Source organism: Streptomyces sp. NPDC003456 (assembly GCF_042878735.1).
GTDB lineage: Bacteria > Actinomycetota > Actinomycetes > Streptomycetales > Streptomycetaceae > Streptomyces.
In genome coordinates this window covers 1026323-1081248 of record NZ_JBIAOK010000003.1, presented here as the reverse complement: position 1 = coordinate 1081248, position 54926 = coordinate 1026323, and the positions used below count along the sequence as shown (strand labels likewise).

47 protein-coding genes, 1 tRNA gene and 1 pseudogene (1 of these 49 cut by a window edge) are annotated in these 54926 nt (G+C 72.6%); 19 read left to right on the top strand and 30 right to left on the bottom strand.

The features are described from left to right. The first annotated feature begins 156 nt into the window (after window positions 1-156). The 6 genes from ACFYWG_RS15775 to ACFYWG_RS15750 all read left to right on the top strand — a co-directional run bounded on the left by ACFYWG_RS15775 (window position 157) and on the right by ACFYWG_RS15750 (window position 7479). The gene (locus ACFYWG_RS15775; protein WP_383509199.1) at window positions 157-1029 is read left to right on the top strand and encodes a trypsin-like serine protease; all 873 of its coding nucleotides are present in this window, start codon (window positions 157-159) and stop codon (window positions 1027-1029) included. Between the two features lie 756 nt (window positions 1030-1785). After that, a complete protein-coding gene (locus tag ACFYWG_RS15770; RefSeq protein WP_383509202.1) occupies window positions 1786-3015 on the top strand; it encodes a branched-chain amino acid ABC transporter substrate-binding protein in 1230 nt (409 codons plus the stop codon). A gap of 136 nt (window positions 3016-3151) precedes the next feature. Further along, entirely contained in the window at window positions 3152-4081 is a 930-nt protein-coding gene (locus ACFYWG_RS15765) for a branched-chain amino acid ABC transporter permease (RefSeq protein ID WP_376323878.1), read from the top strand. Between the two features lie 4 nt (window positions 4082-4085). Next, complete coding sequence (locus tag ACFYWG_RS15760; RefSeq protein ID WP_383509196.1) at window positions 4086-5897, top strand: branched-chain amino acid ABC transporter permease; 1812 nt, start codon at window positions 4086-4088, stop codon at window positions 5895-5897. A gap of 5 nt (window positions 5898-5902) precedes the next feature. After that, the gene (locus ACFYWG_RS15755) at window positions 5903-6766 is read left to right on the top strand and encodes an ABC transporter ATP-binding protein (protein ID WP_376323875.1); all 864 of its coding nucleotides are present in this window, start codon (window positions 5903-5905) and stop codon (window positions 6764-6766) included. Beyond that, the gene (locus tag ACFYWG_RS15750) at window positions 6763-7479 is read left to right on the top strand and encodes an ABC transporter ATP-binding protein (protein ID WP_376323873.1); all 717 of its coding nucleotides are present in this window, start codon (window positions 6763-6765) and stop codon (window positions 7477-7479) included. The genes ACFYWG_RS15755 and ACFYWG_RS15750 overlap by 4 nt, the downstream gene beginning before the upstream one ends. A gap of 72 nt (window positions 7480-7551) precedes the next feature. Here the strand turns inward: ACFYWG_RS15750 and ACFYWG_RS15745 are convergent, their stop codons facing one another. Beyond that, the gene (locus ACFYWG_RS15745; protein WP_376323871.1) at window positions 7552-8208 is read right to left on the bottom strand and encodes an ANTAR domain-containing response regulator; all 657 of its coding nucleotides are present in this window, start codon (window positions 8206-8208) and stop codon (window positions 7552-7554) included. Between the two features lie 102 nt (window positions 8209-8310). Between ACFYWG_RS15745 and ACFYWG_RS15740 the strand changes: the two genes are divergently transcribed. Together ACFYWG_RS15740 and ACFYWG_RS15735 are read left to right on the top strand one after the other, a co-directional pair. Continuing rightward, window positions 8311-8385, top strand: a tRNA-Leu gene (locus tag ACFYWG_RS15740). 107 nt (window positions 8386-8492) lie between these two features. Further along, entirely contained in the window at window positions 8493-9236 is a 744-nt protein-coding gene (locus ACFYWG_RS15735) for a helix-turn-helix domain-containing protein (RefSeq protein WP_389201698.1), read from the top strand. Between the two features lie 7 nt (window positions 9237-9243). Here ACFYWG_RS15735 and pyk read toward each other — a convergent pair whose 3' ends face one another. After that, window positions 9244-10680, bottom strand: coding sequence for a pyruvate kinase (pyk, locus tag ACFYWG_RS15730; protein WP_383509188.1), 1437 nt, complete (start codon window positions 10678-10680; stop codon window positions 9244-9246). Between the two features lie 167 nt (window positions 10681-10847). Continuing rightward, window positions 10848-11561 (bottom strand): SIMPL domain-containing protein, encoded by a 714-nt coding sequence (locus ACFYWG_RS15725; RefSeq protein WP_389201696.1) that lies wholly within the window; start codon window positions 11559-11561, stop codon window positions 10848-10850. A 160-nt stretch (window positions 11562-11721) separates the two neighbouring features. Here ACFYWG_RS15725 and ACFYWG_RS15720 point away from each other — a divergent pair, with 160 nt between their 5' ends. Further along, complete coding sequence (locus ACFYWG_RS15720; protein WP_389201693.1) at window positions 11722-13524, top strand: bifunctional metallophosphatase/5'-nucleotidase; 1803 nt, start codon at window positions 11722-11724, stop codon at window positions 13522-13524. Between the two features lie 13 nt (window positions 13525-13537). Here the strand turns inward: ACFYWG_RS15720 and ACFYWG_RS15715 are convergent, their stop codons facing one another. The 4 genes from ACFYWG_RS15715 to ACFYWG_RS15700 all read right to left on the bottom strand — a co-directional run bounded on the left by ACFYWG_RS15715 (window position 13538) and on the right by ACFYWG_RS15700 (window position 19934). Then, a complete protein-coding gene (locus ACFYWG_RS15715) occupies window positions 13538-14968 on the bottom strand; it encodes a lysine N(6)-hydroxylase/L-ornithine N(5)-oxygenase family protein (RefSeq protein WP_383509182.1) in 1431 nt (476 codons plus the stop codon). Further along, window positions 14965-16359 (bottom strand): pyridoxal phosphate-dependent decarboxylase family protein, encoded by a 1395-nt coding sequence (locus tag ACFYWG_RS15710; RefSeq protein ID WP_383509179.1) that lies wholly within the window; start codon window positions 16357-16359, stop codon window positions 14965-14967. The genes ACFYWG_RS15715 and ACFYWG_RS15710 overlap by 4 nt, the downstream gene beginning before the upstream one ends. 250 nt (window positions 16360-16609) lie before the next feature. Next, complete coding sequence (gene pepN, locus ACFYWG_RS15705; protein WP_389201690.1) at window positions 16610-19102, bottom strand: aminopeptidase N; 2493 nt, start codon at window positions 19100-19102, stop codon at window positions 16610-16612. Between the two features lie 445 nt (window positions 19103-19547). Then, window positions 19548-19934 (bottom strand): chorismate mutase, encoded by a 387-nt coding sequence (locus ACFYWG_RS15700; protein ID WP_376323858.1) that lies wholly within the window; start codon window positions 19932-19934, stop codon window positions 19548-19550. 119 nt (window positions 19935-20053) lie between these two features. Between ACFYWG_RS15700 and ACFYWG_RS15695 the strand changes: the two genes are divergently transcribed. Then, the gene (locus ACFYWG_RS15695; protein ID WP_376323856.1) at window positions 20054-20938 is read left to right on the top strand and encodes a hypothetical protein; all 885 of its coding nucleotides are present in this window, start codon (window positions 20054-20056) and stop codon (window positions 20936-20938) included. A gap of 36 nt (window positions 20939-20974) precedes the next feature. Here ACFYWG_RS15695 and ACFYWG_RS15690 read toward each other — a convergent pair whose 3' ends face one another. The 4 genes from ACFYWG_RS15690 to ACFYWG_RS15675 all read right to left on the bottom strand — a co-directional run bounded on the left by ACFYWG_RS15690 (window position 20975) and on the right by ACFYWG_RS15675 (window position 29114). Continuing rightward, entirely contained in the window at window positions 20975-21709 is a 735-nt protein-coding gene (locus tag ACFYWG_RS15690; RefSeq protein WP_383509169.1) for a VWA domain-containing protein, read from the bottom strand. A 225-nt stretch (window positions 21710-21934) separates the two neighbouring features. Then, the gene (locus tag ACFYWG_RS15685; protein ID WP_383503589.1) at window positions 21935-23398 is read right to left on the bottom strand and encodes a glutamate synthase subunit beta; all 1464 of its coding nucleotides are present in this window, start codon (window positions 23396-23398) and stop codon (window positions 21935-21937) included. Next, window positions 23391-28007 carry a glutamate synthase large subunit gene (gene gltB / locus ACFYWG_RS15680; protein ID WP_383503588.1) on the bottom strand — a complete coding sequence of 1539 codons (4617 nt, stop codon included), beginning with the start codon at window positions 28005-28007 and terminating at the stop codon, window positions 23391-23393. Before gltB ends, ACFYWG_RS15685 begins: the two co-directional genes overlap by 8 nt. Before the next feature lie 375 nt (window positions 28008-28382). Next, a complete protein-coding gene (locus ACFYWG_RS15675; protein WP_389201686.1) occupies window positions 28383-29114 on the bottom strand; it encodes a VIT1/CCC1 transporter family protein in 732 nt (243 codons plus the stop codon). Window positions 29115-29326: 212 nt separating this feature from the next. Here ACFYWG_RS15675 and ACFYWG_RS15670 point away from each other — a divergent pair. The 6 genes and pseudogenes from ACFYWG_RS15670 to ACFYWG_RS15645 form a co-directional block, all read left to right on the top strand. Continuing rightward, window positions 29327-30316, top strand: a pseudogene (locus tag ACFYWG_RS15670) (ADP-ribosylglycohydrolase family protein); the annotation flags it as partial. A 617-nt stretch (window positions 30317-30933) separates the two neighbouring features. Further along, window positions 30934-32259 carry an ADP-ribosylglycohydrolase family protein gene (locus ACFYWG_RS15665; protein ID WP_389201684.1) on the top strand — a complete coding sequence of 442 codons (1326 nt, stop codon included), beginning with the start codon at window positions 30934-30936 and terminating at the stop codon, window positions 32257-32259. A 7-nt stretch (window positions 32260-32266) separates the two neighbouring features. Next, entirely contained in the window at window positions 32267-33427 is a 1161-nt protein-coding gene (locus tag ACFYWG_RS15660) for an ADP-ribosylglycohydrolase family protein (protein ID WP_389201683.1), read from the top strand. Then, a complete protein-coding gene (locus tag ACFYWG_RS15655) occupies window positions 33424-34785 on the top strand; it encodes an ADP-ribosylglycohydrolase family protein (RefSeq protein WP_389201681.1) in 1362 nt (453 codons plus the stop codon). Before ACFYWG_RS15660 ends, ACFYWG_RS15655 begins: the two co-directional genes overlap by 4 nt. Beyond that, window positions 34782-35981, top strand: coding sequence for a CaiB/BaiF CoA transferase family protein (locus ACFYWG_RS15650; protein ID WP_389201679.1), 1200 nt, complete (start codon window positions 34782-34784; stop codon window positions 35979-35981). Before ACFYWG_RS15655 ends, ACFYWG_RS15650 begins: the two co-directional genes overlap by 4 nt. Then, window positions 35978-36790 (top strand): HpcH/HpaI aldolase/citrate lyase family protein, encoded by an 813-nt coding sequence (locus ACFYWG_RS15645; RefSeq protein ID WP_383503581.1) that lies wholly within the window; start codon window positions 35978-35980, stop codon window positions 36788-36790. The genes ACFYWG_RS15650 and ACFYWG_RS15645 overlap by 4 nt, the downstream gene beginning before the upstream one ends. A gap of 132 nt (window positions 36791-36922) precedes the next feature. Here ACFYWG_RS15645 and lgt read toward each other — a convergent pair whose 3' ends face one another. The 11 genes from lgt to hisI form a co-directional block, all read right to left on the bottom strand. Continuing rightward, window positions 36923-37915, bottom strand: coding sequence for a prolipoprotein diacylglyceryl transferase (gene lgt / locus ACFYWG_RS15640; RefSeq protein ID WP_383503580.1), 993 nt, complete (start codon window positions 37913-37915; stop codon window positions 36923-36925). Between the two features lie 84 nt (window positions 37916-37999). After that, complete coding sequence (locus ACFYWG_RS15635; protein WP_385418031.1) at window positions 38000-38776, bottom strand: DsbA family protein; 777 nt, start codon at window positions 38774-38776, stop codon at window positions 38000-38002. An 85-nt stretch (window positions 38777-38861) separates the two neighbouring features. Then, window positions 38862-39680 (bottom strand): tryptophan synthase subunit alpha, encoded by an 819-nt coding sequence (trpA, locus tag ACFYWG_RS15630; protein WP_383503578.1) that lies wholly within the window; start codon window positions 39678-39680, stop codon window positions 38862-38864. Then, window positions 39677-40960, bottom strand: coding sequence for a tryptophan synthase subunit beta (gene trpB, locus ACFYWG_RS15625; protein WP_389201675.1), 1284 nt, complete (start codon window positions 40958-40960; stop codon window positions 39677-39679). The genes trpA and trpB overlap by 4 nt, the downstream gene beginning before the upstream one ends. A gap of 75 nt (window positions 40961-41035) precedes the next feature. After that, entirely contained in the window at window positions 41036-41236 is a 201-nt protein-coding gene (gene trpM, locus ACFYWG_RS15620; RefSeq protein ID WP_383503576.1) for a tryptophan biosynthesis modulator TrpM, read from the bottom strand. Window positions 41237-41257: 21 nt separating this feature from the next. Further along, window positions 41258-42067: an indole-3-glycerol phosphate synthase TrpC gene (gene trpC, locus ACFYWG_RS15615; RefSeq protein WP_376323832.1), complete on the bottom strand. Its 810-nt coding sequence runs from the start codon at window positions 42065-42067 to the stop codon at window positions 41258-41260. A gap of 139 nt (window positions 42068-42206) precedes the next feature. Then, the gene (locus tag ACFYWG_RS15610) at window positions 42207-42641 is read right to left on the bottom strand and encodes a DUF2752 domain-containing protein (RefSeq protein ID WP_389201673.1); all 435 of its coding nucleotides are present in this window, start codon (window positions 42639-42641) and stop codon (window positions 42207-42209) included. 83 nt (window positions 42642-42724) lie between these two features. Continuing rightward, window positions 42725-42976, bottom strand: coding sequence for an HGxxPAAW family protein (locus ACFYWG_RS15605; RefSeq protein ID WP_376323828.1), 252 nt, complete (start codon window positions 42974-42976; stop codon window positions 42725-42727). Window positions 42977-43103: 127 nt separating this feature from the next. Further along, the gene (locus ACFYWG_RS15600; protein WP_383503574.1) at window positions 43104-43748 is read right to left on the bottom strand and encodes a TIGR02234 family membrane protein; all 645 of its coding nucleotides are present in this window, start codon (window positions 43746-43748) and stop codon (window positions 43104-43106) included. A gap of 41 nt (window positions 43749-43789) precedes the next feature. After that, window positions 43790-45271 carry an anthranilate synthase component I gene (locus ACFYWG_RS15595; RefSeq protein ID WP_389201670.1) on the bottom strand — a complete coding sequence of 494 codons (1482 nt, stop codon included), beginning with the start codon at window positions 45269-45271 and terminating at the stop codon, window positions 43790-43792. An 11-nt stretch (window positions 45272-45282) separates the two neighbouring features. Further along, entirely contained in the window at window positions 45283-45678 is a 396-nt protein-coding gene (gene hisI / locus ACFYWG_RS15590) for a phosphoribosyl-AMP cyclohydrolase (protein WP_376323823.1), read from the bottom strand. Window positions 45679-45801: 123 nt separating this feature from the next. Between hisI and ACFYWG_RS15585 the strand changes: the two genes are divergently transcribed. After that, on the top strand, window positions 45802-46437 hold the full coding sequence (locus tag ACFYWG_RS15585; RefSeq protein WP_376323821.1) for a TIGR03085 family metal-binding protein: 636 nt from the start codon (window positions 45802-45804) through the stop codon (window positions 46435-46437). Window positions 46438-46485: 48 nt separating this feature from the next. Here ACFYWG_RS15585 and hisF read toward each other — a convergent pair whose 3' ends face one another. Genes hisF through hisD form a run of 8 tightly spaced genes read right to left on the bottom strand, consistent with a single transcriptional unit; the run spans window position 46486 to window position 52225 of the window. Beyond that, on the bottom strand, window positions 46486-47241 hold the full coding sequence (gene hisF, locus ACFYWG_RS15580) for an imidazole glycerol phosphate synthase subunit HisF (RefSeq protein WP_376323819.1): 756 nt from the start codon (window positions 47239-47241) through the stop codon (window positions 46486-46488). Between the two features lie 13 nt (window positions 47242-47254). After that, on the bottom strand, window positions 47255-47665 hold the full coding sequence (locus tag ACFYWG_RS15575) for a RidA family protein (RefSeq protein ID WP_376323817.1): 411 nt from the start codon (window positions 47663-47665) through the stop codon (window positions 47255-47257). After that, window positions 47662-48390, bottom strand: coding sequence for a bifunctional 1-(5-phosphoribosyl)-5-((5-phosphoribosylamino)methylideneamino)imidazole-4-carboxamide isomerase/phosphoribosylanthranilate isomerase PriA (gene priA, locus ACFYWG_RS15570; RefSeq protein WP_383503571.1), 729 nt, complete (start codon window positions 48388-48390; stop codon window positions 47662-47664). The genes ACFYWG_RS15575 and priA overlap by 4 nt, the downstream gene beginning before the upstream one ends. Beyond that, complete coding sequence (gene hisH / locus ACFYWG_RS15565; protein WP_376323814.1) at window positions 48390-49034, bottom strand: imidazole glycerol phosphate synthase subunit HisH; 645 nt, start codon at window positions 49032-49034, stop codon at window positions 48390-48392. Before hisH ends, priA begins: the two co-directional genes overlap by 1 nt. After that, window positions 49031-49195, bottom strand: a complete 165-nt coding sequence (locus tag ACFYWG_RS15560) for a hypothetical protein (protein ID WP_376323812.1) — start codon at window positions 49193-49195, stop codon at window positions 49031-49033. The genes hisH and ACFYWG_RS15560 overlap by 4 nt, the downstream gene beginning before the upstream one ends. Beyond that, entirely contained in the window at window positions 49192-49785 is a 594-nt protein-coding gene (hisB, locus tag ACFYWG_RS15555) for an imidazoleglycerol-phosphate dehydratase HisB (protein WP_376323810.1), read from the bottom strand. Before hisB ends, ACFYWG_RS15560 begins: the two co-directional genes overlap by 4 nt. Continuing rightward, window positions 49782-50903: a histidinol-phosphate transaminase gene (locus ACFYWG_RS15550; RefSeq protein ID WP_383503570.1), complete on the bottom strand. Its 1122-nt coding sequence runs from the start codon at window positions 50901-50903 to the stop codon at window positions 49782-49784. The genes hisB and ACFYWG_RS15550 overlap by 4 nt, the downstream gene beginning before the upstream one ends. Beyond that, a complete protein-coding gene (hisD, locus tag ACFYWG_RS15545) occupies window positions 50900-52225 on the bottom strand; it encodes a histidinol dehydrogenase (RefSeq protein WP_389201665.1) in 1326 nt (441 codons plus the stop codon). Before hisD ends, ACFYWG_RS15550 begins: the two co-directional genes overlap by 4 nt. A 178-nt stretch (window positions 52226-52403) precedes the next feature. Here hisD and ACFYWG_RS15540 point away from each other — a divergent pair, with 178 nt between their 5' ends. Together ACFYWG_RS15540 and ACFYWG_RS15535 are read left to right on the top strand one after the other, a co-directional pair. After that, window positions 52404-53981 carry an oxidoreductase gene (locus ACFYWG_RS15540; protein ID WP_376323806.1) on the top strand — a complete coding sequence of 526 codons (1578 nt, stop codon included), beginning with the start codon at window positions 52404-52406 and terminating at the stop codon, window positions 53979-53981. Window positions 53982-54102: 121 nt separating this feature from the next. Next, on the top strand, window positions 54103-54926 hold the 5' portion of the coding sequence (locus ACFYWG_RS15535) for a hypothetical protein (RefSeq protein ID WP_376323804.1). It continues 202 nt past the right edge of the window; only the first 824 of its 1026 coding nucleotides appear in the window; it begins with the start codon at window positions 54103-54105; the stop codon falls past the right edge of the window.

The following is a 54926-nucleotide window of genomic DNA, read 5'->3' as shown; positions in this document are numbered from 1 at the left end:
GGGGGGGGGGGCGTCTATCGCCGGGGCGGGGGGTCTTTCCGTTTTTTTTTAACTGCGGGGGGGGGGGGGGGGGGGCCCCCCCCCCCCCGCCCCCGCGCGCTTCACTGACGCTCCCCCCACAGGAGACGACCCGATCCACCCCCAGAAGGGTTTCTCTTGAGCTCCGTACGCGCCCTCTCCGTCACCGCGGCGTCCTGCGCCGCCGTGCTCGCCACCGCGCTGCCGTCCTCCGCCGTCAACTCCTACAACGCCACGCCCGCCCCGGAGCGCACCGAGGTCGGCGCGCTCGTGGCCACCTGGGACGACGACGGCGACCCCGCCACCCCCGACCGCGTGGACTGGGTCTGCTCCGGCACCATGATCGACGCGGACACCTTCCTCACCGCCGCGCACTGCACCTCGGACTGGCCCGACAACGTCCGCTTCCACGTCTCCCTGGACCAGGACGTGCAGGCCGGGCTCGACGCGGCGGCGCGCTCGCACCCCGGGGACCCGGCCGCGCAGGCCGCAGCCGTCGCCGTCCCGGGCACCGCCCGTACGCACCCGGACTACCCGGGGCCCGCCTCCGACACCCGCGACATCGCGGTGATCGAGCTCGACGCCGCCGCCGTCAAGGCCCGCTGGAGCTTCACCCCGGCCACCCTGCCCGGCGCGAACCAGCTCGGCAGGCTCGGCCCGCAGGGGCTGAACGCCGCCGAGTGGACCGTCGCCGGATACGGCACCCAGGAGGCCGTCAACGGCCCCGGCGGCCAGACCCACCCCGGCGGCGGCGTCCGCATGAAGGCACCGGTCACCTTCAACGCCCTCAACGACTCCTGGGCCCGGCTGCAGATGACGGCCCCGCAGGGCAACGGAGGCGCCTGCTACGGCGATTCGGGCGGCCCCAACTTCGCCGTGATCGGCGGGAAGCGCATCCTGGCGTCCACCACCATCACCGGCGACACCCCCTGCTACGCGACCAACGTGACGTACCGCCTGGACACCCCCGGCGCCCGGGCCTTCCTGTCCCCGTTCGTGAAGCTGCCGTAGCCCCCCCGTATCTCCCCTGCAGCAGACGGGAGTTCGGGCAGGTCCGGCTCACGTCCGTAACGGACGAACGGCCGCCCCGCCGCTCGGCGCGCTCGACGCGAAGCGGAAGGGCGGCCGGATCGGTTCGAGGGCGCCGCCCCCTCAACGCCGGACTCGGTGCGGGTGTTGAGGTTTTCTTGAGCTCAAGCGGCGTCGATTGCCGATAAGTTGATGAGCCGGAGCCGCGGTGAGGATCTCCGAACCGTCCACTCCGCGAGACGCGCGCACGGATCCGGCGCCGGGGATCGGCCCGCCACCATCCCCCGGGGAAATCAGCGAAAGCGATTACCCGAGGATTTCCCGTGTAGGGGCCACACAATTCCCGGCGTGACGCTGCGTAACGCGCGCGCAATACAAGGCCGAACTCCCGCCTTCAGCCGGGCCCGCCCGGGGAACCTTTCCGATCTTGTCCAGGGCGCCCGCACCCCGGCAACAGCACGATCTCAGCCACCCCCAACCGGAAGTGCGCGTTCTCAGAATGCGGACGTCGGCGAAAATCCACCAAACCCGCCGAGAGCATCCGACGCCGAGACCGGTCATCCATCCCGTCATAACAAGAAAGTCACAAGCGAGCCCACGCCGCTGACCCTGCCCTTACCTCGGGCTTAGAGTCACGGCCAGTCACCGCTCCATCGGGAGTTCGGTACCAGCGCGGCACTCACCCCCCGACCAGGGCGGGGCCTGCCTGTGAAAGGACTGATTGTGCGACAGCGTTCCTTGGTGATTCTTACCTCCGTTCTCACGACCGGAGCTCTGACTCTCACCGCCTGCGGTTCCCGAGACGACAGCGGTGACAAGGGCGGAGACAGCGGGAGCAGCACCACTCTGACCATCGGCGTGGACGCGCCCCTGTCCGGTGAGAACTCCACCACCGGTCTGGGCATCCAGTACGGCGCCCAGATCGCCATCGACGACGCCAACAAGAACAACTGGGTCCCGGGCGTGAAGTTCAAGCTCAAGGCCCTCGACGACAAGGCGCAGCCCGCCACCGGCCAGTCCAACGCGACCAACATCGTCGGCGACAAGACCGCCGTCGGCGCCGTCGGCCCGCTGAACTCCGGCGTCGCCCAGACGATGCAGCAGGTCTTCGCCTCGGCCAACATGGTCCAGATCTCCCCGGCGAACACCAACCCCGAGCTGACCCAGGGCAAGAACTGGCAGACGGACAAGAAGCGTCCCTACAAGACGTACTTCCGCACCGCCACCACCGACGAACTGCAGGGCAGCTTCGCCGCCGGCTACGCGTACAACGGCCTCAAGAAGAAGAAGGCCTTCGTCGTCGACGACAAGCAGACCTACGGCGCCGGCCTGGCCAAGATCTTCGCCGAGCAGTACAAGAAGCTCGGCGGCAAGGTCGTCGGCACCGACCACGTCAACACCGGTGACAAGGACTTCGGCTCCCTCGTCACGAAGATCGAGAACTCCGGCGCCGACCTGCTCTACTACGGCGGCCAGTACGACGAGTCCGCGCTGATCACCAAGCAGCTCAAGGACGCCGGCGTCAAGATCCCGCTGTTCGGCGGCGACGGCATGTTCGCCTCCACCTACATCGAGGCCGCCGGCAAGTCCTCCGAGGGTGACCTCGCCACCGCCATCGGTGTCCCCGCCGACACCCTGCCCGCGGCCAAGCAGTTCATCCAGACCTACAAGGACAAGGGCTACAAGGGTGACTACGGCGCCTACGGTGCCTACGCCTACGACGCCACCACCGCCATCATCAAGGCCGTGAAGGCCGCGGCCGACGCCAACGGCGGCAAGGTCCCCACCGACATCAACGACCTGCGCTCCAAGGTCGTCGACGGTGTCCAGAAGGCCGACTTCGAAGGCCTCACCGGCAAGATCGCCTTCGACGAGTACGGCGACACCACCAACAAGCAGCTGACGGTGTACCAGGTCGAGAAGGGCGCCTGGAAGGCCGTCGAGACCGGCACCGCCGACCTGCAGTAGTCCGGCCCCCCAGCAAGCCCCACGGGCCGCGCGGAAGGAGGACCCCGACCGCGCGGCCCGTTTTCACACCCCCACACAGCACGCGACCACGCACGCATCCAGTGCACACGACCACCAGCGACATGGAGGCCATGCGGTGAACACCCTGCCGCAGCAGCTGGCCAACGGGCTGCTTCTCGGCTCGATGTACGGGCTGATCGCCATCGGCTACACGATGGTGTACGGCATCGTCCAGCTCATCAACTTCGCGCACGGCGAGATCTTCATGACCGGGGCCTTCGGCGCCCTCACGGTCTACTTCTACATCCTGCCCGACGGCACCTCGATGGCCATCGCCGTACCGCTCATGCTCCTCGGCGGCGCCCTCGTGGCCATCCTCATAGCCGTCGGGGCGGAACGGTTCGCCTACCGACCACTGCGCGGAGCACCACGCCTGGCACCCCTCATCACGGCCATCGGCCTCTCCCTGGCCCTCCAGGAGGTCGTGCGCAACTTCTACCCCGGCGCCGACCGCGCCCGCGCCTTCCCCGGCCTCGACGCCACCCACGAGATCGGCTCCGTCACCATCAAGGACGCCGACATCTTCCTCATCCTGGCCGCCATCCTCTGCATGGCCGCCCTCGCCTTCTTCGTGCGCCGCAGCCGCACCGGCCGCGCCATGCAGGCCACCGCCCAGGACCCCGACACGGCGCAGCTCATGGGCATCGACACCAACCGCATCATCGTCATCGCCTTCGCCATCGGCGGCTTCTTCGCCGCCGTCGCCGCCGTCGCCTACGGACTCAAGTACGGCAACGTCGACTACCGCATGGGCTTCCTGATGGGCCTCAAGGCCTTCACCGCGGCCGTCCTCGGCGGCATCGGCAACATCTACGGCGCCATGCTCGGCGGCATCGTCCTCGGCATCGCCGAGACCCTCGCCTCCGCCTACATCGACGAGATCCCCGGCATGCAGCAGCTCGGCGGCCAGAGCTGGGCCAACGTGTGGGCCTTCTGCCTCCTCATCCTCGTGCTCCTCTTCAGGCCACAGGGCCTGCTCGGCGAGCGCGTCGCGGACAGGGCGTGATCACATGACCGAGACGACCAAGACCGAAGTGCCGGACGCCGTCCCCACCCCGACGCCCGCACCGCGCGGCCTCGTCCCGCTGCCCCTCGCGGCCGCCCGCGGCCTGCTGCTCGGCGGCGGCATCGCCACCGCCGCCTCCGCCTTCCTCGCCTGGACCTGGACCTCCGAGTTCCCCGGCGACCTCACCATCAACGGCTACCCCGGCGGCCTGCAGTGGCTCACCTTCACCGCCGGCCTCCTCACCGCCCTGTTCGCCCTCGCCTCCTACGGCATCCGCGGACTCGGCTGGCTGCTGCCCGCCCGCAACAACGCACCCCTGGTGCTCACCGCCCTCGGCGGCTTCTCCGTCACCTGGTTCACCGTCATCGCCATCAGCTCCAAGCTCGGCGGCGTCGTCAACCTCGAACCCGGCGGCTGGATCGCGGCCGTGGCCTCCCTGCTGCCCGTCCTCGGCGCCTTCGCCCTCCCCCAGGAGCGCACCGGCACCGGCACCAAGGCGGCCCTGAAGGACTACGTCGCCAAGCCCGAGCGCATCCCCGCCCCCCAGGCCGTCGCGCCCTGGGTCCAGCGAGCCGTCATCAGCGTCGTCACGATCATCGGCCTCGGCGTCTTCACCTACGGCATCGACACCGAATACGGCGAGCTCTTCATCGGCTACCTCTTCGTCGTCGTCTTCGCCGTCTGGGCGCTGCACACCGCCGGCCTCCTCGACCGCTTCTCCGCGCTCGTCGCCGCCAACCGCAGCTTCACCCTCGCCATGGGCTTCGCCGCGGCCATCGCCTTCCCCTTCACCCAGACCGACGACCACTACGCCAACATCGGCGTCAACATCCTGATCTTCGGGACCGTGGCCCTCGGCCTGAACATCGTCGTCGGCCTCGCCGGACTCCTCGACCTCGGATACGTCGCCTTCCTCGGCGTCGGCGCCTACACCGCCGCCCTCGTCTCCGGCTCCGAGTTCTCCACCATCTCCGGCGTCCACCTGCCGTTCTGGGCCTCCGCCCTGGCCGGCGCCGCCGCCTCCCTGGTCTTCGGCGTCCTCATCGGCGCCCCGACCCTGCGGCTGCGCGGCGACTACCTCGCCATCGTCACCCTCGGCTTCGGTGAGATCTTCCGCATCGCCGTCAACAACATGGACGGCCAGTCCGGACCCGACGTCACCAACGGCCCCAACGGCATCCCCTCCATCCCCGACCTGAAGCTCTTCGGCTTCAACTTCGGCGAGGCGCACGACATCGGCGGATTCACCCTCGGCCGGTTCGCCAACTACTACCTGCTGATGGTCCTCATCATGGCCATCGTCGTCCTCGTCTACACGCGCGCCGCGGACTCCCGCATCGGCCGCTCCTGGATCGCCATCCGCGAGGACGAGACCGCCGCCACCGCCATGGGCATCAACGGCTTCCGCGTCAAGCTCGTCGCCTTCGCCCTCGGCGCCGCCCTCGCCGGCCTCGCCGGCACCGTCAGCGCCCACGTCACCTACAGCGTGGTCCCCACGCCGTACCAGTTCGCCGGCTCCACCCCGCCCAACTCCGCGTTCCTCCTGGCCGCGGTCGTCCTCGGCGGCATGGGCACGGTCGCCGGACCGCTCCTCGGCGCGGCCCTGCTCTACCTCCTCCCCGAGAAGCTCGTCTTCCTCCAGGAGAAGTCGCTCCTCGCCTTCGGCATCGCGCTCATCCTCCTGATGCGCTTCCGCCCCGAAGGCATCATCGCCAACCGCCGGCGCCAGCTCGAATTCCACGAGACCGGCCAACTCGACGTACCGAAACAGACCACGCTGACCGACGAACCGGCCGTCACCAAGGCGGGGGCGTAACCATCATGACGACACCTGTACTCGAAGCCCGCGACGTCACGATGCGCTTCGGCGGCCTCACCGCCGTCCGCTCCGTCGACTTCACGGTCAACGCCGGCGAGATCGTCGGCCTCATCGGCCCCAACGGCGCCGGCAAGACCACCTTCTTCAACTGCCTGACCGGCCTGTACGTCCCCACCGAGGGCACCGTCTCCTACAAGGGCACCGTGCTCCCGCCCAAGCCCCACCTGGTCACCCAGGCCGGCATCGCCCGCACCTTCCAGAACATCCGCCTGTTCGCCAACATGACGGTCCTGGAGAACGTGCTCGTCGGCCGCCACACCCGGACCAAGGAAGGCCTCTGGTCGGCTCTCCTGCGCGGCCCCGGCTTCAAGAAGGCCGAGCGTGAGAGCGAAGAACGCGCCATGGAACTCCTGGAGTTCATCGGCCTCGCCCACAAGCGCGACCACCTCGCCCGCAACCTCCCCTACGGCGAGCAGCGCAAGCTGGAGATCGCCCGCGCCATGGCCTCCGAGCCCGGCCTGCTCCTCCTCGACGAGCCCACCGCCGGCATGAACCCGCAGGAGACCAGGGCCACCGAGGACCTCGTCTTCGCCATCCGCGACAAGGGCATCGCCGTGCTGCTCATCGAGCACGACATGCGCTTCGTCTTCAACCTCTCCGACCGCGTCGCCGTCCTCGTCCAGGGCGAGAAGCTCGTCGAGGGAACCGCCGAAGTCGTCCAGGCCGACGAGCGCGTCGTCGCCGCCTACCTGGGCGAGCCCTTCGAAGGCGACCCCGGCGAGGCCGAAGCCGCCGAGGTCGAGGCCGCCGAAGCCGCCGCCGACGCGACCAGCACCACCAGCAGCACCAAGGGAGAAGCCAAGTGACCGCACTCCTCGAAGTCGAGGACCTCCGGGTCTCCTACGGCAAGATCGAAGCCGTCAAGGGCATCTCCTTCAGCGTCGAAGCCGGCCAGGTCGTCACCCTCATCGGCACCAACGGCGCCGGCAAGACGACCACCCTGCGCACCCTGTCGGGCCTGCTCAAGCCCACCGCCGGAAAGATCCTCTTCGACGGCAAGCCCCTCAGCGGGGTCCCCGCCCACAAGATCGTCTCCCTCGGCCTGGCCCACTCCCCCGAAGGCCGGCACATCTTCCCGCGCCTCACCATCGCCGAGAACCTCCAGCTCGGAGCCTTCCTCCGCAAGGACAAGGACGGCATCGAGAAGGACATCCAGCGCGCCTACGACCTCTTCCCCATCCTCGGGGAACGCCGCAAGCAGGCCGCCGGAACCCTCTCGGGCGGCGAGCAGCAGATGCTCGCCATGGGCCGCGCCCTGATGTCCCAGCCGAAGCTGCTCATGCTCGACGAGCCCTCCATGGGCCTCTCCCCGATCATGATGCAGAAGATCATGGCGACGATCTCGGAGCTCAAGTCCCAGGGCACCACGATCCTCCTGGTCGAGCAGAACGCCCAGGCGGCGCTGTCCCTGGCCGACCAGGGGCACGTCATGGAGGTCGGCAACATCGTCCTGTCCGGCACGGGCCAGGACCTGCTGCACGACGAGTCGGTGCGCAAGGCGTACCTGGGCGAGGACTGAGCGCCCCGCCCCACGGAAAGAGGCCTGCTTCCCTCCGGCCGGAGGGGAGCAGGCCTCTTCCACGCGGTGGGATCAGCCCTTGCCGGCCTTCTTCTCCTCGGCGTCCTGGATGACCGCCTCCGCGACCTGCTGCATCGACATCCGGCGGTCCATCGACGTCTTCTGGATCCAGCGGAACGCGGCCGGCTCGGTCAGCCCGTACTCCGTCTGCAGGATCGACTTCGCCCGGTCCACCAGCTTGCGCGTCTCCAGCCGGAGCGTGAGGTCGGCGACCTCCTTCTCCAGCTCCTTCAGCTCCGTGAACCGCGAGACGGCCATCTCGATCGCGGGGACGACATCGCTCTTGCTGAACGGCTTCACCAGGTACGCCATGGCACCGGCGTCCCGCGCGCGCTCCACGAGATCGCGCTGGGAGAACGCGGTCAGCATCAGCACCGGCGCGATGCTCTCCTCCGCGATCTTCTCGGCCGCCGAGATGCCGTCGAGCTTGGGCATCTTCACGTCGAGGATCACCAGATCGGGGCGGTGCTCACGGGCCAGCTCCACGGCCTGCTCACCGTCACCGGCCTCGCCGACGACGGTGTACCCCTCCTCCTCCAGCATCTCTTTGAGATCGAGCCGGATGAGGGCCTCGTCCTCGGCGATGACGACCCGCGTCGTCATCGGAGGCACGTGCGACTTGTCGTCTTCAGGCACGTCGACAGGCTGGGGCGACTCGGGGGCACTCACGTGGGCTCCTTGGTAGGGGCAGGCCGGTACTGCTCCCAAGAGCGTACCTAGCTGCGGTATGGTGGTCGGGCAGTGGGTCGAGGTCAACCTTCGATTCACGGGGCCCCGGTAGCCCAATTGGCAGCAGGCAATGGATTCAAAACCCATACAGTGTCGGTTCGAGTCCGACCCGGGGCACTTTTCCTTCCATTCCAAGGTCACCACTCCGAAGCGGATGTGCACGTTCTCGTGAACATCCGCTTCTTTCTGCGTGTCGTCACGACGGCACTTCCACAGTGGCCCTCATGTACGACATCAGCACGCGCAAGCGAGTACTCGCACTGGTGGACGGAGGCCGCAGTCTCAATTCGGTGAGCCGTGAGACAGGCATTTCCAGGGCCGCCATTCGCTCGTGGCGCGAGCGCCTCGAACCGCGGCCCCGGAGGACGCCGCAGGACCCCGGGCCGCCCGCCGACGCCTCCGCGTACGCCTACCTGCTGGGCCTCTATCTCGGTGACGGCTGCATCAGCGCTCATCCGCGCGGGGGTTACTACCTCAGGATCGTCTGTGCGGACGCCTGGCCCGGGCTGATCGCGCAGTGCCGCGAAGCCATCGAGAGGGTGCGCCCCGGCGTGGGCATCCACACCGCGCGGAAACAGGGCTGCGTGGCCGTCACCAGCTACTCGCGGAGCTGGCCGGCTCTTTTCCCTCAGCACGGGCCCGGTATGAAGCACCGACGGCGGATCGTGCTGGATGCCTGGCAGCAGGCCATCGTCGAGGCGCACCCGTGGGACTTCATCCGCGGGCTCATCCACTCCGACGGCTGCCGTGTCACCAACCGGACGACCCGGATAGTCGGCGGGCGCCCGAAGCGGTACGAGTACCCGCGGTACTTCTTCACCAATGTCTCCGACGACATCATCCGCCTCTTCACCGCGGCGCTCGACCTGGTGGGCGTCGAATGGAGGAAGGCGAACACCCGGAACATCTCCGTCGCCCGCAGAGCCTCCGTGGCCCTCATGGACGCCCACGTCGGGGCCAAGTACTGACGGTCGTCTACTTCGGGCTGTCGTCCTCGGCGATGTGGTGGACGCGGACCAGGTTCGTCGAGCCCGAGACGCCGGGTGGGGAGCCGGCCGTGATGACGACCATGTCGCCCGGGCGGCAGCGGCCGTACCTGAGCAGGAGTTCGTCGACCTGGTCGACCATCGCGTCTGTGGAGTCCACGCTCGGCCCGAGGAACGTCTCGACACCCCAGCTGACGCTGAGCTGGGAGCGGGTCGCCTGGTCGGGGGTGAAGGCCAGCAGCGGAATGGGCGAGCGGTAGCGGGAGAGGCGGCGGGCGGTGTCGCCCGACTGGGTGAAGGCGACGAGGAAGCGGGCGCCGAGGAAGTCGCCCGTCTCGGCCGCCGCGCGGGCGACGGCGCCGCCCTGGGTGCGGGGCTTGTTGCGTTCGGTCAGCGGCGGCAGCCCCTTGGCCAGGATGTCCTCCTCGGCCGCTTCGACGATGCGGGCCATGGTGCGGACGGTGTCGACGGGGTGCTTGCCGACGCTGGTCTCGCCGGAGAGCATGACCGCGTCGGTGCCGTCGATGACGGCGTTGGCGACGTCGGAGGCCTCGGCGCGGGTGGGCCGGGCATTGTCGATCATCGAGTCGAGCATCTGCGTGGCGACGATGACCGGTTTGGCGTTGCGCCTGGCCAGGGCGATCGCGCGCTTCTGGACGATCGGGACCTGCTCCAGCGGCATTTCGACGCCGAGGTCGCCGCGGGCCACCATGATGCCGTCGAAGGCGGCGACGATGTCGTCGATGTTCTCGACCGCCTGCGGCTTTTCGATCTTGGCGATGACGGGGAGGCGGCGGCCTTCCTCGTCCATGATGCGGTGGACGTCCTGGATGTCGCGGCCGCTGCGGACGAAGGACAGGGCGATGACGTCGAAGCCGGTGCGCAGGGCCCAGCGCAGGTCGTCCTCGTCCTTCTTGGACAGGGCGGGGACGGAGACGGCGACGCCGGGGAGGTTGAGTCCCTTGTGGTCGGAGACGACGCCGCCTTCGAGGACGGTGGTGCGGATACGGGGGCCGTCGACGTCGGTGACGCGCAGGCAGACCTTGCCGTCGTCGACGAGGATGCGTTCGCCGGTGGTCACGTCGGCGGCGAGGCCGGCGTAGGTGGTGCCGCAGCCGTCGCGGTCGCCTTCGGCGCCGTCCTCGACGGTGAGGGTGAAGGTGTCGCCGCGTTCGAGGAGTACGGGGCCTTCGGTGAAGCGGCCGAGGCGGATCTTCGGGCCTTGGAGGTCGGCGAGGACGCCGACGCTGCGGCCGGTTTCGTCGGCGGCTTTGCGGACCCGGTGGTAGCGCTCCTCGTGTTCGGCGTGTTCGCCGTGGCTGAGGTTGAAGCGGGCTACGTCCATTCCGGCGTCGACCAGGTCTTTGATCCGGTCGTACGAGTCGGTGGCGGGTCCCAGGGTGCAGACGATTTTGGCTCGGCGCATGGTACGAGCCTATGAGTTACCGACTGGTAGTGAATTGGCCGGGCGTGACCACTCAACAGACATTGCGTGAAGCGTTATTGACAAGTGTTGAATTGTGCGGCGGGGCGCTCCGATGAGCATCTCGGAGGGAATTCGGTCGCGTTTTCGGAAAGGGCCCCGCCCGGGGGTCACAGACGCGGCGGGACCATGGTGAAGCGCGCGTTCACCTGGGCGTGGACGTGCTGGCGCTGGGGTTCGAGGTCGAGGGGGGCGGGGGTGTCCTCGGCGGCGCCGGCGAAGGCGGCGGAGCGCATGCGGCCGGTGGCCTGGGGGTAGGCCGGCGGGGCGTCCTCGGCGCCGATGTCGGCGATCTCGACGAGGGCGGCGAGGGTGGTGCCGAGGGCGTCGGCGTACTCGCGGGCGCGCTGGACGGCTTCGTGGACGGCCTTCTTGCGCGCGTCGCGGTGGGCGGGCGAGTCGGGGCGCAGGGCCCACCAGGGGCCGTCGACGTGGGTGAGGTCGAGGTCGGCCAGGCGGGTGGTGAGTTCGCCGAGGGCGGTGAAGTCGGTGAGTTCGGCGGTGACGCGGACGCTGCCGTGGTAGGTGCGGACGCGTTCGCCGCGGCCGTGCTTGGTCAGTTCGGGGGTGATGGAGAAGGCGCCGGTCTCCAGGCGTTCGACGGCGTCGCCGTAGGTCTTGACGAGGTCGAGGACGGTGGCGTTGCGGCGGGTGAGGTCGTCGAGGGCGGAGCGGCGGTCGCGGCCGCGGGCGGCGACGGTGATGCCGATGCGGGCGATCTCGGGGTCGACTTCGAGGCGGGCTTCGCCGCGGACGGCTATGCGGGGGGCGTCGGGGGTGCCGTAGGGGACGGCGGGCCGGGGGGTGTCCGTGGGGGCGGTCATACGCCCCACTCTGTCACGGTGTGGCGGTGCCGCGGGGCGGAGTTGGGGGTTCCAGTCACCGGATCGCAACCTGCCGGGTCTGGTCCGTCCGGTCATGAACGGGTCAGAATCTACGCGCGTTATCTACGCGCGTTCACAGATTCCGCGAGGAGAGCCAGACATGCCGTTGAACCGCCGGAAGTTCCTGGGGAAGTCCGCCGCGACCGGGGCGGGGGTGGCGCTGGCCGGTGCGGTCGCGGCGCCGGGCGCCCAGGCCGCCGAGGCGTACGGCGGGCGGCCCGCCAAGCGGTACGCGTTCACCGTGATGGGCACGACGGACCTGCACGGCAACGTCTTCAACTGGGACTACTTCACGGACAAGGAGTTCGACGACAAGGACCACAACGACGTGGGCCTGGCGAAGGTCTCCACGCTCGTGAACCGGGTCCGCGCGGAGAAGGGCCGCCGCAACACGCTGCTCATCGACGCGGGCGACACCATCCAGGGCACGCAGCTGTCGTACTACTACGCCAAGGTGGACCCGATCACCGCCGAGGGCGGGCCGGTGCACCCGATGGCGCAGGCGATGAACGCGATGGAGTACGACGCGGCGGCGCTCGGCAACCACGAGTTCAACTACGGCATCCCGGTGCTGCGCAAGTTCGAGCAGCAGTGCCGCTTCCCGCTGCTGGGCGCCAACGCGCTGGACGCGAAGACGCTGCGGCCGGCGTTCGCGCCGTACAGCATGCACCGGCTGCGCACGCCGCACGGGCGGGACGTGAAGGTGGCGGTGCTGGGGCTGACGAACCCGGGCATCGCGATCTGGGACAAGGCGAACGTGCAGGGGAAGATGACGTTCCCGGGTCTGGAGGAGCAGGCCGCGAAGTGGGTGCCGAAGCTGCGCTCGATGGGCGCGGACGTCGTGATCGTCTCGGCGCACAGCGGCTCGTCGGGCACGTCGTCCTACGGTGACCAGCTGCCGTACGTGGAGAACGCGGCCGGGCTGGTGGCCGAGCAGGTGCCGGGCATCGACGCGATCCTGGTGGGGCACGCCCACACGGAGATCCCCGAGTACTTCGTCACGAACAAGGAGACCGGCCGGAAGGTCGTGCTGTCGGAGCCGCTCAAGTGGGGTCAGCGGCTGACGCTGTTCGACTTCGAGCTGGTCTGGGAGAAGGGCTGCTGGACGGTCGAGAAGGTGGGCGCGAAGGTCCTCAACTCCAACACGGTGGAGGAGGACGCGAAGATCACCGGGCTGCTCACCGACGAGCACGCGAAGGTGGTCGCGTACGTCAACCAGGTGATCGGCACCAACGCGGCGGAGATGACGTCGGCCGAGGCGCCGTACAAGGACGTGCCGATCATCGACCTGATCAACCACATCCAGGCCGACACGGTGAAGCAGGCCCTGGCGGGCACCGAGCACGCGGCGCTGCCGGTGCTGTCGCAGGCGGCGTGCTTCTCGCGCAGCGCGCGGATCCCGGCCGGCGAGGTGACGATCCGGGACGTGGCGGGGCTGTACGTCTTCGAGAACACGCTGGAGGCGCGCCTGATGACGGGTGCGCAGATGAAGGCGTACCTGGAGTTCTCGGCGAACTACTACGTGCGGACGCCGGCCGGTGCGCCGGTGGAGCCGGCGAAGCTGACCAACGCGGGCGGCATCCCGGACTACAACTACGACGTGGTGAGCGGTCTGTCGTACGAGATCGACATCGCGAAGCCGGCCGGGTCGCGGGTGGCGAACGTGCGGTTCGGGGGACAGCCGCTCGCGGACGACGCGAAGTTCGTGTTCGCGGTGAACAACTACCGGGCCAACGGCGGCGGGAACTTCCCGCACGTCGCCGCGGCCCCGGTGCTGTGGTCGAACTCGGAGGAGATCCGCAACACCATGATCGCCTGGGTGAAGGCGAAGGGGTCGATCGACCCGGCCGTGTTCGCCGCGGTGGACTGGAAGCTGACGCGCGAGGGCGTGCCGGTGTTCTGAGCCGTGTCTCCGCTCACCTCCGGTCGTCGACCAGCGGGATCAGGGCCGGTGCCTCGCGGGGCGGCGGCACGTGGCGGGGCTGGGTGAGGCCGAAGGTGGTGAAGGCGGTGCGGCGCGGGAGTCCGTAGGCTTCCCTGCCGGTCAGGGAGTTGAGGATGAGCGCGCCGCGCCAGGCGGTGAGGCCGAGGTCCGGGGCGCCGACGCCGTGGGTGTGGGTCTCGGCGTTCTGGACGTGGACGGTGCCGGTGACGGACGGGTCGAGGACGAGCCGGTGCTCCTCGTCGACGCGGGGCCGCTCGCTGTGGTCGCGGCGCATGTAGGGGTCGAGGCCGGCGAGGAGGCGGTCCAGGGGGCGTTCGCGGTAGCCGGTGGCGAGGACGACGGCGTCGGTGGTGAGGCGGGTGCGGCTGCCCTGCAGGTCGTGTTCCAGGTGCAGTTCCACCTGTGTGGTGGCGACGCGGCCGGCGGTGCGGACGCGGACACCGGGGGTCAGGACGGCGTCGGGCCAGCCGCCGTGCAGGGTGCGGCGGTACAGCTCGTCGTGGATGGCGGCGATGGTGGCGGCGTCGATGCCCTTGTGCAGTTGCCACTGTCCGGCGACGAGGCGGTCGCGGGTGGACTCGGGCAGGGCGTGGAAGTAGCGGGTGTGGTCGGGGGTGAAGTGCTCCAGGCCGAGCTTGGAGTACTCCATGGGCGCGAACGCGCCGGTGCGGCCCAGCCAGTGGAGTCTCTCGCGGCCCGCGGGCCGGCTGCGGAGCAGGTCGAGGAAGATCTCGGCGCCGGACTGGCCGGTGCCGACGACGGTGACGTGCCCGGCGGCCAGGAGGGTGTCGCGGTGGTCGAGGTAGTCGGCGGCGTGCACGACGGGCACGCCGGGGGCCTGGACGAGGGGCTTGAGCGGGTCGGGGACGTGGGGTTCGGTGCCGATGCCGAGGACGACGTTGCGGGTGTAGGTGCGGCCGAGGGCTTCGGCTTCCCCGTCGCTGTCGAGCTGGGTGAAGTCCACTTCGAACAGGTCGCGTTCGGGGTTCCAGCGCACGGCGTCGACCTGGTGGCCGAAGTGCAGGCCGGGCAGGTTCTCGGTGACCCAGCGGCAGTAGGCGTCGTACTCGGCGCGGTGGATGTGGAAGCGCTCGGCGAAGTAGAACGGGAACAGCCGTTCGCGGGACCTGAGGTAATTGAGGAACGTCCAGGGGCTGGTGGGGTCGACGAGGGTCACCAGGTCGGCGAGGTAGGGCACTTGGATGGTGGCGCCGTCGATGAGCAGCCCGGGGTGCCAGCCGAAGGCGGGGCGCTGGTCGTAGAAGACGGTGTCGAGGTCGCCGAGGGGGTGGGCGAGGGCGGCGAGGGAGAGGTTGGCGGGGCCGATGCCGATGCCGACGAGGTCGCGGGGGGCGTCGGGTTCGTGGTGCGGGTGGGGCGCGGGGGTGTGGTCGGGGTTCATCGGGGGGTGTGTCCTTCCGCGAGGGTCGCTCGGCGCGCTGCCACGAGGTGCAGCAGGGCGGCTAGGTCGTCGGGGCCGGTGGCGGGGTTGAGCAGGGTGGCCTTGAGCCAGAGCCGGCCGTCGAGGCGGGCCCGGCCGAGGACGGCGGTGCCGTCGGTGAGCAGGGCGCGGCGCACGGCGGCGACGGTGGTGTCCGGGGCTGCTGTGGGCCGGAACAGCACAGTGCTGAGGGCGGGTGGCGCGTGCAGGTCGAAGCCGGGGTGGTCCCGGACGAGGGCGGCGAACTCCTCGGCCCGGGCGCAGACCTGGTCGACGAGTGCGCCGAGCCCGTCGCGGCCGAGGGTCTTGAGGGTGACCGCGAGTTTGAGGATGTCGGGGCGCCGGGTGGTGCGCAGGGAGCGCCCGAGCAGGTCCGGCAGTCCGGCGTCGGTGTCGTCGTCGGCGTTGAGGTAGTCGGCGCGGTGCCGCAGGGCGGCGAGGTCGCCGGGGTCGCGGACGGTGAGGATGCCGGCGGCGGCGGGTTGCCAGCCGAGTTTGTGCAGGTCGAGGGTGACGGTGTCGGCGGCGTCGAGTCCGTCGAGCAGGGTGCGGCGGCGGGTGCTGAACAGCAGGGCACCGCCGTAGGCGGCGTCGATGTGCAGCCGGGCGCCGTGGGCGGCACAGCGGTCGGCGATCTCGGGCAGCGGGTCGATCAGACCGGCGTCGGTGGTGCCGGCGGTGGCGGCGACGAGCAGCGGGCCGGGCGTGCGGGAGAGGGCCGCGTCGAGGGCGGCGGGGTCGAGTCTGCCGCCGGGGGCGGCCACGACGACGGGGTCGGGCAGGCCCAGCAGCCAGGTGGCGCGCGGCAGCGAGTGGTGCGCGTTGTCGCCGACGACGAGCCGTACGGTCCCGCCGCGGGCCTCGCGGGCGAGCAGCAGGGCGAGGTGGTTGGCCTCGGTGCCGCCGGTGGTGGCGAGCGCGTCCGGGTTGCCGCCGGGCCCGTGGATCTCCCGGGCGAGGGCCTGCGTGACCATCGCCTCCAGTTCGGAGGCGGCCGGGGCCTGGTCCCAGGAGTCCAGGGAGGGGTTGAGGACGGAGGCGGCGAGGTCGGCCGCGGCGGCGACGGCGAGGGGCGGGCAGTGCAGGTGGGCGGCGCAGCGGGGGTGGGCGGGGTCGGCGGCGCCCTCGGCGACGGCCCGGACCAGGGTGTGCAGGGCCTGCGGGTCGCCGCGGCCGGGGAGGACCTCCCCCACGGCACGGCGCAGCCGGGCGGCGACCGCCTGCGGCCCGCCCGCCGGCAGCGGCCCGCCGCGGGACCGGGCGCCGGTGTCGAGGGCGTCGAGGACGGTGGCGAGCAGCGGCCGCAGGGCGCGGGCCCCTTCGGGGCCCGAGGCGAGGGACGGCGTGCGCATGAGCTGACCTCCGGGACACGGGGCGAACCGCCCGAACAGCCCAACGACGCAACCCGGCCGGAGGTGTTCCTGAGCGCGGTACCGGATGCCGGTGGGGCCGCCGCCCCGTGATGTGCCGACCCGGCCGGACGTGTCCCCGCACGCGGGTGCGGGCCCCCGGGTGGGACCGCCACCCCGTGGCGTGCAGACCCCGGAGGGTGACGGGGGGGGCGGCCCAACCCGTGGTGCGGGGAGGGCCGTGCGCTCGGTGTCAGTTCCGGTGTGCGTCCCGGACCCGCAGCGCTCGCCTCAGGTCGTCCAGCTGGTCGGTCAGCTTGCGGTGGAGGGCCGGTGTCGGGGCGGCTTCGGCCAGGCACTGTTCGCCGAGGCGGAGGTTGTCCGGGTCGACGGCGTGCGCGGGGAAGGCCCAGCGGCCCGCCGCCTCCGCCATGGCGGGTCCGCGCCGGTCGGCGAGGGCGACGGCGTCGGCGTAGAAGCGCGGCACGTACGAACCGACCAGGCCGGCCTGTTCGGGCTGCCAGAAGCCGCGGGCGGTGGCGGTGAAGAGGTAGTTGGACAGGTCGTCGGAGCCGAACATCGCCTGCCAGGCGCGTTCCTTGGCGTCGGGGTGGGGCAGGGCGGCGCGGCACAGGGCGGCGCCCTCCTGGCCGGTGGCGCTCGGGTCGCGTTCCAGCTCCGCGTCGATGGCGGCCTCGTCGGTCGCGCCGAGGACGGCGAGCCGGGCGAGCACGCGCCAGCGCAGCTCCGGGTCCAGCTCGGGTCCGCCGGGGACGGTGCCGTCGGCGAGCCAGGCGGCGATGGTGTCGGGGTGGGCGGCGACGTCGATGCGGTGGCGGACCGCGATCAGGCGCAGGCCGGGGTGGTCGCCGTCCTCGGTGCGGCGGATGAGGTCGCGGCACAGCTCGGAGAGGGTGGCGAGCGCGGCCGGCCGCTCCTCGGGGGTGAGGTAGCGGTCGGTGAGGTACGTGGTGGCGAAGGCGAGCACGCCCTGGACGACGGCCAGGTCGGTCTCCAGCGGCAGATGGGCCCGGGCCGTCTCCAGGTAGGCGGCGGGGGCGAGTTCGCCGTCGCGGACGGCGTCGCGCAGGGCGTTCCAGACGACCGCGCGGGTGAGCGGTTGGGGCAGGCCGGACAGGTCCTTGCGGACGGTGTCGAAGGACTCCGGGTCGAAGCGGACCTTGGCGTAGGTGAGGTCGCCGTCGTTGAGCAGGAGCAGGGCGGGGCGCTTGCCGATGGGGTGGTCGCCGGTCTGCGGCAGGTCGAGGTGGAGGCGTTCGCGCAGGACGAGCTGTCCGCCGTCGTCGCCGAGGTCGCGGTCGTACAGGCCGACGGCGATGCGGTGCGGGCGGCTGCCGGCGCGGTCGGTGGCGAGGGCGCACAGGCCCTGTTCGCCGGGGACGACGCGCGGGGTGAGGGTGTCGACGCCGGTGGTGCGCAGCCAGGCGTCGGCCCAGCCGTGGACGTCGCGGTCGGTGGCGCCGGCGAGGTTGTCGATGAAGTCGGCGAGGGTGGCGTTGGCGAACCTGTGCCGGGCGAAGTGGGCGTTGATGCCGGCCAGGAAGTCCTTCTCGCCGAGCCAGGCCACCAGTTGGCGCAGGGCGCTGGCTCCCTTGGCGTAGGAGATGCCGTCGAAGTTGAGCAGGGCGGAGGCGGTGTCGTCGACGGCGTCGGGGGCGACGGGGTGGGTGGAGGGGCGCTGGTCGGCGTCGTAGCCCCAGGATTTGCGGGTGACGGCGAAGTCGGTCCAGGTGTCCGTGAAGCGGGTGGCCTCGGTGAGGGTCTGGTAGCCCATGTACTCGGCGAAGGACTCGTTCAGCCAGATGTCGTCCCACCACTTGAGGGTGACGAGGTCGCCGAACCACATGTGGGCCATCTCGTGGGCGATGACCATCGCGCGGGTCTGCCGTTCGGTGTCGGTGACGGCGGAGCGGTAGACGAACTCGTCGCGGAAGGTGACCAGTCCGGGGTTCTCCATGGCGCCCGCGTTGAACTCGGGGACGAAGGCCTGGTCGTAGGAGTCGAAGGGGTAGGGCTCGTCGAACTTCTCGTGGTAGCGGTCGAAGCAGGCCCGGGTGACGTCGAGGAGTTCGTCGGCGTCGGCGTCCAGGTAGGGGGCGAGGGAGCGGCGGCAGTGCAGGCCGAAGGGCAGGCCGCGGTGCTCGGTGCGCACGGAGTGCCAGGGGCCGGCGGCGACGGCGACGAGGTAGGTGGAGATCAGGGGCGTGGGGGCGGCGCGCCACACGCCGTCGGTGTGCTCGGTGACGCCGTTGGCGAGGACGGTCCAGCCCTGCGGGGCGGTGACCGACAGGTCGAACACGGCCTTCAGGTCGGGCTGGTCGAAGGCGGCGAAGACGCGCTGGACGTCGTCGAGGAAGAGCTGCGTGTAGACGTAGGTCTCGCCGTCGGTGGGGTCGGTGAAGCGGTGCATGCCCTCGCCGGTGCGGGAGTAGCGCATGCGGGCGTCGACGCGCAGTTCGTGCTCGCCGGGGGTGAGGTTCTTCAGCGGGAGCCGGTTGCCGTCGAGGGCCTGCGGGTCCAGGGGTTGTCCGTCGAGGGTGACGGAGCGCAGCTCGGCGGGCTTGACCTCGACGAAGGTGTCCCCGGCCGCGCGGGCGGCGAACCTGATCAGGGTGCGGGAGGCGAAGGTCTCGTCACCGCCGGTCAGGTCGAGTTCGATGGTGTAGCGGTGGACGTCGAGGAGCTCTGCTCGGGCCTGCGCTTCGTCGCGCGTCAGTACGGACATGCAGGACATGCTGCCTGATGGCGTCGGCACGGCACAGAGGCGGATCGGTACGTGCGCAATGTCCGGTCTCAGCCGCGGTCCTTCCCGAGCCCCCGGCGTGCGCCCCGGGGGGCGCTGGACGGGTACGTGCGCGTCGGGGTGGGGCAGGACGGGGCCGGCGGGGTGGGCGGGGCCCCGGGGTCGGCGGGGCCCCGGGGTCGGCGGGCCGGAGTCAGCGGGATGAGCGGGATGTGCCGGGTCTGCGCAACGCGGCGCGTGCGGCGCAGGGCCTCCGGGCCGCCGACGCCGGGCATGGGCACGTCGAGCAGGAGCAGGTCCACCCCGCCGCGAGACCCACCCCGCCGCGCTCACCTGGAGGGACCGGAGCGGGTCCGGGACGCTGACGCGCGGTACGCGCCGGCCGGCATGCTTGATCGGCGCGGCACGCCCGGCGCGGGCCGCCGTGTCACTCCCCCGGTGGCCGGTCGGCGGGGGCGGCGGCGGTCTCGACGGGGACGGCCGCGCCGTTGAGCGCCTCCTCGGCGATGCGCTCGTGGTGGCGGATGACCTCGGCCACGATGAAGTTGAGGAACTTCTCGGCGAAGGCCGGGTCCAGCTTGGCGTCCTCCGCGAGGGCGCGCAGCCGGGCGATCTGGCGGGCCTCGCGGGCGGGGTCGGCGGGCGGCAGCTGGTGCCGGGCCTTGAGGAGGCCGACCTGCTGGGTGGCCTTGAAGCGCTCGGCGAGCATGTGCACGACGGCGGCGTCGATGTTGTCGATGCTGTCGCGCAGTCGCGCGAGCTCCTCGCGGACGCCGGGCCCGGCGTCGTCGGTACCGGTGATGCTGGTGGTCATGGGGCGGAAGCCTACGGGGGCCGGGCGGCCGGGCCGCGGGGTGTCTCACGCCTCGGCGGCCCGGGGCGGGTGCGCCCTCGTACAGTGGAACGGGGTTCCCGGCGTCCTGGGGGTGCGGCGTGGCGAACGACGGGCCGGTCGAGCACGGCTACCCGCATCTGGAGACGGTGCGCGCCGCGGTGACGGCGCTGTACCGGCGGCTGTCGTACGTCACGGTGCGGACGTTCGCGTCGAGTGTGGTCCCGGCGGACGTGGCGTTCTGCGACACGGACGACCTGTATCTGGGGGCGCAGCGGGTGGCGCGCGAGCTGGTGGGGCACTACCGGCTGCCGGACGCGCGGCTGGTCGTGGGTTTCCGCGAGATGCGGCACGCGGCGAACGTGGAGCTGACGGCGGGGCCGGAGTACTTCGTGGAGCTGAACGACCGGTTCCGCAGTCATCGGCGGGACATCGGGGCGGCCCTCGCGCACGAGGTGACGCATGTGTTCCTGCACCGCCTGGACCTGTCGTTCCCGGGCGTGCGGGACAACGAGATCCTCACGGACACGGTCGCGGCGTACCTGGGCGCGGGCTGGCTGCTGCTGGACGCCTACCGGGAGGACGGGGCGTCGTCGCAGAAGCTGGGCTATCTCACGCCGGAGGAGTTCGGGTACGTGCTGGCCAAGCGGGCGCTGGTGTTCGGGGAGGACCCGTCGGTGTGGTTCACCAGCGCGCAGGCGTACAGGGCGTACGGCAGGGGCATGGAGCTCGCCCTGCGGGACGGGCGGCAGCCGCCGCTGACGGCGGCGGGCTGGGCGGGGCGGCGCCGTTACGCCCGGGACCGGCGGCACGCGCCGCAGGGGCCGCAGCCGGGGGTGCGCTACGCCTTCTCGCCGGACGCGGGCGGGGGGTTGCGGGTGTCGTTCCCCTGTCCGACCTGCGAGCAGCGGATCAGGGTGCCGGTGCAGGGCCGGGTGCGCGCCCGCTGCGCCCTGTGCCGCAGCGTCCTGGAGTGCGACACCTGACGCCGCGGAGCGGGGGCGCCGCCCGGCCCGGGGCGGTCAGCGGGCGTCGTGGTCGCGGACGATGCCGGCGGCCCGGGCGGCGGCGAGCCACTGGGGGAACTCGCCCACGAGCCGGTCGTACAGCTCGGTGTCCGGCACCGTGCGGGGGTCGGCGCCCGCGTGGAAGAAGCCGGCGTTGTCGACGGGCCGCTTGCCCGGCACGGCCAGGTCGTCGAGCCTGCGCAGGAAGTCGAACTGCTTGCTGTGCGGGTCGCCGAAACCGACGAACTGCCAGAACAGCGGCAGCTTCGCCGCCTTGCACAGGTACCGTTCGGCGGCGAGCTTGTTGATCGGCCCGCCGTCCGTCTGGAAGACGACCAGCGCGGGCTCGGCCGTCCCGCTGTCGAGGTAGTGGTCGATGACGGCGTCCATCGCCAGGTGGTAGCTGGTGCGGCCCATGTGCCCGAGCCCGGCCACGATCTCCTGGATGCGCCCCTCGTGCCGCTCCAGGGCGATCTCGGTCTCGGCGTCGACGTCCGTGGAGAAGAACACCACCGGCACGGACCCGTCGTCGTCGAGGTGCGCCGACAACCCGAGCACCCGGTCGGCGAGCGCCTGCACGCTGCCGTCCGCGTAGTACGGCTTCATGGAGCCGGAGTAGTCGACCACGAGGTGGACCGCGGCCCGCAGCCCGTCCAGCCCGTGTTTCCCGAGGGACACTCCGGCGCTCTTGTAGAGGTCCACCAGCGCGGGGGCGCTCTCCTGCACCTTGCTGAGACTGATCGCGGCCATGGCGTCACTCTCTCACAGCCCGGCGCCCCCTCGGTCGCTCCGTCCCGGCACCCGGGCGGCCGGGCCGAGGAGTCGGGGTCGTGGCGGGTGCTGCCGGCGCATCTGCCCCTGGGGGGGCGGCCGAGAGGTTTCGACGGCGCCTGCCCGGGTGTCCGGTCGGGGACAGGGAGGGCAGGCGCCGTCGGTGTTCCGCACGCCTTTGTGCGGGACGTTCTCGGGGTGCGCTCAGACCATCAGCGCGCGGTCCGTCGGGCGGATCGGGGCCGGCAGCTCACTGGCGCCGGTGAGGTGGCGGTCCACCCCGCGCGCCGCCGAACGGCCCTCGGCGATCGCCCAGACGATGAGCGACTGGCCGCGGCCGGCGTCACCGGCGACGAACACACCCGGCACGTTGGTCTGGTAGTCGCCGTCGCGGGCGATGTTGCCGCGCTCGTCGAGCTCCAGGCCGAACTGCTCGACCAGGCCGTTCTCCCGGTCGGTGCCGGTGAAGCCCATCGCCAGCGTCACCAGCTGGGCGGGGATCTTGCGCTCCGTGCCCGGCTTGGGCGTCAGCCTGCCGTCGACGAACTCCACCTCGGTCAGGTGCAGCCACTGGACGTTGCCGTCCTCGTCGCCCTCGAAGTGGGTGGTGGAGACGGAGTAGACCCGCTCGCCGCCCTCCTCGTGCGCCGAGGTGACCTTGTACAGCATGGGGAAGGTCGGCCACGGCTGGTTGACCGGGTGCCGGTCCTCGCCCGGGCGGGGCATGATCTCCAGCTGCGTGACGGAGGCCGCTCCCTGGCGGTGGGCGGTGCCGACGCAGTCCGCGCCGGTGTCGCCGCCGCCGATGACCACGACGTGCTTGCCCTCGGCGGAGATGGGGGGCGCGACGAAGTCGCCCTCCTGGACCTTGTTGGCCAGGGGCAGGTACTCCATCGCCTGGTGGATGCCCTTGAGCTCGCGGCCGGGCACCGGCAGGTCGCGGGCCGTGGTCGCGCCGACGGCCAGGACGACCGCGTCGTAGCGCTTCTTCAGGTCCGTGGCCTTCAGGTCGCGGCCGATCTCGACGCCCGTGCGGAAGCGGGTGCCCTCCGCGCGCATCTGCTCGATGCGGCGGTTGATGTGCCGCTTCTCCATCTTGAACTCGGGGATGCCGTACCGCAGGAGGCCGCCGACGCGGTCCGCGCGCTCGTAGACGGCGACGGTGTGGCCGGCGCGGGTCAGCTGCTGGGCGGCGGCCAGACCCGCCGGGCCCGAGCCGACGACGGCGACGGTCTTGCCGGACAGGCGCTCCGGGATCTGCGGGGCGACGTCCCCGGTCTCCCACGCCTTGTCGATGATCGAGACCTCGACGTTCTTGATGGTGACCGGCGGCTGGTTGATGCCGAGCACACACGCCGACTCGCACGGGGCGGGGCACAGGCGGCCGGTGAACTCCGGGAAGTTGTTCGTCGCGTGCAGGCGCTCGGAGGCGGCGGCCCAGTCCTCGCGGTAGGCGTAGTCGTTCCACTCGGGGATGAGGTTCCCGAGGGGACAGCCGTTGTGGCAGAACGGGATGCCGCAGTCCATGCACCGGCTGGCCTGCTTGCTGATGATCGGCAGCAGGGAGCCGGGGACGTAGACCTCGTTCCAGTCGCGGACGCGCTCCTCGACGGGGCGGGACCTGGCGACCTCGCGCCCGTGGTTCAGGAAGCCCTTCGGGTCAGCCATTGATCGCCGCCTCCATCATCTTCTCGTGGGTCTCGGTCTCGGAGAGACCGGCTCGCTCGGCGGCGTCCTTGGCGGCGAGCACTGCCTGGTACGTGCTGGGGATGATCTTGCTGAAGCGCGCCACGCCTCCCGTGGGGTCGTCCCACTCGGCCAGGAGCTTCTCGGCGACGGTGGAGCCCGTCTCCTCCCGGTGGCGGCGGACCACGTCGTGCAGCCACTGCTTGTCGGCGTCGTCCAGCGCCTGGACGGCGTCGAGGTTGCCGGCGTTGACGTTGTCCCGGTCGAGGTCGATGACGTAGGCGACGCCGCCGGACATGCCGGCCGCGAAGTTGCGGCCGGTCTCGCCGAGCACCACCGCGTGACCGCCGGTCATGTACTCGCAGCCGTGGTCGCCCACGCCCTCGGAGACGACCGTCGCGCCGGAGTTGCGCACGCAGAACCGCTCACCGGTCTTGCCGCGCAGGAACATCTCGCCGCCGGTGGCGCCGTAGCCGATGGTGTTGCCGGCGATGACGCTGTACTCGGCGAGGTGGTCGGCGGCGCGGTCCGGGCGGACCACGATCCGGCCGCCCGACAGGCCCTTGCCGACGTAGTCGTTGGCGTCGCCCTCCAGGCGCAGCGTGACGCCGCGCGGCACGAACGCGCCGAAGGACTGGCCGGCGGAGCCGGTGAAGGTGATGTCGATGGTGTCGTCGGGCAGGCCCGCGCCACCGAACTTCTTGGTCACCTCGTGGCCGAGCATGGTGCCGACCGTGCGGTTGATGTTGCGGATGGCGACCTGGGCGCGCACCGGCTGGGCCTCGTTGGCCCCGGGGGCGGCGAGCGCGTCGGCGGCGAGCCTGATCAGCTCGTTGTCGAGCGCCTTCTCCAGGCCGTGGTCCTGGGAGACGACCTGGTGGCGGGCGGCGCCCTCGGGCAGCTCGGGCACGTGGAACAGCGGCTCCAGGTTCAGGCCCTGCGCCTTCCAGTGGTCGACGGCCCGGGTGACGTCGAGGGCCTCGGCGTGGCCGACGGCCTCCTCGATGGAGCGGAAGCCCAGCTCGGCGAGGATCTCGCGGACCTCTTCGGCGATGTACTGGAAGAAGTTCACGACGTACTCGGCCTTGCCGGTGTAGCGCTCGCGCAGCACCGGGTTCTGGGTGGCGATGCCGACCGGGCAGGTGTCCAGGTGGCAGACGCGCATCATGACGCAGCCGGAGACGACGAGCGGCGCGGTCGCGAAACCGAACTCCTCGGCGCCCAGCAGCGCGGCGATGACCACGTCGCGGCCGGTCTTCAGCTGACCGTCGGTCTGCACGACGATGCGGTCGCGCAGGCCGTTGAGCAGCAGCGTCTGCTGGGTCTCGGCCAGGCCCAGCTCCCAGGGGCCGCCCGCGTGCTTCAGCGAGGTGAGCGGCGAGGCACCGGTGCCGCCGTCGTGGCCGGAGATGAGCACCACGTCCGCGTGCGCCTTGGAGACACCCGCGGCGACCGTGCCGACGCCGACCTCGGAGACCAGCTTGACGTGGATGCGCGCCTGGGGGTTGGCGTTCTTCAGGTCGTGGATCAGCTGGGCGAGGTCCTCGATGGAGTAGATGTCGTGGTGCGGCGGCGGGGAGATGAGGCCCACGCCGGGCGTCGAGTGCCGCGTCTTGGCGACCCACGGGTAGACCTTGTGGCCGGGCAGCTGACCGCCCTCGCCGGGCTTGGCGCCCTGGGCCATCTTGATCTGGATGTCGTCGGAGTTGACCAGGTACTCGGAGGTCACGCCGAAGCGGCCGGAGGCGACCTGCTTGATGGAGGACCGGCGGGCCGGGTCGTACAGGCGCTCGGGGTCCTCGCCGCCCTCACCGGTGTTGGACTTGCCGCCCAGCTGGTTCATGGCGATGGCGAGCGTCTCGTGCGCCTCCTGGGAGATGGAGCCGTACGACATGGCGCCGGTGGAGAAGCGCTTGACGATCTCGGAGACGGGCTCGACCTCGTCGATGGAGATCGGCCGGCGGTCCGACTTGAAGCCGAACAGGCCGCGCAGCGTCATCAGCCGCTCGGACTGCTCGTTCACGCGCTCGGTGTACTTCTTGAAGATGTCGTAGCGGCCGGAGCGCGTGGAGTGCTGGAGGCGGAAGACCGTCTCCGGGTCGAACAGGTGCGGCTCGCCCTCGCGGCGCCACTGGTACTCGCCGCCGATGTCCAGCGCGCGGTGCGCCGGGGCAATGCCGGAGGCCGGGTAGGCCTTGGCGTGCCGGGCGGCGACCTCCTTGGCGACGACGTCGATGCCGACGCCGCCGATCTTGGTGGCGGTGCCGTTGAAGTACGTGGCGACGAACGTCTCGTCCAGGCCGACGGCCTCGAACACCTGGGCGCCGCGGTAGGAGGCGACGGTGGAGATGCCCATCTTGGACATGACCTTCAGCACGCCCTTGCCGAGGGCGTGGATGAGGTTGCGGATGGCCTGCTCGGGCTCGATGCCGGGCAGGAAGGTGCCGGCGCGGACCAGGTCCTCGACGGACTCCATCGCCAGGTAGGGGTTGACCGCGGCGGCGCCGTAGCCGATGAGCAGGGCGACGTGGTGGACCTCGCGGACGTCGCCGGCCTCGACCAGCAGGCCCACCTGGGTGCGCTGCTTGGTGCGGATCAGGTGGTGGTGGACGGCCGCGGTGAGCAGCAGCGAGGGGATGGGCGCGTGCTCGGCGTCGGAGTGGCGGTCCGACAGGACGATCAGGCGGGCGCCGTTCTCGATGGCCGCGTCGGCCTCGGCGCAGATCTCCTCGATGCGGGCGGCCAGCGCGTCACCGCCGCCGTGCACCCGGTACAGGCCGGACAGGGTCGCGGCCTTGAAGCCGGGCATGTCGCCGTCGGCGTTGATGTGGATGAGCTTGGCCAGCTCGTCGTTGTCGATCACCGGGAAGGGCAGCAGGACGCTGCGGCAGGAGGCCGCGTTCGGCTCCAGCAGGTTGCCCTGCGGGCCGAGGGAGCTGCGCAGGGAGGTGACCAGTTCCTCGCGGATGGCGTCCAGCGGCGGGTTGGTGACCTGCGCGAAGAGCTGGGTGAAGTAGTCGAACAGCAGGCGCGGGCGGTCCGAGAGCGCGGCGATCGGCGAGTCGGTGCCCATGGAGCCGATGGGCTCGGCACCGGCCTTGGCCATCGGCGCGAGGATGACGCGCAGCTCCTCCTCGGTGTAACCGAAGGTCTGCTGGCGGCGGGTGACCGAGGCGTGGGTGTGGACGATGTGCTCGCGCTCGGGCAGGTCGGACAGCTCGATCTCGCCGGCTTCCACCCACTCCTCGTAGGGGTTCTCGGCGGCGAGCTGGGCCTTGATCTCGTCGTCCTCGATGATGCGGTGCTCGGCGGTGTCCACCAGGAACATGCGGCCGGGCTGGAGGCGGCCCTTGCGGACGACCTTGGCCGGGTCGATGTCCAGGACGCCCACCTCGGAGCCGAGGACGACCAGGCCGTCGTCGGTGACCCAGTAGCGGCCGGGGCGCAGTCCGTTGCGGTCGAGGACCGCGCCGACCTGGGTGCCGTCGGTGAAGGTGACGCAGGCCGGGCCGTCCCAGGGCTCCATCATCGTGGAGTGGTACTGGTAGAACGCGCGCCGGGCCGGGTCCATGGAGTCGTGGTTCTCCCACGCCTCCGGGATCATCATCAGCACGGAGTGCGGCAGGGAGCGGCCGCCCAGGTGCAGCAGCTCCAGGACCTCGTCGAAGGAGGCGGAGTCGGAGGCGTCCGGCGTGCAGACCGGGAAGATCCGGTCGATGGCCTTGCCGTCGCCGCCGAACAGGTCGGAGACGAGCTGCGACTCGCGGGCCACCATCCAGTTGCGGTTGCCCTTGACGGTGTTGATCTCACCGTTGTGCGCGACGAAGCGGTAGGGGTGGGCCAGCGGCCAGGACGGGAAGGTGTTCGTCGAGAACCGGGAGTGCACGAGCGCGATCGCGGAGGCGAAGCGGCGGTCGGACAGGTCCGGGAAGAAGGGCTCCAGCTGGCCGGTGGTCAGCATGCCCTTGTAGACGACGGTCCGCGCGGACAGCGACGGGAAGTACACGCCGGCCTCGCGCTCGGCGCGCTTGCGCAGCACGAACGCCTTGCGGTCCAGGGCGATGCCCGCGGCGGGCACCGCGGCGCCGTCGGCGACGAAGAGCTGGCGGAAGACCGGCATGGTCGACCGGGCGGTGGCGCCCAGCAGCTGGGGGGCGACCGGCACCTCGCGCCAGCCGAGGACGGTGAGGCCCTCGTCGGCGGCGATCGTCTCGATCTGCGAGACGGCGTCGTCGGTGCCGGCCTCGGGCAGGAAGGCGATGCCGACGGCGTAGGAGCCCGCCGCGGGCAGCTCGAATCCGGCCACGTCGCGGAAGAAGGCGTCCGGGACCTGCGACAGGATGCCCGCGCCGTCGCCGGAGTCGGGCTCGGAGCCGGTGGCGCCTCGGTGCTCGAGGTTGCGCAGGACGGTCAGAGCCTGTTCCACCAGGGTGTGGGACGCCTCGCCGGTGAGGGTGGCGACGAAGCCGACGCCGCAGGCGTCGTGCTCGTTGCGGGGGTCGTACATACCCTGCGCAGCAGGGCGAGCATCCATGAAGGACCAGTTCTGGCCATTCGCGGAGTGCTGGGACGGCTGGCGCGGCGTACGCATCGGCTCTCCCGTCGTCGTCAGGTGGCATGTGCAGGTGCCGAGGGACGACGTTGGCCCTCGCGTGATCGCAAAATTTCGTGCAGGTTACATGATGGAGCGGTTCTCGGGAAGCGGGATAATCCGTTCCACCATGCGGACACCACGGCTGTGCGGACGGGTCACCGAACCGGCGGTGGAGACTGAGGGGGGCCGGACGGACCGATCGGTCGGATCGTCTGCGTCGGCCCGGGGGCGGAGCGGGCGTCGTCGCCCACCCCGTCGAGGTGCGACGGGCGTCATTGCCCGCAGCGCTTACGGCTCATGCCCGGTCGTTGCACCCTCGAAACCAGCGAGTAACGACTACCTATGCGGTCCCTTGCATAGGTCCGAGCCGCGCTATCCTACGGCCGTTCCGAACAGAGTGCCCAGGGCGTACGTCACACCGGCCGCCGCGCCGCCCAGCAGCAACTGCCGCAGGCCGCTGTACCACCAGGTCCGGGCCGTCACCTTGGCCACGACCGCGCCGCACAGGAAGAGCCCGAGCAGCGCGGCCACGACGGCCGGCCAGAGCGCGTTCGCCCCCAGCAGGTACGGCAGCACCGGCACCAGGGCGCCCAGCGCGAAGGCGCCGAAGCTCGACACCGCGGCCACGGTGGGCGAGGGCAGGTCGCCGGGGTCGATGCCCAGCTCTTCCCGGGCATGGATCTCCAGTGCCTGCTCGGGGTCCCTGGACAGCTGCCGGGCGACCTCCTCGGCCAGCTTCCGCTCGACGCCCCTGGCCTCGTACAGCGCGGCCAGCTCGGCCTCCTCGTCCTTCGGGTGCTTCCTCAGCTCGCGCCGCTCCACGTCCAGCTCCGCCTCGACCAGCTCGCGCTGGGAGGCCACCGAGGTGTACTCGCCCGCGGCCATGGAGAAGGCGCCGGCCGCCAGGCCGGCGAGTCCGCTCAGGACGACGGTGTGCTGACCGGCCGCCCCGCCGGCGACCCCCGTCATCAGGGCCAGGTTGGAGACGAGGCCGTCCATGGCGCCGAACACCGCGGGACGCAGCCAGCCGCCGTTCACGTCCCGGTGCGTGTGGTTGTCCCGGTGCGCCTCGTGCAGCGCCGCCTCGGTGTCGATGATGGCCATGAAAGATCCGCTCCCCTTGTCTGGACTCGTTCCAGATTTTTACAACCCCCAAACTACGCCTGGAATTCCGTCCCCGCCAGCAAGGAAAGGCTGGGCTAACCTGCGGTTTTCCCCTTCGGCGACCCCTCTTCGGATGCTTCTGCCCGGCATCGACCGGGTGACGCTCGGGCTCCCGATGCTCGGGCCGCACGCCCCGGGGGGACACATGCCCCATGGCATCGACCGCCGGCACTCCCTCCGCCCCGGACCCCCAGGACCCCACCGGGTTGCGCGCCCGGGCCCGGGGCGCCCTGCTGGGCCTGGCCGTCGGTGACGCGCTCGGGGCACCGGCGGAGAACATGAAGCCCTCCGAGATCCGGGCGCGCTGGGGCCGCATCACCGGGTACGTGGCCGACGACCCGGCCGGCACCGACGACACCGAGTACGCGATCTTCTCGGGCCTGCTCCTGGCCCGGCACGGCTCCGCGCTGACCCCGGCCCACGTGGAGGCGGCCTGGCACGAGCTGATCGCCGACCGTCACGAGGGCCCGTTCCGCGGCGCCGGTTTCAGCGAACGCGGCACGCTGGAGAACCTGCGCCGGGGCCTGGCCGCCCCCATCTCCGCCCAGCACCGGCACGCCTGGAGCGACGGCCTGGCCATGCGCGCGGCCCCCTTCGGCGTCTTCGCCGCGGGCCGCCCTGCGGAGGCGGCCCGGCTGGTGGCGATCGACGGCTCGGTGAGCCACGACGGCGAGGGCATCTACGGGGGCCGGGCCGTGGCGGCCGGCGTGGCCGCGGCGATGGCGGGCGCCCAGGTGATCGCGGTCGTGGCCGCGGCCCTCGCGGTCGTCCCGGACGACTCGTGGACCGCGCGCTGCCTGCGCCGGGCCGTGACGGCCGCCCACCGCGGCGAACGCGCCGTGCGCTCCGCGGTGGTCATCGGCGGCTACCCCTGGACCGATCTCGCCCCCGAGGCGGTCGCGCTCGCCTTCGGCGCGTACGCCGCGGCCGACGGCGACTTCGAGCAGTCGGTCCTGACGGCGGTCAACATGGGCCGGGACGCGGACACCACGGCGGCGGTGGCGGGGGCCCTGGCGGGTGCGACCCAGGGGGTGTCGGCGATCCCGGCCGGCTGGGCCGCCCCCGTCGGCCCGGTGAGCGGCAGCTGCCTGCCGGCGATGGCCGGCTACCACGTCCTGGACGTGGCGGACCTCCTGACCCCACCCCACCGCACCCCGCAACCGCCACCACCGGCCCCCGGGCGGGCCCCGGCGGGCCCCGTTCAGGCCCCTGCGGACCTCGGTCCGACCCCGGTGGACCCCGAACCGGCCCCTGCGTACCTCGGCCCGGCTTCCGCGGACCCCGGGCAGGCCCCGGCGGACCGCGGACCGGCCCCCGCGTACCTCGGCCCGGCCCACGCGGACCCCGGGCGGGACCCGGCGGACCGCGGACCGGCCCCCACGGATCCCGAACCGGCCCCCATGGACCTCGGCCCGGCCCACGCGGTCCCCAGGTGGGCCCCGGCGGACCCTGGACCGGCCCCCACGTACCCCAGGCCGGCCTCCACGGACCCCGGGCGGACCCCCGCAGACCCCGGGCGGGCCCTGGCGGACCTTGAACCGGCCACCGCGCACCTCGGCCCGGCCCCCACGGTCCCCAGGCGGGACCCGGCAGACCCCGAACCGGCCCCCGCGGACACCGGGCGGGCCCCCACGGACCGCGGGCCGACCCCGGCGGCCCCCGAACCGGCCCCCACGGACCCCCGGCGGGCCCCGGCCGCCCCCGAACCGGCCCCCGCGGACTTCGTCCTGGCGGCGGGAGACGAACCGGAGGCTTCGGCATGACGACGGACCAGATGGCGCCGCCCCCCGCACCGCCCCCCGCCGACGGCGCGCACACGCCGGCGACCGGCACGCGGGAGGCAGCCCCGGCACGGCACGATCCGCCCGCCGCCCACGGCGCGCACGCGCCACGGGAGGCGAGGGCCGCTCGGGGGACGGTCACGGGCGGTGCGCGGGCGGGAGACGAAAGGGCCGACGGCGGAGCAGCGGCCGGGAGCCGCACCGAAGGGCTCCTGCTGGGCCTCGCCGCCGGCGACGCCGCCGGCTGGCCCGCCGCCCGGCACAGAGCCGCCCGCATGCCCGACTGGACCCGCCGCCTGACCCGCGAGCTGGACACCTTCGCCGAGCAGAACGCCACGACCACCCTGCCCGTCCCCATCGCCCTGAACCAGCCCCCCGAGCCCCTGCGCCTCGGCCCCTCCGACGACGCCGAATGGGCGGCCTTCGCCGCCGAGGCCCTGCTGAGCGCCGGTGAGGACACGGTCCTGGACGACCTCGGCCGGGACCGCCGTATCCGGGCCGCCATCGACCTCACCTGGAACGCCGTGGCCGGCGAGGTCGCCGCCGCGGCGGACCGGGCCCCCGAGATCGAGTCCGCCGTCCTGCCCCTGCGGGCCCGCATCTCCGTCCGCGCCGGCCTCGGCAACCTCGCCACCGGTCTGCGCCCGCCCGCCACCGGCCACGACAATCCGCACTACTTCGACGACGCCGCCTGCGTCCGCGCCTGCGTCCTGGCCGCGGCCCACCCGGGCGACCCCGCGAGCGCCGCCGCCCTGGCCGAGTTCGACGCCCGCTACACCCAGGACGGCGACGGCGTGCACGGCGCCCGCGCGATGGCGGCGGCCCTCTCCCTCGCCCTGGCCGGCGCGGACGTCGGCACGTGTGTCGCGGCGGCCCTGGACGAACTGCCCGAGTCGACGGAGATCGGCCGCAACGCCCGGCACGCCCTGCACCTGGCCGCCGCGGCGGACAGCACCTTCGCCCTGGTCCCGCCCCTGGAGCACCAGATCGTCGACCACGTCTACAGCTACGGCATCGCCGCCGCCGAGACCGTGCCGGTCGCCCTCGCCCTGGCCACCGCCGCTCGCGGCCGCATCGCCGAGGCCGTCCCGGCCGCGGCCTGCCTGTCCCGCGTCGCGGACTCCGCCCCCGCCCTCGCCGGAGCCCTCACCGGCGCCCTGGGCGGCGGCGCGTCGATCCCGGCGTCCTGGCGGGAGACCTGCCGCACCCTCTCCGGGTGCGTCCTGCCCCGCCTCACCGGCACCGACCTCGTGGAACTCGCCGGACTGCTGGAAGCCGCACAACCGGCCCGCCCGGGAGGATGATGCGCCCATGCAGCCTGAATCCCATCAAAACGCCCCACTGGACGAGCGGATCGCCGGCGCCCTGGTCGGCGCGGCCGTCGGCGACGCCCTCGGCGGCCCCGTCGAGGGCTACAGCCCCGAGCAGATCCTGGAACGCCACGGCGGCCGCGTCCACGGCGTCGTCGGCCCCTGGCACGGCGACGACTGGCGCACCGCCCGCCCCCTGGCCCCGTACCACAAGGGCGACGGCCACGTCACCGACGACACCTTGATGACGCACGCGCTGGTCCGCGTCTACGCCCGGGTCCGCGACCACCTCGACGCCTACGCGATCGCCGACCACCTGGTCCCCGACCTGATGACCGAGCCCCGCTGGATCCCCGAGCTGGAGACCGAGGCACTCCCCCTCCAGCGGATCTTCCTGGCGGAGAAGTGGCTGGTCACCAGGCTCCACTACGGTCATGCCGACCCGCGCGAGGCCGGCACCGGGAACATCGTCAACTGCGGCGCGGCCATGTACGCGGCCCCCGTGGGCCTGGTCAACGCGGCCGACCCGCGGGCGGCGTACGCCGAGGCCCTGGACGTCGCCGGCGCGCACCAGTCGTCGTACGGCCGGGAGGCGGCGGGCGTCCTGGCCGCCGCCGTGGCCGCCGCCTGCACCCCGGGGGCGAGTCCGGACTCGGTCGTCTCGGCCTGCCTGGCCCTGGCGAAGGACGGCACCCGCGCGGCGATCGAGCGGGTCTGCGAGGAGGCCGCGCGCCACACGGACTTCGAGTCGGCGCTCGCCCCGCTGCGCGAGGCCGTCACCCCCTACGACACCGTGGGCCCCGACTACCGCGCGCCCTCGCTGGGCGCCCGCCGGCCCTCCCGGCTGCACGCCGTCGAGGAGCTCCCCGTCGCCCTCGGCATGGTGCTGGTGGCGCGCGGCGACTACCGCCACGCGGTCCTGGGGGCCGTGAACTACGGCCGCGACTGCGACTCCATCGCCACCATGGCGGGCGCCGTGGCCGGGGCCCTCGGCTCGCCGGTGCCCGAGGAGTGGGCGAAGACGGTGGCGGAGGCCAGCCGGCTGGACCTGTGGGAGCCGGCGGTGACGCTCACGGCGGTCACCCGCGAGATCTTCGCCAAGGACGTGGCCCGCCGCCGGGCCCACGAGCGGGCCTTCGCCTCCCTCGGAGGCCCGGAATGATGCGCTTGACCTGGGTCCAGCCGGAGGACCTGATCGGCCACGAGCTGCGCCAGGCGGCGCAGGACGGCCGTGAACCGTCGCGGATCGCGGCCCGCTGGCGGGCGGCGGGCGGCCCTGCGGCCCCCCTGACGGCCGGGGCGTCCCCCACCCCGGCCTCCCGCTACCTGCGCCGCCTGGCGGAGGACCTGCTGGACGAACTGGCCGACCTGCCGAGCGCGTCGGCGGACGACGAGCCGACCGGCCTGGAGGCGATCCGGGCCGCCTGCCCCGACTGGCCGGCCCCCGCGTCCCGCTCCACCACCGGCACCGACCGCCTGGAGGCCGCCTGGCTCGGCCGGGCCGCCGGCTGCCTGCTGGGCAAGCCGGTCGAGAAGCTGCCCCTCGACGCCGTCCGCCGGCTCGCCCGGTCCACCGGCAACTGGCCCCTCGCCGGCTACTTCACCGCCCGCGGCGTCCCACCGGAGCTGCTGCGGGAGCATCCCTGGAACCGCCGCTCGGCGGCCACCTCCCTCGCCGAGAACATCGACGGCATGCCCGAGGACGACGACCTCAACTACCCCCTGCTCAACCTGGTCCTGCTCCGGCGCCACGGCAGGGACTTCACCACCGCCGACGTGGCCCGCACCTGGCTCGACGAACTCCCCGCGGGCCGCACCTTCACCGCCGAGCGCGTCGCCTACCGCAATCTGCTCTGCGGCCTGGAGCCCCCGCACACCGCCCGCCACCGCAACCCGTTCCGCGAGTGGATCGGGGCCCTGATCCGTGCCGACGTCCACGGCTGGACCCACCCCGGCGACCCGGCCGGCGCCGCCGAACAGGCCCACCGGGACGCCACCTTGACCCACACCGCCAACGGCGTCTACGCGGCGATGTTCACCGCCGCCGTGATCGCGGCGGCCGCGACCGGCGACCACGACGTCCACGCCTGCCTGCGCACCGGCCTCACCGTCGTGCCCCCGCGCTCCCGCCTCGCCGCGGCCGTCCGGCACGCCGTGCAACTGGCGCGCGGCCACGAGGACTTCGACACGGTCGTCGACGAGCTGCACGCCGTGCACGCCGCCGGCCACCACTGGGTGCACGCCGTCCCCAACACCGCCCTGATCGCCGCCGCGCTCACGCACGCCGACGGCGACTTCGGCGGCTCCATCAGCCGCGCCGTCGGAGGCGGCTGGGACACGGACTCGGTCGGTGCCACGGCCGGCAGCATCGCGGGCCTGCTGGCCGGGCACCCCGCGGCGCTGCCGGACCACTGGACGGCACCCCTGAAGAACCGCCTGTCCACGTCGGTGGGCGGCTTCGACGGCATCGGCTTCGACACGCTCGCCCACCTCACGCACCGGGAGATGCACCGCTCATGACAGCGCCTCAGCCCGCGCCCCTGTCCGGTCTGCGCGTCCTCGACCTCGCCACTCTGTTCGCCGGCCCGATGGCCGCCACCCTGCTCGGCGACTTCGGCGCGGAGATCGTCAAGGTCGAGCACCCGGCGAAGCCGGACCCCTCGCGCGGCCACGGCCCCGCCAAGGACGGCGTGGGCCTGTGGTGGAAGACGCTCGGCCGCAACAAGCGCACCATCACCCTGGACCTGTCCAGGCCCGGCGGCCGCGCCACGCTGCTGCGCCTGGCCGCCACCGCCGACGTGATCGTCGAGAACTTCCGCCCCGGCACCCTGGAGAAGTGGGACCTGGGCTGGCCGGAGCTGTCGGCCGCCAACCCGCGGCTGGTCCTGGCCCGCGTCACCGGGTTCGGCCAGTTCGGCCCCTACGCGCACCGCCCCGGCTTCGGCACCCTCGCCGAGGCCATGAGCGGCTTCGCCGCGATCACCGGGGAACCGGACGCGCCCCCGACCCTGCCCCCGTTCGGCCTGGCCGACGCCATCGCGGGGCTGACGACGGCGTACGCCGTGATGACGGCCCTCGCGGCGCGGGAGCGGACCGGCGAGGGCCAGGTCGTGGACATGGCCCTGATCGAGCCCATCCTGGCCGCGCTCGGCCCCCAGCCCCTCTGGTTCGACCAGCTCGGCCACGTCCAGCCGCGCACCGGCAACCGCTCCCCCAACAACGCGCCGCGCGGCGTCTACCGCACCGCGGACGGCTCGTGGGTCGCGGTCTCCACCTCGGCCCAGTCGGTCGCCGAGCGCGTGATGCACCTGGTCGGCCGCCCGGAGCTGATCGACGAGCCCTGGTTCGCGACCGGCGCCGACCGCGCCCGCCACGCCGACGTGCTGGACGAGGCGGTCGGCTCCTGGATCGCCGCGCGCACCCGCACCGACGTGCTGGCCGCCTTCGAGAAGGCCGAGGCCGCGGCGGCCCCGATCTACGACGTGCGGGACGTGATGGCGGACCCGCAGTACCAGGCCCTGGACACCGTCACCACCGTCGACGACCCGGAGCTGGGCCCCCTGCGCATGCAGAACGTCCTCTTCCGCCTGTCCGCCACGCCCGGCTCGATCCGCTGGGCCGGGCGGCCGCACGGCGCCGACACCGACGAGGTGCTCACCGAACTGGGCCTGACCCCGGCCGACCTCGCCGCGCTGCGCACCGAGGGCGCCCTGTGACACGGCACCCCCTCACCTGGCTCTACGCCCCGGGCGACCGGCCGCAGGTGGTGGCGAAGGCCCTCACCCACGGCGCCGACGCGGTGGTGGTCGACCTGGAGGACGCGGTCGCCCCGGACCGCAAGGCCTACGCCCGGGCCGCCACCGCCGAGCTGCTCACCGAAGCGCCGCCGGTCCCGGTCCACGTCCGCGTCAACGCCCTGGGCAGCCCGTGGGGCGAGGAGGACGTCGCCGCCCTCGCGCGGGCGCCCGGCCTGTCCGGGCTGCGCCTGCCGAAGGTGACCTCGCCCGCGGAGATCGTCCAGGTCGCCGGCCGGGCCGCGGTGGGCCTGCACGCCCTCGTGGAGTCGGCCCTCGCCGTGGAGCTGGCGTACGTCATCGCCACGGCCCACCCGGGCCTGCGCGGCATCTCGCTCGGTGAGGCGGATCTGCGGGCCGACCTGGGCGTGTGCGACGACCGGGGCCTGGACTGGCCGCGGTCACGGGTGATCGTGGCCGCCCGCGCCGCGGGACTGCCCCCGCCGGCCCAGTCGGTCCACCCCGACATCCGCGACCTGCCGGGGCTCGCCGCGTCCTGCGCGCGCGGCCGCGCGCTGGGCTTCCTCGGCCGGGCCGCGATCCACCCCCGGCAGCTCCCGGTGATCGAGCGCGCCTATCTGCCCACCGAGGAGGAGATCGAGCGGGCCGAAGCGGTCCTCAAGGCGGCAGCGAGCGACCCGGGCGCCCAGGCCCTCCCCGACGGCAGCTTCGTCGACGCGGCCACGGTGAAGGCAGCCCGCCGCACCCTCTCCCTGACCCACCCCCGCTGAGCCCTGCGGGCCGGGGGCCCAGCGGGCTCGCCGCGCGTGAGGGCCCCGCCGACCGCCGTGCGGCGCCGGCGGAACGCGGCGAGGGCGCCCCGGAACATGCCGGGGCGCCCTCGACGGCGTGCGGAGAGCCGGTCAGGTCTTCTTGCCCGACCCGGCCTCGTCCTTGGCCTCGTCCCTGGTTTCTTCCTGTCCGGTCTCACCGGCGCTGCCGTCGGCGGCCTTCCCGGCGGGCTCGTCCGCCTCGTCCGCGGCCTCGGTCTTCTCCTCGCCCGCGGCTCCCGCACCGTCGGCCTGGTCCGCCGGGGCCGTCGCGCCCGGCTCCACGACGTCCTCCCGGCCGGGCCGCTTCTTCGCCGACACCACGAAGTAGGCGACCGCCAGCAGGAACACGAAGATGGCGGTCCACACGTTGAGCCGCAGCCCCAGCACGTGGTGCGCGTCGTCGACCCGCATGTACTCGATCCACGCGCGGCCCGAGCAGTACGCGGCGACGTACAGGGCGAACGCCCGGCCGTGTCCCAGCCGGAAGCGGCGGTCGGCCCAGATGACCAGCAGGGCCACGCCGACGCACCACAGCGACTCGTACAGGAACGTCGGGTGGTAGGTGCCCGGGACCCGCCCGTCGGAGGAGGAGGTGATCTCAAGCGCCCACGGCAGGTCGGTGGGCTTGCCGTACAGCTCCTGGTTGAACCAGTTGCCCCAGCGGCCGATGGCCTGTGCGAAGGCGATGCCGGGCGCGACGGCGTCGGCGTAGGCCGGCAGGGGGATGCCGCGTCGGCGGCAGCCGATCCAGGCTCCCAGCGCGCCCAGCGCGATGGCACCCCAGATGCCGAGGCCGCCCTCCCAGATCTTGAAGGCGTCCACCCAGTCACGGCCCTCGCTGAAGTACAGCTCGTAGTCCGTGATCACGTGGTAGAGGCGGCCGCCGATCAGGCCGAAGGGGACGGCCCAGACCGCGATGTCGGCCACCGTGCCGGCCCGCCCGCCCCGGGCGATCCACCGCTTGTTGCCGAGCCAGACGGCAACGAAGACGCCGATGATGATGCAGAACGCGTAGCCGCGCAGCGGAATGGGGCCGAGGTACAGCACCCCGCGCGACGGGCTGGGAATGAAGGCAAGTTCCATGGCAAGGTCGACGCTACCGTGCCGGACCGGGCCCGGGGTGGGCGGCCCGGCTACGGGTCCATAACAGGGGCGGGTGGACGTGCCCTATCCCTGGTTCGCCTTCTGCACCATCTGCTTGAGCTTGGCCGGGGTCATCGTCCGGTCCTGGTAGATGTTCTTGCCGTCGAACAGCACGGTCGGGGTGCCGGAGAAGCCCCCCTTGTCGAACGCCTGGTGGGACTTGGCGACCCAGCTGTTGTGCGTGCCGTCCTCGACGCACTTGCGGAAGGCGGGCGTGTCGAGGCCGTCGACCTTGCCGGCCAGCTCGATCAGCTTGCCGTTGTCCGCGTAGGCGTCGTCGACCTCCTGCGGCTGGTTGTCGAAGAGGACGTCGTGGTACGCGGCGAACTTCCCGGCGTCCTGGGCGCAGGCGGCCGCGTTGGCCGCGTTGCGTGAGCCGGTGCCGCCCATGTTGCCGTCGATGAGGGTGACCAGGTGGTAGTCGACCTTGAGCTGGCCGGCCTCGGTCAGCTCCTGGATCACCGGCCGGTAGACCGTCTCGAAGGACTTGCAGGCGGGGCAGCGGAAGTCCTCCCACACCGTGAGCGTCGACTTGGCGCTGTCCTTGCCGACCGGGACGGCCAGGCCGTCCTTGCCCTGCGCTCCCGAGGGCACCACGACCGGGCCGGAGGCCTCGGAGCCGTCGTCCTTGCCGGCGTTGGCCGCGACGACGCCGATCACCGCCGCGAGTCCCAGGACGGCGACGACGGCGCCGCCGACGATCAGCGCGCGCCGGCGCTTGTCCGCGGACTTCTGCTTCTCGCGCTCGACCGCCAGTCGCTCACGGGCGGTGCGCTTTCCCTCACGGTTCTTCTCGCTCACACCCCGGAAACGAACCGGGGAGACGCACCGCGCCTCCCCGGCCCGAGGTCCACCCGTACGAGGGACCCGTACGACGTCGGCGTCGTCACGCCCGTCCGCGCACGCCCTGGGCGAGATCGGCAGCGAGTGCGCGCACGGCCTCGACGCCGGCCGCCTCGTCGGGGGCGTCGAGCATGGCCTTGACGAAGGCCGAGCCGACGATCACGCCGTCGGCGAAGCCGGCGACCTCGGCAGCCTGGGCGGGGCTGGAGACGCCGAGCCCGACGCAGACCGGCAGGTCGGTCCCGGTGGCCCGGGTACGTTCCACGAGGTCCTGGGCCTGGTTGCTGACGCTGGCGCGGGTGCCGGTGACGCCCATGAGGGAGGCGGCGTAGACGAAGCCGCTGCCCGCCGCGGTGATCTGCGCGAGCCGCTCGTCCTTGCTGCTGGGGGCGACGACGAAGACGGTGGCGAGACCGTGCTTCTCCGCGTGCTCCCGCCACAGCGCCGACTCCTGCACGGGCAGGTCGGGCAGGATGCACCCGGCGCCGCCCGCCTCGGCCAGCTCGGCGGTGAACCGCTCGACGCCGTAGCGGTCGATGGGGTTCCAGTACGTCATGACGAGGATGGGCTTGCCGGTGGCGGTGTGCGCCTCGCGGACGGTGCGCATCACGTCGGCGATGCGGACACCGCCGCGCAGGGCGATGTCGTCGGCGGTCTGGATGACGGGGCCGTCGAGGACGGGGTCGCTGTGCGGCAGCCCCACCTCGACGACGTCGGCGCCGCCGTCGACGACGGCCTTGATCGCCTCGATGCCGCCGTCCACGGTCGGGAAGCCGGCCGGGAGGTAGGCGATGAGGGCGGAGCGCCCCTCGGACCTGGCCGCGGCGAGGGTGTCGCTCAACAGCTGGATGGTGCCGCTCACTTGGCGTCCCCCTCGATCTCGGCGGTGCCGGAGGCGTCCTCGGCGACCTCGGCGTCGGTGTCGTACAGGCCGAAGTAGCGCGCGGCGGTGTCCATGTCCTTGTCGCCGCGCCCGGAGAGGTTCACCACGATCAGGCCGTCCTCGCCGAGTTCCCGGCCGACGTCGAGGGCGCCGGCCAGGGCGTGGGCGCTCTCGATGGCCGGGATGATGCCCTCGGTGCGCGACAGCAGGCGCAGGGCCTGCATGGCCGCGTCGTCGGTGACCGCGCGGTACTCGCCGCGGCCGGAGTCCTTCAGGTAGGAGTGCTCGGGGCCGATGCCCGGGTAGTCCAGGCCGGCCGAGATCGAGTAGGGCTCGGTGATCTGGCCCTCCTCGTCCTGCAGGACGTAGGAGCGGGAGCCGTGCAGGATGCCCGGCTCGCCGGCGGTCAGGGTCGCGGCGTGCTCGCCGGTGTCGACGCCGTGCCCGGCGGGCTCGCAGCCGATGAGGCGCACGCCCTCGTCGGGGAGGAAGGCGTGGAAGAGGCCGATGGCGTTGGAGCCGCCGCCGACGCAGGCGATCGCGGCGTCGGGCAGGCGCCCGGCGCGCTCCAGGAGCTGGCGGCGGGTCTCGACGCCGATGACCCGGTGGAAGTCGCGGACCATGGCCGGGAAGGGGTGCGGTCCGGCGACCGTGCCGAACAGGTAGTGGGTGCGGTCGACGTTGGCGACCCAGTCCCGGAAGGCCTCGTTGATGGCGTCCTTGAGCGTGCGGCTGCCGGACTTCACGGCGATGACCTCGGCGCCGAGCATGCGCATGCGGGCCACGTTGAGGGCCTGGCGCTGCGTGTCGATCTCGCCCATGTAGATGGTGCAGTCGAGGCCGAAGAGCGCGCAGGCGGTGGCGGTCGCGACGCCGTGCTGGCCGGCGCCCGTCTCGGCGATGACCCGGGTCTTGCCCATGCGCTTGGTGAGCAGGGCCTGGCCCAGCACGTTGTTGATCTTGTGGGAGCCGGTGTGGTTGAGGTCCTCGCGCTTGAGGAAGACGCGGGCGCCGCCGGCGTGCTCGGCGAAGCGGGGCACCTCCGTCAGGGCGGAGGGGCGGCCGGTGTAGTTGACCAGCAGGTCGTCGAGTTCCTTGGCGAACTCGGGGTCGTGCTTGGCCTTGTCGTACTCGACGGCCACCTCGTCGACGGCGGCGACGAGGGCCTCGGGGATGAACTTGCCGCCGAAGGCCCCGAAGTAGCCCTCGGGCGTCGGGGTCTGCCCCTCGGGGTCGGGGATGAAGAACTGGCTGGGCATGCGGATACCTCACGGTGAGTGTGTCGGGTGCACTGGTCGCCGTGGGGGCGGGAAACGGCAGGCGGCCGCGAGCCGTCAGTGGCTGGTCGCGCAGCTCCCCGCGCCCCTTGCGGGGCGCTGCTGCCATCGCATGCCGTTGACCTGGCCGGGCTCGTCACCGATGACGTACCGGACGCGGCGGCCGTGGACCCGGCGGGCGGGCGCACGGCAGCCGCGGGGGCGGCAGCCGCGCGCGAGGCGGGCGTACCGGTCCACGGTCGTCAGGATGGTGGTCATCGGGACAAGCCTAGCGGGAGGTCAGCTCCGGCCGTGCCGGAGGGCGGGGTGCTCGCCGGCCGCCACCAGGTCGGACACCGCCGTCCTGGGGTCCTTGCCGGTGACGAGGGACTCGCCCACCAGGACCGCGTCGGCGCCGGCGTTGGCGTAGGCGATGAGGTCGTGCGGGCCGCGGACGCCGGACTCGGCGATCTTGATGATGTGGTCCGGGATCTCGGGGGCCACGCGCTCGAAGGTGCCGCGGTCGACCTCGAGGGTCTTGAGGTTGCGGGCGTTGACGCCGATCACCCGGGCACCCGCGTCGACCGCGCGCTCCACCTCGTCCTCGTCGTGCACCTCGACCAGCGGGGTGAGCCCGATGGACTCGGCGCGCTCGATGAGGGACTCCAGGGCGGGCTGGTCGAGGGCGGCGACGATCAGCAGGGCGAGGTCGGCGCCGTAGGCCCGGGCCTCCCACAGCTGGTATGAGGTGACGATGAAGTCCTTGCGCAGCACCGGGATGTCCACCCGGGCGCGCACGGCCTCCAGGTCGGCGAGCGAGCCGCCGAAGCGGCGCTGCTCGGTGAGGACGGAGATGACGGCCGCGCCGCCCGCCTCGTAGTCCGCGGCGAGGCCGGCCGGGTCGGCGATGGCGGCCAGGGCGCCCTTGGAGGGGCTGGAGCGCTTGACCTCGCAGATGACCTTGACGCCGTCGCCGCGCAGGGCGGCCGCGCCGTCCTTGGCGGCGGGAGCCTTCGCCGCGCGCTCCTTGAGCTCGTCGAGGCTGACGCGCGCCTGCCGCTCGTCGAGGTCGGCTCGGACTCCGTCGATGATCTCGTCGAGCACACTCACGCGAGCGGCCCCCTTCCAGACTCTTGACAGTTCCAGCGACCGATCGAAAACCGATGGTCACTGCGATGGTATCCGCAGCGGGGCGTAGGCCCCGCATCCGGTTGACGCCGGTCCCACTACCTGGACGTCCACGAGATGATCAAGGATGGAGCCAGTCACCGAAGGGCAGGTTCCGGACAACCGTGAAGACCAGCAGCAACGCCCCGAGGCCCCACATCAGCCCGGCAGGGGGGTCGATCCGCAGCGGGCGCCCGCGGACGGCGTGGACCACCCAGACGGTCCAGAGCACGGCGAAGGCGAGGTAGCCCGCGACGGCGAGCGCGTTGTCCTGGAGGGCGGCGGTGAGGTCGCCGTGGACGAAGGCGTGGGCGCTGCGCAGTCCGCCGCAGCCGGGGCAGTACAGGCCGGTGTACCGCAGCAGCGGGCAGGCCGGGTAGTGGCCGGGGTCGTGGGGGTCCACCGCGCCGACGTAGGCGAAGGCCGCGGCCACGGCCGCGAGCACCCCGGCGGGGACCGCGAGGCGGCCCGGGAGGCCGGCCGTCACCCGGCGGCGGTCGGTGTTCACAGCAGGCATTGTGCCCCCGCACACGGGCGAGGGGCGGCCACGGCACGTGCGTGCCGGCCGCCCCTCGTGCGAGGACGCCTGGTGCGCCCGGCTCAGCCCTGGGCGCCGGCCGGCTCGCGGTCGCCGGTCGTCCGGTGCGGCTGGTCGTGCTCCTTCGGCTGGCCGAGGCCCATCATGCGCATGATGCCGCCGACGACACCGCCGAGGAGGGTGATCGCGATGCCCGCCCAGAAGCCCGCCGGCTGGTCCATCACCATGAAGGCGCCCGCGACGCAGAAACCGATGAAGGCGATGATGACACCGGTCCAGGCGGCCGGGGTGTGACCGTGGCTGCTGCCCGCCATTGCTTGCTCCTCGTTGCTGTGTGCGTGTCTGAGCAGGACGCTCGGCCCCATTGTCCCGCACGCGCACGCGCCGGATGACCGGGGGTGCGTCCGACCGCGGAGGCCTTCCGCGGCGCGCCCGTGCGGGTCAGGCTCCGGTGGGGTCCTCGCCCCGGTCCAGGGCCTTCCACAGGTCCTCGGGCCGGTCGGGGTCGGCCGCCGGGGCCGCGCGGCGCGGCTGGGGCCTGCTGCCGCCGCGCTCGTAGCGGCCGGACATGCCCGGCCACAGGCGGCCGTAGCGCAAGGCGAGCAGCCCGGCGAGCAGGATCAGGACGCCGCCGACGGCCGCGACGTAGGGCCAGGCGGTGTGGCTGAGGGCGCCGACGGAGGCGGAGGTGTCGCCGGTGGCCTGGGCGGCCTGCTCGTCGAGCGCGGAGCTGTCGGAGGCGCCGAGCAGGGCCGCGGCGACGATGCCCGCGCCGGACAGGGCGAGCAGTCCGGCCACGACGAGCCGGCCGGCGCGGCGCACGGCGAAGACGGCGACGAGCGCGGCGAGGCCCACGACGGCGAGCGCCGCCGGGACGCCGGTGACGTCGCTGCCCTTGGCGGTGAGGGGGAACGCGCCGCCGGCCACCGTCGCGGTGCCCTCCGACCACTGCTGCCGGGTGGCGAGCAGGGCCACGGCCGCGCCGAGCGCGCCGCCCAGCAGGGCGACGGCGAGGCTCAGGCGGCCGGCCCGGGCGGGTCCGGCGGCTCGGGAACGGGGGTGAGGTACGGCAGTCACGTACTCCACTATCGCCTGAACCCCGGGCGATACGTCACCCGGGGTTCGTCTCAGGCTCCGGCCAGGCGGTTGGCCGTGTGCACGGCGCGCAGCACCGCGGCCGCCTTGTTGCGGCACTCGGTGTCCTCGGCGGCCGGGTCCGAGTCGGCCACGACACCCGCTCCGGCCTGCACGTACGCGGTGCCGTCGCGCAGGAGGGCGGTGCGGATGGCGATGGCGGTGTCGGAGTCGCCGGCGAAGTCGAGGTAGCCGACGCAGCCGCCGTACAGCCCGCGCCGGGACGGTTCGAGTTCGTCGATGATCTGCATGGCGCGGGGCTTGGGGGCGCCGGAGAGGGTGCCGGCGGGGAAGCAGGCGGTGAGGACGTCGAAGGCGCTGCGGCCCTGCGCCACCCGGCCGGTGACCGTGGAGACGATGTGCATCACGTGCGAGTAGCGCTCGACGGACATGAAGTCGACGACCTCGACCGAGCCGGGCTCGCACACCCGGCCCAGGTCGTTGCGGCCCAGGTCGACGAGCATGAGGTGCTCGGCGCGCTCCTTGGGGTCGGCCAGCAGTTCCTCGGCGAGGGCCTGGTCCTCCTGCGGGGTCGCGCCGCGCCGGCGGGTGCCCGCGATGGGGTGCACCATGGCCCGGCCGTCCTCGACCTTGACCAGGGCCTCGGGCGAGGAGCCGACGACGTCGAACCCGTCGAAGCGGAAGAGGTACATGTACGGCGAGGGGTTGGTGGCCCGCAGCACCCGGTAGACGTCCAGGGCGCTCGCCGTGCAGGGCGTCTCGAAACGCTGGGAGGGCACCACCTGGAAGGCCTCGCCGGCGCGGATGCGCTCCTTGATGTCCTCGACGGCCTCCTGGTAGTCGGGGCCGCCCCACAGCGCGGTGTACTCGGGCAGTTCGGAGGGCGGGAGCACGGCCGGGGGCTGGGCGACCGGGCGCGTGAGGTCGGCCTGCATGGCGTCGAGGCGGGCCACGGCGTCGGCGTGGGCCTCGTCGACGCCCGTCTCCAGGTCGTTGTGGTTGATCGCGTTGGCGATCAGCAGGACCGAGCCCTCCCAGTGGTCCATGACGGCGAGGTCGCTGGTCAGCAGCATGGTCAGCTCGGGCAGCCGGAGGTCGTCGCGCTCGCCGGGGCCGATCTTCTCCAGGCGGCGGACGATGTCGTAGCCGAGGTAGCCGACCATGCCGCCGGTGAAGGGCGGCAGGCCCTCCTGGTGGGGGGTGTGCAGGGCCTCGATGGTGGCGCGCAGCGCCGCGAGCGGGTCGCCGCCGGTGGGGACGCCGACGGGCGGGGCGCCGAGCCAGTGGGCCTGCCCGTCGCGCTCGGTGAGGGTGGCGGCGCTGCGGACGCCGACGAAGGAGTACCGGGACCAGGAGCGGCCGTTCTCCGCGGACTCCAGCAGGAAGGTGCCGGGGCGCTCCGCAACGAGCTTGCGGTAGAGCGCCACCGGGGTGTCGCCGTCGGCGAGGAGCTTGCGGGTGACGGGGATGACCCGCCGGTCGGTGGCGAGCTTGCGGAACGTCTCGAGGTCCATGGCCTGTGACCTTACTGATCCGTGGCGGGGCCGCCGGTGCCGCCGTCCTTCAGCAGCACGTCCTCGTCGAAGCAGGTGCGCGCGCCGGTGTGGCAGGCGGCGCCGACCTGGTCGACCTGGACCAGGATCGTGTCGGCGTCGCAGTCCAGCGCGACGGACTTCACCCACTGGACGTGGCCGGAGGTGTCGCCCTTGACCCAGTACTCCCGGCGGCTGCGCGACCAGTAGGTGCACCGGCCGGTGGTCAGGGTGCGGTGCAGGGCCTCGTCGTCCATCCAGCCGAGCATCAGCACCTCTTTGGTGTCGTACTGCTGGGCGATGGCGGGCAGGAGGCCGTCGGCGCTGCGCTTGAGGCGCGCGGCGATCTCCGGGTCGAGGCGGCCGGGTCGGTCGGACGTGCTGGTCATGCCGACCATTGTGCCGCGCCGCGCCGCCGGACCCGGTCCCGTGTCCACAAGGCGGACCGGCGCGGCGGCCCCTTCCGGCACGTCCGCTGGGCGGACCGGGGGGCCGGTCGTAGGCTGGGCGGCATGTCGACCCATGCCAAGCGTGAACGACTTCTCCTCGCCGACCTGTTGGAGACCGCGGGCCCGGAGGCGCCCACTCTCTGTGAGGGCTGGCGGACCCGGGACCTCGCGGCCCACGTGGTGGTGCGCGAGCGCCGCCCGGACGCCGCCGGCGGCATGCTGATCAAGCAGCTCGGGCCCCGGCTCGACCGGGTGATGGCGGAGTACGCGGACAAGCCGTACGAGGAGCTGATCCAGCTGATCCGCACGGGTCCGCCGCGCTTCTCCCCGTTCTCCCTCAAGCCTGTCGACGAGGCCTCGAACATCATCGAGTTCTACGTCCACGCCGAGGACGTCCGCCGGGCCCAGCCGGACTGGTCCCCGCGCGCGCTCGACCCGGTCTTCCAGGACGCCTTGTGGTCCCGCCTGGAGCGCACGGCCCGCCTGATGGGCCGGGGCGTCCCGACGGGCCTGGTGCTGCGCCGCCCCGACGGCCAGACGGCGGTCGCCCACCGCGGCACCCCGGTCGTCACGGTCACCGGCGAGCCGTCCGAACTGGTCCTGTTCTCCTACGGCCGCCAGAGCGCCGCCAAGGTGGACCTGGCCGGCGACGAGAACGCCATCACCACACTCCGGCAGTCGAAGCAGCTCGGGATCTGAGAAGGCCCCGGCCGCGCGGACGCGACCGGGGCCCGGAGTAACGCCGGCTCACCGCACCGGGTGGCCCGCTTCCCTCAGGGTCTGCTTGACCTGGCCGATGCGGAGGTCGCCGAAGTGGAAGACGGAGGCGGCCAGGACCGCGTCCGCGCCCGCCTCGACCGCCGGGGGGAAGTGGGCCAGGGCGCCCGCTCCGCCCGAGGCGATGACCGGGACCGTGACGTGCTTGCGCACGGCCCGGATCATCTCCAGGTCGTAGCCGTCCTTCGTGCCGTCCGCATCCATCGAGTTGAGCAGGATCTCGCCCGCGCCCAACTCGGCCGCGCGGTGGGCCCATTCGACGGCGTCGATGCCGGTGCCGCGGCGGCCGCCGTGGGTGGTCACCTCGAAGGAGCCGGACTCGGTGCGGCGCGCGTCGACCGACAGGACCAGGACCTGGCGGCCGAAGCGCTCGGCGATCTCGCGGATCAGTTCCGGGCGGGCGATGGCCGCCGTGTTGACGCCGACCTTGTCCGCACCGGCCCGCAGCAGCCTGTCGACGTCCTCGGCCGTGCGCACGCCGCCGCCGACCGTGAGCGGGATGAACACCTGCTCGGCCGTGCGGCGCACCACGTCGTAGGTGGTCTCGCGGTCGCCCGACGAGGCGGTGATGTCCAGGAACGTCAGCTCGTCGGCGCCCTCGGCGTCGTACACCTTGGCCATCTCGACGGGGTCGCCCGCGTCGCGCAGGTTCTGGAAGTTGACGCCCTTGACGACCCGGCCGTTGTCCACGTCCAGGCAGGGGATGACTCGGACCGCCAGGGTCATGAATCGTGCTCCTCTAGATTTCCGCTGAGGGAGTGCCTCTGAATGCTTCGACTTCCACCGACACCAGGATCCGGGAGTCGATGAACCCCTGCACGACCAGCAGGGTCGCGGCCGGGCGGACGGCGTCGAACAGCTCCTTGTGGGCCCGTCCGACCGCCTCCACGTCCCGCGCGTGGGCCAGGTTCACCCGGGTGCGGATCACCGAGTCGGCGGTGAGGCCGAACTCGGCGATCGCCTCCAGGGCGGTGGTGAAGGCCACCTTGGCCTGTTCGTAGGGGTCGCCCTCGCCGTAGAGCACGTCGCCCTTGAAGGCGGTCGTGCCCGCGACGAGCACACGGTCACCCGCCGCCACGGCCCGCGCAAAACCGAAGGACTCTTCCCAGGGACTTCCGCTCTGCACACGCCGTACGGCTTCGGACGTCATGACGACACAGCCTCCAAGGCTTCTTCCAGGGTGAACGCCTTCGCGTACAGCGCCTTCCCTACGATCGCGCCCTCGACACCGGCCGGTACGAGACCGGCGATCGCGCGCAGGTCGTCCAGGGAGGACACGCCGCCGGAGGCGACGACGGGCCGGTCGGTGGCCGCGCAGACGTTCTTCAGCAGCTCCAGGTTGGGGCCCTGCAGCGTGCCGTCCTTGGCGATGTCGGTGACGACGTAGCGGGCGCAGCCCTCCTTGTTCAGGCGCTCCAGCGTCTCGTACAGGTCGCCGCCGTCACGGGTCCAGCCGCGGCCGCGCAGGGTCGTGCCCCGGACGTCCAGGCCCACCGCGATCTTGTCGCCGTGCTCGGCGATGACCTTGGCGACCCACTCGGGGGTCTCCAGGGCGGCCGTGCCGAGGTTGACGCGGGTGCAGCCGGTGGCGAGGGCCGCGGCGAGGGTGTCGTCGTCGCGGATGCCGCCGGACAGCTCGACCTTGATGTCCATCGCCCCGGCGACCTCGGCGATCAGCTCACGGTTGTCCCCGGTGCCGAACGCGGCGTCCAGGTCGACCAGGTGCAGCCACTCGGCGCCGGAGCGCTGCCAGGCCAGGGCGGCCTCCAGCGGGGAGCCGTAGGAGGTCTCCGTGCCGGACTCGCCGTGCACCAGGCGGACGGCCTGGCCGTCACGGACGTCGACGGCGGGCAGGAGTTCGAGCTTCGAAGCCATCAGAGGGTTCCGATCCAGTTGTTCAGCAGCTGGGCTCCGGCGTCGCCGGACTTCTCGGGGTGGAACTGCGTGGCCCACAGGGCGCCGTTCTCGACGGCCGCGACGAACGGCTTGCCGTGGGTGGACCAGGTGACCTTGGGGGCCTCCATCGCCGGGTTGTGCGTCTCCAGCGACCAGTCGTGGACGGCGTAGGAGTGCACGAAGTAGAAGCGGGCGTCCGCGTCGAGGCCGGCGAACAGCCGTGAACCGGGCGCCGCCTCCACCGTGTTCCAGCCCATGTGGGGCACGACCTCGGCCTGCAGCGGCTCGACCGCCCCGGGCCACTCGTCGAGTCCGTCGCTCTCCACGCCGTGCTCGATGCCGCGCGCGAAGAGGATCTGCATGCCGACGCAGATGCCCATGACCGGCCGGCCGCCGGACAGCCGGCGGTCGATGATCCAGTCGCCGCGCGCCTCGCGCAGGCCCGTCATGCAGGAGGCGAAGGCGCCGACGCCGGGCACGAGCAGGCCGTCGGCGTTCATGGCCTTGTCGTAGTCACGGGTGATCTCGACGTCCGCTCCCGTGCGGGCGAGGGCGCGCTCGGCGGAGCGGACGTTGCCGAAGCCGTAGTCGAAGACGACGACCTTCTTCTGCGGGCTGCTCAATTCCACACCTCCAGCCTCAGCACGCCGGCGACCAGGCACATGGCCGCGCCGATCGACAGCAGCACGATCAGTCCCTTGGGCATCTTCTGCTTGGCGAACGAGTAGACCCCGCCGGCCAGGAACAGGCCGACGACGATCAGCAGGGTCGAGATGCCGCTCACAGGGCGCCCTTCGTGGACGGGAGGATGCCGGCCGCGCGCGGGTCGCGCTCGGAGGCGTAGCGCAGGGCCCGGGCGAGCGCCTTGAACTGGCACTCCACGATGTGGTGCGCGTTGCGCCCGTAGGGCACGTGCACGTGCAGGGCGATCTGCGCCTGTGCCACGAAGGACTCCAGGATGTGCCGGGTCATGGTGGTGTCGTACTCGCCGATCATCGGCGCCATCTTCTCGGGCTCGGTGTGCACGAGGTAGGGGCGGCCGGACAGGTCGACGGTGACCTGGGCGAGGGACTCGTCCAGCGGGACCGTGCAGTTGCCGAAGCGGTAGATGCCGACCTTGTCGCCGAGGGCCTGCCGGAAGGCGGCGCCGAGGGCGAGGGCGGTGTCCTCGATCGTGTGGTGCGAGTCGATGTGCAGGTCGCCCTCGGTCTTCACGGTCAGGTCGAACAGACCGTGCCGGCCGAGCTGGTCGAGCATGTGGTCGTAGAAGCCGACGCCGGTGGCGATCTCCGTCTTGCCGGTGCCGTCGAGGTCTATCTCGACGAGGACCGAGGTCTCCTTGGTCGTCCGCTCCACGCGTCCGATGCGGCTCATTGACTCTGCTCCTTCTTCAGTGCACGGACCGCGTCGAGGAACGCGTCGTTCTCTTCGGGGGTTCCGGCCGACACGCGCAGCCACCCGGGGATGCCGTTGTCCCGCACCAGCACCCCGTGGTCGAGGATCTTCTGCCACGCGGCGTGCGCGCCGCCCTCGCCGTCGAAGCGCCCGAACTGCACGAAGTTCGCGTCGGACTCGACGACCTCGTAGCCGGTCGCCCGCAGCTCGGTGACCAGGCGGTCCCGTTCGGCCTTGAGCTGCTCGACATAACCGAGCAGCGTGGCGGTGTGTTCCAGGGCGGCCAGGGCGGTCGCCTGGGTGACGGCGGACAGGTGGTACGGCAGCCGCACGAGCTGGACGGCGTCGACGACGGCCGGGTGCGCGGCCAGGTAGCCCAGCCGCAGGCCCGCCGCGCCGAACGCCTTGGACATGGTGCGCGAGACGACGAGGTTCGGGCGCCCCTCGATCAGCGGCAGCAGCGAGTCGCCGTGGCTGAACTCGATGTACGCCTCGTCGACGATGACCATCGACGGCTTGGCCGCCTGCGCGGCCTCGTACAGCGCGAGCACGGTCTCGCGCGGGACGGCGTTGCCCGTCGGGTTGTTGGGGGTGGTGACGAAGACCACGTCGGGCCGGTGCTCGGCGATGGCCTGCTCGGCGGCGGCGAGGTCGATCGAGAAGTCCGCGCCGCGCGGCCCGGAGATCCAGCCGGTGCCGGTGCCGCGCGCGATCAGCGCGTGCATCGAGTACGACGGCTCGAAGCCGAGCGCCGTGCGGCCCGGGCCGCCGAAGGTCTGCAGCAGCTGCTGGATGACCTCGTTGGAGCCGTTGGCCGCCCAGACGCCGGCCGTGCCGACCCGGTGGCCGGAGGTGTCGGTCAGGTACTCGGCCAGCCGCGTGCGCAGCTCGACCGCGTCCCGGTCGGGGTAGCGGTTGAGGTTCCTGGCCACCTCCCTGACCCGCTCGGCGATGCGCTCGACCAGCGGCTCGGGCAGCGGGTAGGGGTTCTCGTTGGTGTTCAGCCGTACGGGGACGTCCAGCTGGGGCGCGCCGTAGGGGGACTTGCCGCGCAGCTCGTCGCGTACGGGGAGATCGTCGATGCGTACGTCGCTCACTTGCCCTGCGGAACCTTCCAGTCGAACCTCGCCTTGATCGCCGCGCCGTGGGCCGGCAGGTCCTCCGCCTCGGCCAGGGTGACCACGTGGTGCGCCACGTCGGCCAGGGCCTCGCGGGTGTAGTCGACGATGTGGACGCCGCGCAGGAAGGACTGCACGGACAGGCCCGAGGAGTGGCAGGCGCAGCCGCCGGTGGGCAGGACGTGGTTGGACCCGGCCGCGTAGTCGCCGAGCGACACGGGCGCCCAGGGGCCGATGAAGATCGCGCCGGCGTTGCGGACCCGGTCGGCCACGGCGGCGGCGTCGGCGGTCTGGATCTCCAGGTGCTCGGCGCCGTAGGCGTCGACCACCTTCAGTCCCTCCTCGATGCCGTCGACCAGGACGATCGCCGACTGGCGGCCGGACAGGGCCGGCACGATCCGGTCAACGACGTGCTTGCTGGCGGCGACCTGCAGCTCCAGCTCCTTCTCGACGGCCTCGGCGAGGTCGGCGGAGTCGGTGACCAGGACCGCGGCGGCCAGCGGGTCGTGCTCGGCCTGGCTGATCAGGTCGGAGGCGATGTGCACGGGGTCGGCCGTGTCGTCGGCGAGGACGGCGATCTCGGTCGGGCCGGCCTCGGCGTCGATGCCGATCTTGCCGGTGAAGTAGCGCTTGGCGGCGGCGACCCAGATGTTGCCCGGGCCGGTGACCATGTTCGCCGGGGCGCAGGACTCGGTGCCGTAGGCGAACATCGCGACGGCCGTGGCGCCGCCGGCCGCGTAGACCTCGTCGACGCCGAGCAGGGCGCAGGCGGCGAGGATGGTCGGGTGCGGCAGGCCGCCGAAGTCGGCCTGCGCGGGCGAGGCGAGCGCGACGGACTCCACGCCGGCCTCCTGCGCGGGCACCACGTTCATGATCACGGAGGACGGGTACACCGACCGGCCGCCGGGCGCGTACAGCCCGACGCGCTCGACCGGGATCCACTTCTCGGTCACGGTTCCGCCGGGCACGACCTGGGTGGTGTGCGTGGACCGGCGCTGCGCGCGGTGCACGGTCCGGGCGCGGCTGATGGACTCCTCCAGGGCCGCGCGCACGGCCGGGTCGAGTTCCTCCAGGGCGCGCGTGAGCGCCGCGGCGGGGACGCGCACCTGGTCGAGCCTGACCCCGTCGAACCGCTCGGCGGCGTCGATCAGCGCCGCGTCCCCCCGATGATGCACGTCCTCGCAGATCGGACGCACCTTGTCCAGGGCGGCCTGTACGTCGAAGTCGGCTCGGGGCAGCAGGTCACGCAGGGCGGGGCCCTCGACGAGGGCGTCGCCGCGCAGATCGATTCGGGAGATCACGTGCTCAATTCTCTCAGACCCGGGTGACGCACCGGTCGCGCGTATCAGTGGCTGATACAACGCGTCGCGACATCCGGGAATCCGCCCCTCACTCCTTGCTTTCGGGCCGTCACTCTGCGGGCATGAACAGTTGTACGAAGGAACCAACCCGCGAGTATCCGGGGAGGAAGGGAGAGCTGTGACCGAGGGGGACGGCGTCCGCGCCGGTGAGCTGCCCGACGATCTGACCGCCGCCGAGGCAGGCATGTGGCAGGCGTTCCGCAACGGCAGCGTGTACGACCTGAGCAGCGGGGACGCCGTGGCGGACGATCCGCACGGCGGCGGGCCGTGGGACGAGGAGCGCACCGTGCGGGCCCGGATCGTGTGCTGGCTGCTGCTGGACGGACCGCCCGCCCTGGCCGGGCGGGTGGCGTCGCTGAAGCTCGTCGGGGTGCAGGTCAGCGGCTCGCTGGACCTGGCGGGCGGCACGGTGGAGCCGTACGTGGAGCTGCGCCGCTGCCGCTTCGAGCAGGACGTGCTGCTGCCGGAGGCCCGCTTCACGACCCTGCGGATGGTGGACTGCTCGGTGCCGCGGCTGGAGGCGGCCCGGGTGCAGACGGAGGGCGACCTGCACCTGCCGCGCTGCCGATTCCACCACGGCATCCGGCTCACGGACGCGCAGATCGGCACGGACCTGATGCTGAACCAGGCGGTCGTGCACCGGGACCGCAGCGGCCGGTCGGTCGCGGCGGACGGCCTGACCGTCGGGCAGGACCTGCAGGCCGAGCTGCTGGAGTCGCACGGCGAGCTGAGCCTGCGCGCGGCCACCGTCGGCGTGTCGCTGAGCCTGCGCGGGGCGCGGCTGGCCAATCCGTACGCCCGGCTGGCGCTGAACGCCCCGCAGCTGACCGTCGAGCGCAGCCTGTACCTGACCCCCGCGGGCGTCGGCGCACAGGCGATGAGCGGGATGACCCCGGCGGAGGGCACGCGGATCCAGCGCTTCTCCTGCGAGGGCGGCATGCGGCTGGACGACGGGCGGTTCGGCGACGCCGTCGATTTCGAGCTGGCCCGGTTCACCCTCGCGGACGACCAGGAGCTCTCGCTGCGCCGGGTGCAGACGCCGGAGCTGCGGTTCCTCGGCGAGGGGCCGGTGCGCGGGCGGGTGGTGCTGTCCGGGGCGAAGGTCGTCAACCTGATGGACCGGGCGGACGCCTGGCCGGGCCCCGGCCGGCTGCACATGGGCGGGTTCACCTACGAGAACCTCGTGCCGCGCGGGCCGTTCCCGCTGGACGAGCGGCTGGAGTGGGTCGCGGCGGCCACCGCCGAGTACAACCCGGAGCCGTACGAGCGGCTCGCGGCCGTGCTGCGGGCGGGCGGGGAGGACCAGCACGCCCGGGAGGTGCTGCTCGCCAAGCAGCGCCGGCACCGCGAGAGCCTGCCGCTCGCGGCCAAGGTGTGGGGCTACGCCCAGGACTGGACGGTCGCCTACGGGTACCGGCCGGGCCGGGCGGCGGTGTGGATGGCCGTGCTGTGGGCGGCGGGTTCGGTCGCCTTCGCGCAGGCCGGGCACCCGCCGATGAAGCGGGGCGAGCACCCGGAGTGGAGCCCGGTGCTGTTCACCCTCGATCTGCTGCTGCCCGTCATCGACCTCGGCCAGGTGGGGTTCTGGCAGCTGCGCGGCGGGTGGCAGTGGCTGGCGACGGCCCTGATCCTGCTCGGCTGGATCCTGGCGACGACGATCGCCGCGGGCGCGACCCGGCTGCTGCGGCGCAGCTGACGTGCCCGGTGGGGTCGAAGATGAGGGGCTGTCACGTTTTTGCCTTCTCTTGACCGGACGGCGTACAACTTTCCGCGATTTGCCGGAACGATCTGGCGCCGCCGCGAGCAGCCGACTTTCAATGGTCGGCACCATGGCGATGCAGTTGCCGTTCATCCGCGTGAGCCGGATGACAAGGACCCCCCACCCCACCGCCCGCCCGGACGACGACGAGGTGCTGCTCGACGCGCCCGACGCGCGGCTGAGCCCGGCGCTGGTCGCCGCCGCCCGCGGCGAGCACGGCCCGGCCGCCGCACTGCTCCTCGCCACCCGGATGGCCGGGGAGTGGGAGCGGCGCGACCGGTACGTGACCCGGCTGGCCGCCTTCGCCCGCTCGCGCCCCGCATGGCTGGACGCCTGGCTCGCCCTCGCCCCGAAGGACCCCGACGCGCTCCTGGTCGGGGCCCAGCTCGCGGTGGACCGCGCCTGGGACTCGCCGGCCCGGGCCGAGCTGCTGCGCGAGGTGAGCCCGCTGATCACGGCGGCGGCCCGGGGCGACCAGCGCGACCCGGTGCCCTGGCGCCTGGCGCTGGACCACGCCCGGGGCGCGCAGGCCGGGCACACCTACTTCGAGGAACTGTGGGCGGCCGCCGTCCGCCGCGCCCCGCACCACTACGGCTGCCACGTCGCGGCGCTGCGCTACCTGGCGGCCTCCTGGCACGGCTCGCACCGGGAGTGCTTCGACTTCGCCGACCGGGCCGCCCAGGACGCGCCCGCCGGCGCCCTCGTCCAGGCCCTCCCGGTCAGAGCCGCCTTCGGCTACCTCACCGATGGCTGCGGGCCCGAGGTGCCGCGGGCCCGGCTGGACGCGGCGGCCGACCGGGCGATCGCGCTGTCCCCGCTGCTGCCCGCGGCCGACCCCTGGCCGGCCCGGATGCGCAACCTGCTGGTCTTCGTCCTGGTGCG

What these genes read in the sequence shown, in the direction of transcription:
- ACFYWG_RS15760 (WP_383509196.1), top strand. Translation starts at nt 4,086, where the DNA reads ATGACCGAGACGACCAAGACCGAAGTGCCGGACGCCGTCCCCACCCCG.
- ACFYWG_RS15755 (WP_376323875.1), top strand. Translation starts at nt 5,903, where the DNA reads ATGACGACACCTGTACTCGAAGCCCGCGACGTCACGATGCGCTTCGGC.
- ACFYWG_RS15735 (WP_389201698.1), top strand. Translation starts at nt 8,493, where the DNA reads ATGTACGACATCAGCACGCGCAAGCGAGTACTCGCACTGGTGGACGGA.
- pyk (WP_383509188.1), bottom strand. Translation starts at nt 10,680, where the DNA reads ATGCGCCGAGCCAAAATCGTCTGCACCCTGGGACCCGCCACCGACTCG.
- ACFYWG_RS15725 (WP_389201696.1), bottom strand. Translation starts at nt 11,561, where the DNA reads ATGACCGCCCCCACGGACACCCCCCGGCCCGCCGTCCCCTACGGCACC.
- ACFYWG_RS15720 (WP_389201693.1), top strand. Translation starts at nt 11,722, where the DNA reads ATGCCGTTGAACCGCCGGAAGTTCCTGGGGAAGTCCGCCGCGACCGGG.
- ACFYWG_RS15715 (WP_383509182.1), bottom strand. Translation starts at nt 14,968, where the DNA reads ATGAACCCCGACCACACCCCCGCGCCCCACCCGCACCACGAACCCGAC.
- ACFYWG_RS15710 (WP_383509179.1), bottom strand. Translation starts at nt 16,359, where the DNA reads ATGCGCACGCCGTCCCTCGCCTCGGGCCCCGAAGGGGCCCGCGCCCTG.
- pepN (WP_389201690.1), bottom strand. Translation starts at nt 19,102, where the DNA reads ATGTCCGTACTGACGCGCGACGAAGCGCAGGCCCGAGCAGAGCTCCTC.
- ACFYWG_RS15700 (WP_376323858.1), bottom strand. Translation starts at nt 19,934, where the DNA reads ATGACCACCAGCATCACCGGTACCGACGACGCCGGGCCCGGCGTCCGC.
- ACFYWG_RS15690 (WP_383509169.1), bottom strand. Translation starts at nt 21,709, where the DNA reads ATGGCCGCGATCAGTCTCAGCAAGGTGCAGGAGAGCGCCCCCGCGCTG.
- ACFYWG_RS15685 (WP_383503589.1), bottom strand. Translation starts at nt 23,398, where the DNA reads ATGGCTGACCCGAAGGGCTTCCTGAACCACGGGCGCGAGGTCGCCAGG.
- gltB (WP_383503588.1), bottom strand. Translation starts at nt 28,007, where the DNA reads ATGCGTACGCCGCGCCAGCCGTCCCAGCACTCCGCGAATGGCCAGAAC.
- ACFYWG_RS15675 (WP_389201686.1), bottom strand. Translation starts at nt 29,114, where the DNA reads ATGGCCATCATCGACACCGAGGCGGCGCTGCACGAGGCGCACCGGGAC.
- ACFYWG_RS15665 (WP_389201684.1), top strand. Translation starts at nt 30,934, where the DNA reads ATGACGACGGACCAGATGGCGCCGCCCCCCGCACCGCCCCCCGCCGAC.
- ACFYWG_RS15660 (WP_389201683.1), top strand. Translation starts at nt 32,267, where the DNA reads ATGCAGCCTGAATCCCATCAAAACGCCCCACTGGACGAGCGGATCGCC.
- ACFYWG_RS15655 (WP_389201681.1), top strand. Translation starts at nt 33,424, where the DNA reads ATGATGCGCTTGACCTGGGTCCAGCCGGAGGACCTGATCGGCCACGAG.
- ACFYWG_RS15650 (WP_389201679.1), top strand. Translation starts at nt 34,782, where the DNA reads ATGACAGCGCCTCAGCCCGCGCCCCTGTCCGGTCTGCGCGTCCTCGAC.
- lgt (WP_383503580.1), bottom strand. Translation starts at nt 37,915, where the DNA reads ATGGAACTTGCCTTCATTCCCAGCCCGTCGCGCGGGGTGCTGTACCTC.
- trpB (WP_389201675.1), bottom strand. Translation starts at nt 40,960, where the DNA reads ATGCCCAGCCAGTTCTTCATCCCCGACCCCGAGGGGCAGACCCCGACG.
- trpM (WP_383503576.1), bottom strand. Translation starts at nt 41,236, where the DNA reads ATGACCACCATCCTGACGACCGTGGACCGGTACGCCCGCCTCGCGCGC.
- ACFYWG_RS15610 (WP_389201673.1), bottom strand. Translation starts at nt 42,641, where the DNA reads ATGCCTGCTGTGAACACCGACCGCCGCCGGGTGACGGCCGGCCTCCCG.
- ACFYWG_RS15605 (WP_376323828.1), bottom strand. Translation starts at nt 42,976, where the DNA reads ATGGCGGGCAGCAGCCACGGTCACACCCCGGCCGCCTGGACCGGTGTC.
- ACFYWG_RS15595 (WP_389201670.1), bottom strand. Translation starts at nt 45,271, where the DNA reads ATGGACCTCGAGACGTTCCGCAAGCTCGCCACCGACCGGCGGGTCATC.
- hisI (WP_376323823.1), bottom strand. Translation starts at nt 45,678, where the DNA reads ATGACCAGCACGTCCGACCGACCCGGCCGCCTCGACCCGGAGATCGCC.
- ACFYWG_RS15585 (WP_376323821.1), top strand. Translation starts at nt 45,802, where the DNA reads ATGTCGACCCATGCCAAGCGTGAACGACTTCTCCTCGCCGACCTGTTG.
- hisF (WP_376323819.1), bottom strand. Translation starts at nt 47,241, where the DNA reads ATGACCCTGGCGGTCCGAGTCATCCCCTGCCTGGACGTGGACAACGGC.
- ACFYWG_RS15575 (WP_376323817.1), bottom strand. Translation starts at nt 47,665, where the DNA reads ATGACGTCCGAAGCCGTACGGCGTGTGCAGAGCGGAAGTCCCTGGGAA.
- priA (WP_383503571.1), bottom strand. Translation starts at nt 48,390, where the DNA reads ATGGCTTCGAAGCTCGAACTCCTGCCCGCCGTCGACGTCCGTGACGGC.
- hisB (WP_376323810.1), bottom strand. Translation starts at nt 49,785, where the DNA reads ATGAGCCGCATCGGACGCGTGGAGCGGACGACCAAGGAGACCTCGGTC.